Source organism: Micromonospora sp. NPDC005252, assembly GCF_042872475.1.
GTDB lineage: Bacteria > Actinomycetota > Actinomycetes > Mycobacteriales > Micromonosporaceae > Micromonospora.
Genome location: NZ_JBIAKN010000006.1, coordinates 230,687 through 286,947 on the forward strand (window position 1 = coordinate 230,687; position 56,261 = coordinate 286,947).

50 protein-coding genes and 1 pseudogene (2 of these 51 running past the window's edge) are annotated in these 56,261 nt (G+C 71.0%); 33 read left to right on the forward strand and 18 right to left on the reverse strand.

Translation table 11 applies throughout. The features are described from left to right. Both ACFYPH_RS19560 and ACFYPH_RS19565 read right to left on the reverse strand, forming a co-directional pair. On the reverse strand, positions 1-528 hold the beginning of the coding sequence (locus ACFYPH_RS19560) for a hypothetical protein (RefSeq protein WP_354855504.1). 558 nt of this gene lie to the left of the window's left edge; the window shows 528 of its 1,086 coding nt (coding positions 1-528); its start codon is at positions 526-528; its stop codon lies beyond the left edge, outside the window. A gap of 187 nt (positions 529-715) precedes the next feature. Beyond that, on the reverse strand, positions 716-2,203 hold the full coding sequence (locus ACFYPH_RS19565; protein WP_387183479.1) for a DUF1996 domain-containing protein: 1,488 nt from the start codon (positions 2,201-2,203) through the stop codon (positions 716-718). Between the two features lie 257 nt (positions 2,204-2,460). Between ACFYPH_RS19565 and ACFYPH_RS19570 the strand changes: the two genes are divergently transcribed. The 5 genes from ACFYPH_RS19570 to ACFYPH_RS19590 all read left to right on the forward strand — a co-directional run bounded on the left by ACFYPH_RS19570 (position 2,461) and on the right by ACFYPH_RS19590 (position 5,863). Then, positions 2,461-3,111: a TMEM175 family protein gene (locus tag ACFYPH_RS19570; RefSeq protein ID WP_354855502.1), complete on the forward strand. Its 651-nt coding sequence runs from the start codon at positions 2,461-2,463 to the stop codon at positions 3,109-3,111. 152 nt (positions 3,112-3,263) lie between these two features. Beyond that, positions 3,264-3,677: a DUF6069 family protein gene (locus ACFYPH_RS19575; protein ID WP_355066540.1), complete on the forward strand. Its 414-nt coding sequence runs from the start codon at positions 3,264-3,266 to the stop codon at positions 3,675-3,677. A gap of 37 nt (positions 3,678-3,714) precedes the next feature. Continuing rightward, on the forward strand, positions 3,715-4,068 hold the full coding sequence (locus ACFYPH_RS19580; protein WP_354855500.1) for a YciI family protein: 354 nt from the start codon (positions 3,715-3,717) through the stop codon (positions 4,066-4,068). A gap of 20 nt (positions 4,069-4,088) precedes the next feature. Then, on the forward strand, positions 4,089-5,288 hold the full coding sequence (locus ACFYPH_RS19585) for an RNA polymerase sigma factor (protein WP_354855499.1): 1,200 nt from the start codon (positions 4,089-4,091) through the stop codon (positions 5,286-5,288). Further along, positions 5,285-5,863, forward strand: coding sequence for a dihydrofolate reductase family protein (locus tag ACFYPH_RS19590; protein ID WP_387183484.1), 579 nt, complete (start codon positions 5,285-5,287; stop codon positions 5,861-5,863). Before ACFYPH_RS19585 ends, ACFYPH_RS19590 begins: the two co-directional genes overlap by 4 nt. A gap of 87 nt (positions 5,864-5,950) precedes the next feature. Here the strand turns inward: ACFYPH_RS19590 and ACFYPH_RS19595 are convergent, their stop codons facing one another. After that, positions 5,951-6,367 carry a hypothetical protein gene (locus ACFYPH_RS19595; protein WP_355066537.1) on the reverse strand — a complete coding sequence of 139 codons (417 nt, stop codon included), beginning with the start codon at positions 6,365-6,367 and terminating at the stop codon, positions 5,951-5,953. A 137-nt stretch (positions 6,368-6,504) separates the two neighbouring features. Here ACFYPH_RS19595 and ACFYPH_RS19600 point away from each other — a divergent pair, with 137 nt between their 5' ends. From ACFYPH_RS19600 to ACFYPH_RS19645, 10 genes are all read left to right on the forward strand, one after another. Beyond that, positions 6,505-7,428, forward strand: coding sequence for an NBR1-Ig-like domain-containing protein (locus ACFYPH_RS19600; RefSeq protein ID WP_387183488.1), 924 nt, complete (start codon positions 6,505-6,507; stop codon positions 7,426-7,428). Between the two features lie 199 nt (positions 7,429-7,627). Next, positions 7,628-8,485: a peptidoglycan-binding domain-containing protein gene (locus ACFYPH_RS19605; protein ID WP_355066535.1), complete on the forward strand. Its 858-nt coding sequence runs from the start codon at positions 7,628-7,630 to the stop codon at positions 8,483-8,485. Positions 8,486-8,517: 32 nt separating this feature from the next. Next, positions 8,518-9,402: a peptidase inhibitor family I36 protein gene (locus ACFYPH_RS19610; protein WP_355066534.1), complete on the forward strand. Its 885-nt coding sequence runs from the start codon at positions 8,518-8,520 to the stop codon at positions 9,400-9,402. A gap of 6 nt (positions 9,403-9,408) precedes the next feature. Further along, on the forward strand, positions 9,409-10,332 hold the full coding sequence (locus tag ACFYPH_RS19615; protein ID WP_387183492.1) for a peptidase inhibitor family I36 protein: 924 nt from the start codon (positions 9,409-9,411) through the stop codon (positions 10,330-10,332). Between the two features lie 151 nt (positions 10,333-10,483). Next, a complete protein-coding gene (locus ACFYPH_RS19620) occupies positions 10,484-11,140 on the forward strand; it encodes a GntR family transcriptional regulator (protein ID WP_387183787.1) in 657 nt (218 codons plus the stop codon). Between the two features lie 84 nt (positions 11,141-11,224). Next, on the forward strand, positions 11,225-13,027 hold the full coding sequence (gene atzF, locus ACFYPH_RS19625; RefSeq protein ID WP_387183495.1) for an allophanate hydrolase: 1,803 nt from the start codon (positions 11,225-11,227) through the stop codon (positions 13,025-13,027). A 38-nt stretch (positions 13,028-13,065) separates the two neighbouring features. Continuing rightward, positions 13,066-13,755 (forward strand): isochorismatase family cysteine hydrolase, encoded by a 690-nt coding sequence (locus tag ACFYPH_RS19630; RefSeq protein ID WP_354855491.1) that lies wholly within the window; start codon positions 13,066-13,068, stop codon positions 13,753-13,755. A 9-nt stretch (positions 13,756-13,764) separates the two neighbouring features. After that, a complete protein-coding gene (locus ACFYPH_RS19635) occupies positions 13,765-14,454 on the forward strand; it encodes a cysteine hydrolase (protein ID WP_355066530.1) in 690 nt (229 codons plus the stop codon). Between the two features lie 12 nt (positions 14,455-14,466). Beyond that, on the forward strand, positions 14,467-16,104 hold the full coding sequence (locus ACFYPH_RS19640) for a regulator (RefSeq protein ID WP_363940580.1): 1,638 nt from the start codon (positions 14,467-14,469) through the stop codon (positions 16,102-16,104). Between the two features lie 82 nt (positions 16,105-16,186). Continuing rightward, the gene (locus ACFYPH_RS19645) at positions 16,187-16,573 is read left to right on the forward strand and encodes an AtzH-like domain-containing protein (protein ID WP_387183498.1); all 387 of its coding nucleotides are present in this window, start codon (positions 16,187-16,189) and stop codon (positions 16,571-16,573) included. Between the two features lie 79 nt (positions 16,574-16,652). On the opposite strand, the gene ACFYPH_RS19650 is transcribed toward ACFYPH_RS19645, so the two are convergent. After that, positions 16,653-16,934, reverse strand: a complete 282-nt coding sequence (locus ACFYPH_RS19650) for a hypothetical protein (protein WP_354855487.1) — start codon at positions 16,932-16,934, stop codon at positions 16,653-16,655. A 1,471-nt stretch (positions 16,935-18,405) separates the two neighbouring features. Here ACFYPH_RS19650 and ACFYPH_RS19655 point away from each other — a divergent pair. From ACFYPH_RS19655 to ACFYPH_RS19665, 3 genes are all read left to right on the forward strand, one after another. After that, positions 18,406-19,872, forward strand: a complete 1,467-nt coding sequence (locus ACFYPH_RS19655; protein ID WP_387183500.1) for an endo-1,4-beta-xylanase — start codon at positions 18,406-18,408, stop codon at positions 19,870-19,872. Between the two features lie 171 nt (positions 19,873-20,043). Then, positions 20,044-21,828: a hypothetical protein gene (locus ACFYPH_RS19660; RefSeq protein WP_387183502.1), complete on the forward strand. Its 1,785-nt coding sequence runs from the start codon at positions 20,044-20,046 to the stop codon at positions 21,826-21,828. A gap of 54 nt (positions 21,829-21,882) precedes the next feature. Continuing rightward, positions 21,883-22,965: a glycosyltransferase family 2 protein gene (locus ACFYPH_RS19665; protein ID WP_387183505.1), complete on the forward strand. Its 1,083-nt coding sequence runs from the start codon at positions 21,883-21,885 to the stop codon at positions 22,963-22,965. Positions 22,966-23,007: 42 nt separating this feature from the next. Here the strand turns inward: ACFYPH_RS19665 and ACFYPH_RS19670 are convergent, their stop codons facing one another. Continuing rightward, complete coding sequence (locus ACFYPH_RS19670) at positions 23,008-23,943, reverse strand: hypothetical protein (protein ID WP_387183508.1); 936 nt, start codon at positions 23,941-23,943, stop codon at positions 23,008-23,010. A gap of 168 nt (positions 23,944-24,111) precedes the next feature. Between ACFYPH_RS19670 and ACFYPH_RS19675 the strand changes: the two genes are divergently transcribed. Then, a complete protein-coding gene (locus ACFYPH_RS19675; RefSeq protein WP_387183511.1) occupies positions 24,112-25,140 on the forward strand; it encodes a DUF1731 domain-containing protein in 1,029 nt (342 codons plus the stop codon). Here ACFYPH_RS19675 and ACFYPH_RS19680 read toward each other — a convergent pair. The 3 genes from ACFYPH_RS19680 to ACFYPH_RS19690 form a co-directional block, all read right to left on the reverse strand. Continuing rightward, complete coding sequence (locus tag ACFYPH_RS19680; protein WP_387183514.1) at positions 25,130-26,863, reverse strand: cellulose binding domain-containing protein; 1,734 nt, start codon at positions 26,861-26,863, stop codon at positions 25,130-25,132. The two genes, ACFYPH_RS19675 and ACFYPH_RS19680, sit on opposite strands and share 11 nt — an antisense overlap. Before the next feature lie 495 nt (positions 26,864-27,358). After that, the gene (locus tag ACFYPH_RS19685; protein WP_387183517.1) at positions 27,359-28,027 is read right to left on the reverse strand and encodes a CDP-diacylglycerol diphosphatase; all 669 of its coding nucleotides are present in this window, start codon (positions 28,025-28,027) and stop codon (positions 27,359-27,361) included. Between the two features lie 83 nt (positions 28,028-28,110). Continuing rightward, the gene (locus ACFYPH_RS19690) at positions 28,111-28,320 is read right to left on the reverse strand and encodes a hypothetical protein (protein ID WP_387183520.1); all 210 of its coding nucleotides are present in this window, start codon (positions 28,318-28,320) and stop codon (positions 28,111-28,113) included. 28 nt (positions 28,321-28,348) lie between these two features. Here ACFYPH_RS19690 and ACFYPH_RS19695 point away from each other — a divergent pair, with 28 nt between their 5' ends. The 3 genes from ACFYPH_RS19695 (at position 28,349) to ACFYPH_RS19705 (ending at position 31,829) form a co-directional block, all read left to right on the forward strand. Further along, positions 28,349-29,917: a polysaccharide lyase family 1 protein gene (locus ACFYPH_RS19695; protein ID WP_387183523.1), complete on the forward strand. Its 1,569-nt coding sequence runs from the start codon at positions 28,349-28,351 to the stop codon at positions 29,915-29,917. Between the two features lie 131 nt (positions 29,918-30,048). Beyond that, positions 30,049-31,023 carry a GNAT family N-acetyltransferase gene (locus ACFYPH_RS19700; protein ID WP_387183526.1) on the forward strand — a complete coding sequence of 325 codons (975 nt, stop codon included), beginning with the start codon at positions 30,049-30,051 and terminating at the stop codon, positions 31,021-31,023. 143 nt (positions 31,024-31,166) lie between these two features. Further along, entirely contained in the window at positions 31,167-31,829 is a 663-nt protein-coding gene (locus tag ACFYPH_RS19705) for a tetratricopeptide repeat protein (protein WP_387183529.1), read from the forward strand. Between the two features lie 516 nt (positions 31,830-32,345). Here the strand turns inward: ACFYPH_RS19705 and ACFYPH_RS19710 are convergent. Beyond that, a pseudogene (locus tag ACFYPH_RS19710) lies at positions 32,346-32,585 on the reverse strand (NAD(P)-binding domain-containing protein); the annotation flags it as partial. Positions 32,586-32,614: 29 nt separating this feature from the next. Then, complete coding sequence (locus tag ACFYPH_RS19715; RefSeq protein WP_354855474.1) at positions 32,615-33,106, reverse strand: LLM class flavin-dependent oxidoreductase; 492 nt, start codon at positions 33,104-33,106, stop codon at positions 32,615-32,617. A gap of 48 nt (positions 33,107-33,154) precedes the next feature. Here ACFYPH_RS19715 and ACFYPH_RS19720 point away from each other — a divergent pair, with 48 nt between their 5' ends. Together ACFYPH_RS19720 and ACFYPH_RS19725 are read left to right on the forward strand one after the other, a co-directional pair. Next, entirely contained in the window at positions 33,155-33,400 is a 246-nt protein-coding gene (locus tag ACFYPH_RS19720; RefSeq protein WP_387183532.1) for a hypothetical protein, read from the forward strand. Positions 33,401-33,795: 395 nt separating this feature from the next. Beyond that, on the forward strand, positions 33,796-36,792 hold the full coding sequence (locus ACFYPH_RS19725; protein WP_387183534.1) for a glycoside hydrolase N-terminal domain-containing protein: 2,997 nt from the start codon (positions 33,796-33,798) through the stop codon (positions 36,790-36,792). Between the two features lie 82 nt (positions 36,793-36,874). Here the strand turns inward: ACFYPH_RS19725 and ACFYPH_RS19730 are convergent, their stop codons facing one another. Together ACFYPH_RS19730 and ACFYPH_RS19735 are read right to left on the reverse strand one after the other, a co-directional pair. Next, positions 36,875-37,537 carry a response regulator transcription factor gene (locus tag ACFYPH_RS19730; protein WP_354855471.1) on the reverse strand — a complete coding sequence of 221 codons (663 nt, stop codon included), beginning with the start codon at positions 37,535-37,537 and terminating at the stop codon, positions 36,875-36,877. Between the two features lie 25 nt (positions 37,538-37,562). Then, on the reverse strand, positions 37,563-38,690 hold the full coding sequence (locus ACFYPH_RS19735; RefSeq protein WP_354855470.1) for a sensor histidine kinase: 1,128 nt from the start codon (positions 38,688-38,690) through the stop codon (positions 37,563-37,565). A 143-nt stretch (positions 38,691-38,833) separates the two neighbouring features. Between ACFYPH_RS19735 and ACFYPH_RS19740 the strand changes: the two genes are divergently transcribed. The 4 genes from ACFYPH_RS19740 to ACFYPH_RS19755 all read left to right on the forward strand — a co-directional run bounded on the left by ACFYPH_RS19740 (position 38,834) and on the right by ACFYPH_RS19755 (position 42,529). Then, a complete protein-coding gene (locus ACFYPH_RS19740; RefSeq protein ID WP_387183539.1) occupies positions 38,834-39,823 on the forward strand; it encodes a carboxymuconolactone decarboxylase family protein in 990 nt (329 codons plus the stop codon). Positions 39,824-39,832: 9 nt separating this feature from the next. After that, a complete protein-coding gene (locus ACFYPH_RS19745) occupies positions 39,833-40,285 on the forward strand; it encodes a DUF6220 domain-containing protein (RefSeq protein ID WP_355066426.1) in 453 nt (150 codons plus the stop codon). Beyond that, positions 40,282-42,021 (forward strand): multicopper oxidase family protein, encoded by a 1,740-nt coding sequence (locus ACFYPH_RS19750; RefSeq protein ID WP_387183542.1) that lies wholly within the window; start codon positions 40,282-40,284, stop codon positions 42,019-42,021. The genes ACFYPH_RS19745 and ACFYPH_RS19750 overlap by 4 nt, the downstream gene beginning before the upstream one ends. 88 nt (positions 42,022-42,109) lie before the next feature. Further along, the gene (locus tag ACFYPH_RS19755; protein ID WP_355066424.1) at positions 42,110-42,529 is read left to right on the forward strand and encodes a VOC family protein; all 420 of its coding nucleotides are present in this window, start codon (positions 42,110-42,112) and stop codon (positions 42,527-42,529) included. Between the two features lie 101 nt (positions 42,530-42,630). On the opposite strand, the gene ACFYPH_RS19760 is transcribed toward ACFYPH_RS19755, so the two are convergent. Continuing rightward, on the reverse strand, positions 42,631-43,671 hold the full coding sequence (locus ACFYPH_RS19760; protein WP_354855465.1) for a glycoside hydrolase family 11 protein: 1,041 nt from the start codon (positions 43,669-43,671) through the stop codon (positions 42,631-42,633). Positions 43,672-44,111: 440 nt separating this feature from the next. Between ACFYPH_RS19760 and ACFYPH_RS19765 the strand changes: the two genes are divergently transcribed. After that, a complete protein-coding gene (locus ACFYPH_RS19765) occupies positions 44,112-44,540 on the forward strand; it encodes a Fur family transcriptional regulator (RefSeq protein WP_387183546.1) in 429 nt (142 codons plus the stop codon). 23 nt (positions 44,541-44,563) lie between these two features. After that, positions 44,564-46,840 carry a catalase/peroxidase HPI gene (gene katG, locus ACFYPH_RS19770; RefSeq protein ID WP_387183549.1) on the forward strand — a complete coding sequence of 759 codons (2,277 nt, stop codon included), beginning with the start codon at positions 44,564-44,566 and terminating at the stop codon, positions 46,838-46,840. A gap of 89 nt (positions 46,841-46,929) precedes the next feature. On the opposite strand, the gene ACFYPH_RS19775 is transcribed toward katG, so the two are convergent. Further along, positions 46,930-47,640, reverse strand: coding sequence for a DNA alkylation repair protein (locus ACFYPH_RS19775; protein ID WP_387183552.1), 711 nt, complete (start codon positions 47,638-47,640; stop codon positions 46,930-46,932). A 153-nt stretch (positions 47,641-47,793) separates the two neighbouring features. Between ACFYPH_RS19775 and ACFYPH_RS19780 the strand changes: the two genes are divergently transcribed. Next, complete coding sequence (locus ACFYPH_RS19780; protein WP_354855461.1) at positions 47,794-48,408, forward strand: dihydrofolate reductase family protein; 615 nt, start codon at positions 47,794-47,796, stop codon at positions 48,406-48,408. A 136-nt stretch (positions 48,409-48,544) separates the two neighbouring features. On the opposite strand, the gene ACFYPH_RS19785 is transcribed toward ACFYPH_RS19780, so the two are convergent. Continuing rightward, entirely contained in the window at positions 48,545-49,870 is a 1,326-nt protein-coding gene (locus ACFYPH_RS19785) for a PHB depolymerase family esterase (protein WP_355066420.1), read from the reverse strand. A 282-nt stretch (positions 49,871-50,152) separates the two neighbouring features. Here ACFYPH_RS19785 and ACFYPH_RS19790 point away from each other — a divergent pair, with 282 nt between their 5' ends. Together ACFYPH_RS19790 and ACFYPH_RS19795 are read left to right on the forward strand one after the other, a co-directional pair. Further along, a complete protein-coding gene (locus ACFYPH_RS19790; RefSeq protein ID WP_387183555.1) occupies positions 50,153-51,166 on the forward strand; it encodes a PaaX family transcriptional regulator C-terminal domain-containing protein in 1,014 nt (337 codons plus the stop codon). A 76-nt stretch (positions 51,167-51,242) separates the two neighbouring features. Further along, positions 51,243-52,061, forward strand: a complete 819-nt coding sequence (locus ACFYPH_RS19795; RefSeq protein WP_355066418.1) for an SAM-dependent methyltransferase — start codon at positions 51,243-51,245, stop codon at positions 52,059-52,061. A gap of 34 nt (positions 52,062-52,095) precedes the next feature. Here the strand turns inward: ACFYPH_RS19795 and ACFYPH_RS19800 are convergent, their stop codons facing one another. From ACFYPH_RS19800 to ACFYPH_RS19810, 3 genes are all read right to left on the reverse strand, one after another. Beyond that, the gene (locus ACFYPH_RS19800; RefSeq protein WP_387183558.1) at positions 52,096-52,467 is read right to left on the reverse strand and encodes an ArsR/SmtB family transcription factor; all 372 of its coding nucleotides are present in this window, start codon (positions 52,465-52,467) and stop codon (positions 52,096-52,098) included. A gap of 108 nt (positions 52,468-52,575) precedes the next feature. Next, the gene (locus ACFYPH_RS19805) at positions 52,576-54,651 is read right to left on the reverse strand and encodes a copper resistance protein CopC (RefSeq protein WP_387183561.1); all 2,076 of its coding nucleotides are present in this window, start codon (positions 54,649-54,651) and stop codon (positions 52,576-52,578) included. 175 nt (positions 54,652-54,826) lie between these two features. Beyond that, on the reverse strand, positions 54,827-56,261 hold the 3' portion of the coding sequence (locus ACFYPH_RS19810; RefSeq protein ID WP_387183564.1) for an FAD-binding oxidoreductase. Its footprint extends 68 nt past the window's final position; the window shows 1,435 of its 1,503 coding nt (coding positions 69-1,503); the start codon falls outside the window, past its right edge — the gene reads right to left on this strand; the stop codon is at positions 54,827-54,829.

Sequence of the window (56,261 nt, forward strand, 5' to 3'; positions counted from 1 at the left end):
CCCGACCGTGTTCACCACGCCCGTCGAGTTGTACGACTGCACCACGACGCCGCCGCCCCACTGCACGTACGCGTGGGAGGTGCCGGCCGGCAGCACGCCCGAACTGGTCGTCCAGAGCACGGTGAACGGGGTGTCCTCGCGCGTGCCGCCGGGCCTGTGGCACTGCACGTCGACGATCTCGTCGGCGCCGGACTGGAACCAGCGAACCACCTCGCAGTAGTGCCCGGTCCGGTTCACCGGGGTCACGTGCGGCACGCCCCGCGAGCTGGCGCCCACCTGGGGGAAGCGGACCTGGAACCGGCCGGGCGCGAGCTTGACGCCGTCCGCCCAGGCGGCCGGGAACGCGGTCTTCCAGCTACCCCACTGCCGGCTGGTGTCCAGCACGGTCCAGACCGGCACCGTGGGGTCCTGCACGTACGCGAACCCCCAGCGGTCGGCGGTGGCCGCGGCGGCCGGTGCCGCCGGCGTGAGTGCGCCGGCGGCCAGGACGGCGGCCAGCGCGGCGGTGACGAACGATCGGAGACGCATGTGTTCCTCCATTCGACGGGAACATGTCGGGGAGGAGTGTGCTCGTCGTGACGTAATGGTCACAGTCGGCTACCGCGTGCTCCGGTGTCGGTTGTCGGCCACCCGGGCCCGAGCCGATCGGTGCCGTGAACGATGGACGGCCCCCTCGCCGGGGCGAGAGGGCCGTCCAGGAGCGCGCCGGCGGGGATCAGCCGCCGGCGAACGTCGGTTCCACTCCGCACTTGGCGTTCTGGTTCAGGCAGGACCTCACCAGGGCGCCCAGGTGGTCGGGCTCCCAGGCGTTCATGAAGTCGCCGTGCATCGAGGACGGCTTGCCGGAGGAGAGACTGAGACCGTCCCCGCCCAGCGACTCGTAGTTGACCATGAAGGAGAGATCGGGCACCGCCACCGGGTACCTGCCGGTGCAGACACCGTTCACGGGGTCGCCCATGTGCGACTTGTGATCGGGCGAGTCGATGTTCCTGCCGTCCCAGCAGTCCTTGAACACCAGCTGGAAGATCAGGTTGCCGCCGGCGGCGCAGACCGGCCAGTTGCCGTCGGCGCTGCGGCCGATCTCGGCGCTGCCCGCGCACCAGAACTGGTTACTGCCGCTGCTCTTCGGGGTGTCCACCTGTCGCTTGGCGTCGCCCTCGACCACCCGCAGGCCCGGCGGGAAGGGCTTGACGGTCGACGGGTCCTTGACCCGGGAGCCGTAGTAGACCCGGAAGCTCTTCATCGGTACGGGCTTGCCGTCCTTGCGCAACTCCGGGACCCAGTAGGCGCTCAGGTCACCAGGGGCGTTGCAGGTGGTCTTGGAGGAGAGCAGCTTGTCGGTCGTGGTGAAGGCGTCGACCTTGGGGCCGAAGAACGTGTGCTGGTGCGAGGCGCCCGACAGGCCGGGCAGGACGATGGGGTCGTCCGGGGCGGAGTTGGCGACCTCGCAGTCGGTGTGGAACTCGGGGACGCGGGTGGTGCCCGGCGGCACCGCCTTCGGCTTGATCGCGGTGAAGGCGGCCAACTCCTTGCTCCACGCGGCCTGGTCGACCGGCACCCAGCCGGCCGCCGGCGGGGTGGTCGGCGTGCCGGGAGCGGTCGGCGTCCCCGGCGTCGCCGGGCCGGAACTCGGCGTGGGGGACGCGCTCGGCGTCGTGCCCGTCGCGGGGCCGAACGTGAACCAGTTCAGGTTCACGAAGTCCGAGCGGGAGGCGCTCTTCATGACGGCGAAGACGGTCTGTGGGCCGGTCGGCACGCCGGACGCCCTGGCCGTGGCGGTCGTCCACTTCTGCCAGCCGCCGGTGTGGGCGACCGGGAAACTGGCCAGCAGCGCGCCGGTCTGCGTGCCGAGGCGCAGTTCGACGGCCCCGCCGTCGGTGTTGTGCGCGGCGACCCGGGCCGTCAGCTCCGCGCCGTTTATCGAGACGCCGTCGTACCGCAGCCAGTCGCCGTTGGCGAGCCAGCCGACGTTCCTGCCGCCGTCGGCGTCGCCGGTGCTCTCGGTCTGCGCACCGGACTGCGCCGCGAAGGCTTCCGCCTGGACCCGGCCGGGCACGGCGACCTCCTCGGCCTGGGCGCCGGCGAGGTAGATTCCACTGCCGCCCAACGCGGCGACGACCGCGCAGGCGAGCGTGACGCGGGCGAGTCGACGGCGCTTTCGCGCCTGGTCCGGCGGTGCGACATGCGCGGGGGGAGTCCGCATTACCAGTGGTTTCCTTCGAGTCGGCGATAACGCTCCTGTCGGGTGAAGTATGTGCACGTCCAGAGCCTGCATCAACGTGCGGAAAAAGAATTAAGGAGGGCTGTGGGCAGGTCTCCTGGTAGCCGTCGTCCCGGCTTCGGATAACAGTTTTTCGCCCACGCAGCCTTAATTTTGTTTTAACTCCTTGAAGGCGACCCGGCCCTGCTGATTACGGATTTCGCGGTAACGAATCGTCTTTCGATCGGATACTGGAGGGCATGTCGTCCAGCCCTGGCGCTCCTCGGCTCGCGCGCCGGCCGGGGCGGCTGGTCGCCTTCAGCGACGGTGTCTTCGCCATCGCCGTCACGCTTCTCGTGCTGGAGATCCAACCGCCGAAGGACTTCGGGCGGCTCCTGCCGGGCCTCGGGGCGTTGTGGCCGTCGTACCTGGGGTACGCGCTGAGCTTTCTGCTCGTCGGGCAGGTGTGGGTCAATCATCACGTCATGTTCGACCGGGTCCGGCACGTCGACCGTCCGGTCCTGTTCCTCAACACGCTGCTCCTGATGGTCATCGCGTTCCTGCCGTTCTCCACGTCGCTGCTCGCCGCCGCGCTCCGCGCGGAGCAGGGGCTGCGGACGGCGGTTGTCGTCTACGGCACGACACTGTGGTTGGCAGCGGCCCTGTTCAACGTCATCTGGGTCCATCTTCGCCGGGCGAGACTCCTGGACCCCAGTCTCGGCCCCTTCGGCGTCCGGGCCATCGGCCGTCGATTCGCACTCGCGCTGGTCTGGATCGGCGGCGGCATCCTCGTCGGCGCGTTCGTGCCGATCGCGGGCGTCGCCATCATCGCGGCCTTCCTGCCCGCCTACTACCTGCCCATCCGCGGCGAGTACGGCGAGGACGACAAGACCACCGACCGCCCCGGCTGAGCCGGACCGGGTGGCCCGGAGACCGGCTCGGCGTACATCGGCGACGAGGCCGTCGAAATATTGTGGGTGCGGCTGTCGATCGGGACCGGCTCTCTTCGTAGCCATGGTGAGAGCCCGGAATCGAGACGGGCCACACCCCGCTGGAGGGCACGATGACCACCACCGCGCAGACCACCCGCACCACGACGTCGGCCTTCCGCGCGCTGATCGGGGCCGGCGTGATCGCCACGGTCGCCGCGAGCGCCGCCACCATGGCCGTCGCCGCCGTCGGCCACGCGGCCGGAATCAGCCTCGACATGAGCGGCGCTTCGATTCCGGTCACGGGGTTCGGCGTGCTGACCGCCGTCTTCTCGTCGATCGGCGTGCTCCTCGCCGTGCTGCTGTCCCGCTTCGCGCGGCGTCCGCGGCGCGCGTTCGTCCGTACGACTGTGGTGCTGACGGTCCTGTCCCTGGTGCCGGACGTGCTCGCCGACGCCGGGACGGCCACCAAGGCGCTGCTGATGCTCACCCACCTGGTCGCGGCCGCGATCGTGATCCCGGCCGTCGCGCGCCGCCTGGCCGCCTGACCTGTTCCAGCCATCGTCGAGCTATCGGAGGATCATCATGAAGCAGTACCTGCTGTCCGTGCACTTCGTCGAGGGCGCGCCGACGCCGTCGGACGAGGAGATGGAGATCATGTTCCGGGAGACCGGGCGGATCAACGACGACATGCAGGCCGCGGGCGCCTGGGTCTTCGCCGGGGGGCTCACGTCACCCGACAGCGCCACAGTCGTCCGGGTCGAGAACGGCGCCACCTCCATGAGCGACGGGCCGTTCGCCGAGACGAAGGAACACATCGTCGGATTCTGGGTGATCAAGTGCGCGGACCTGGACCAGGCATTGGCCTGGGCCGAGAGGTGCGCGGCGGCCTGCGGCGCGGTCGAGGTGCGCCCGTTCGACGATCTGTCCCAGGCCTGAGCGGGCAGCCGTCGCCCGACATGGACCTGGCGAGCGTCTACCGCGCGGAGTACGGCCGCTGCGTCGCCACCCTGGCCCGCCTCCTCGGTGACATCAACCTCGCCGAGGAGGCGGTCCAGGACGCCTTCACCACGGCGCTGCAGAAGTGGCAGACCCTGCCACCCAACCCCGGCGCCTGGATCGTGACGACCGCACGCAACCGGGCCATCGATCGGCTCCGCCGGGAGTCGACCCGCGAGGCCCGGCACGCCCAGGCCCTGCTGCTGCACCAACAGGACGAGCCCCAGGAGGTGGGACCGGTGAAGGACGACCAGCTACGACTCATCTTCATCTGCTGTCACCCGGCGCTCGCCCCGGACGCGCGGACGGCCCTCACGCTCCGCCTGCTCGGCGGTCTCGAGGTACCGGAGATCGCCCGGGCCTACCTGGTTCAGGAAACGACAATCGCGCAGCGGATCGTGCGCGCGAAGAAGAAGATCCGGGATGCCCGCATCCCGTACCGGGTACCCGCTGAACACGAGCTGCCGGACCGGCTGCCGCCCGTGCTCACCGTGCTCTACCTGATGTTCAACGAGGGCTACGCCTCCACCGCCGGGCCACTGATCAGAACGGACCTGTGCGCCGAGGCGATCCGGCTCGCCCGCGAGCTGGCCGCGTTGATGCCCGACGAACCCGAGGTCCTGGGCCTGCTCGCCCTGCTGCTGCTGACCGAGGCGCGCCGGCCGGCCCGGCTCGGCCCGACCGGCGAACTGGTGCTCCTCGCCGACCAGGACCGGTCACTGTGGAGCCGGGCACTCATCGCCGAGGGCCACGATCTGGTCCGGCGCTGCCTGCGGCGTAACCGGCCCGGCCCGTACCAGATCCAGGCCGCGATCGGCGCGGTGCACACCGATGGCGCGGCCACCGACTGGCCGCAGGTTCTGGCGCTGTACGACCAGCTCTTCTCGCTCGCGCCGACTCCCGTCGTCGCGCTCAACCGTGCCGTCGCGGTCGCCGAGGTGCACGGGCCGGCGGCGGCCCTCGCCGCGTTGGCGGACGTCGACCTCCCGGGCTACCACCGGCTGCCCGCCACCCGGGCCGAGCTGCTGGCCCGGCTCGGACGCGACTCCGAGGCCCGCGCCGCCTACGACCAGGCCATCGCACTGACCAGCAACGAGACCGAGCGTGCCTTCCTGCGGACGCGTCGTACCGAACTCACCCACCCGAGGAGACCATCGTGACCGCCACCTACACCTTCGACGTCTTCGCCAGCCTCGACGGCTTCGGCGCCAGCACTGGCAACTGGGGCGGCTACTGGGGTAAGCAGGGGCCGGAGCTGCTGGAGCGCCGACTCGCCACGTACGACGAGGACCAGCGCATGGTCTTCGGCGGCGGCACCTACCGGGTGTTCATGGGAATGCTGGCCGACAGCACCGAGGAGTCCGAGGTCCGGGACGCGTGGGTCACCCGCATGGTCAACCTTCCGGCGACGATCGTGTCGAACACGGTGCAGGGCCCCCTTGACTGGCCGGACGGGACCATCGTGCGCGGTGACGCCGTCGACGTCGTCGCCCGGCTCAAGGAGGAGTCCGAGGTGCCGTTGCGGTCACACGGCAGCCTCTCGATGAACCGGGCACTGCTGGCCGCCGGTCTGGTCGACTTCGTTCAGGTGACGCTCTTTCCGGTGCTCACCGGTCAGACCGGAACGGAGCCGATCTTCCACGGGATGGCCGACTACGACCTGGAGCTGATCGAGAGCCGGACGCTGGACTGCCGCTCCCAGGAACTCATCTACCGACCCACCCTGCACAGCTGAGTCGTCCCTGCCACCCGACGGTGGCGCGGTGCCGCCGGCCGTGCCTGGTGATCCCCGGCGGCGGCACCGGACACCCACCCGTGCCGGTCAGCAGCGCACCTCGGTCTCCTTCTGCGCCACGTCGGAGATCCCACCGAGGGCCCGGGTGCACACCGTCAGCGTGTTGGCGCCCAGCGACCAGACGTCCGGGCCGCTCGAGCACTGCAGGTCGCGAAGCGTGCTTCCGGTGACGATCGAGGTGCAGACCTGGTAGGAGCCGTGGCTGGCCCGGTACTGCTGCCACACGTACGTGTAGGCGTAGTTCTTGCCGCAGCCCTTGTACTGCTTGACCGAGGCGGCGGTCTGCCCGCCGACGGTGACGTACGCCGTCGCGCCGATCTGCACCGAGCTCGCGCAGCGCGGGTTCGTCTCGGCGTGGGCGGGGCCGGCGAACGCCAACGTCGCGGGCACAGCCAGCCCAGCGGCCGCGAGGATGCGTACGCCGCGTCGGGAAAGGCTCTTCATCGATGACCTCCTTCAATGCACCGGGACCGTCGATCCCCGTGTCGTCGATGCACCACATTGATGGTCACCGTGGCCCGTTCGGTAGCCTCTGACACGCCTTGACAACGTCTGACGGAGTCGTCTGACATGGGGGACTGATGAAGGACCAGCGTGCCGCCGCGGAGTCGAGTCAGGACGGACGGGCCGCCGAGAGGTTCGCCGAGCAGTTGCGGACACTGCGCAGCGCCGCGGGAGACCCGTCGTTCCGCAAGATGGCGGGGCGGTCGGGTCGGATCTCGCACACGACCCTGCACGAGGCCGCCGCCGGGACCAGGTTTCCCTCGTGGGAGACCACGCGGGAGTTCGTCCGAGCCTGCGAGGCGGACGAGGCCCAGTGGCGGCGCCGATGGGAGGACGCGCAGCGCCCGGGGATGGCCCAGCCCAGCGGGGACGGTGACCTCGAGCCGGTCGTCGCCGCGTCCGCGCCGACGGAGCAGGGCGCGTTGCAGGTCGTGGAGTATCCGCGGGCCGCGGATGGCGTCGCGAGTACGCGGCGGCGTCGCCTGCCGTGGCTCAACGCCGCCGCGGTGGTGCTGGTGGTGGCGGTGGCCGCCGTCCTGGGCCTGAGCGTTCGTGGCCGGTCGGGCCCCGACGACTCCGGCACCCCGACCGCGTCACCGTCATCGGTGGCGTCGCCGTCCACGACGGCGTTCTCGGACTCGCTGATTCCCGGGGACTCGAGCAGGTTCGTCGCCGACGTCACCATCCCCGACGGCACCCAGGTGAAGGTGAACACCCAGTTCGACAAGGTGTGGGCACTCGCGAACGTGGGAAGGGTCGACTGGCACCACCGGTACCTGGCGCGTACGGAGCCCACCGCCGACGGTGACGGTTGCCAGACACCGAATCGGGTGCCGATCGGTGACACGCCGCCCGGTGAGCAGGTGATGATCCGTGTTCGGGTCACCGCGCCGAGCCGCCCCGGCAGGTGCTGGGTCAGTTGGAAGATGGTCGACGAGACCGGGCGGGAGTACTTCCCCACCCGGCGGCCGGTGTACTTCATGGTCACCGTGACCGCCTGACGAATCGCCCCGAGCGGCGTGCGGATGCGCACGCTCGATGTCAGGCGCGGGCTCGACCCAAGCTGACAACACCGCGTTCATCGAGGTCGGTGACGGCCTGACGGATCTGACAGGACACCGGGGGTACCGAACAGCGGGGCGCTTCTCGCAGGGTGATGTCGCACCGAGATCGACTCACCAGCTACGAGGAGGACCCATCTTGCGCCGTCCCTGGTTAACCGTCGGGCTCGCCGCGCTCTGTGTGGCCGTCGGCGTCCCGGCCCACGCGGCGGCATCCGGCGCCACAGCGCAGCCGACCGCCGCCACGGCCGCGCGGCCGGTCGTGGACATGGAGGCCACCGTCCTGGCCGCCCAGATCGACCCCCGCCGTGCCGACAACACACTGACTCCGGGTGCGAAGAACTCCGTGCTCGCCGTGGAGCAGGCGTTGCAGGCGCAGGGCCTGCTGAACGCGCAGTGGGTCGACGGCTACTTCGGCACGGTGACCGTCTCGGCGTACGCGGCGTACCAACGCTCACTCGGCTACACCGGGCTGGCCGCGAACGGGCTGCCCGGCACGACGTCGCTGACGAAGCTCGGGCTGAACCGCTACACCGTCGGCAACACGATCGGTCCGGGCGCGAAGGTCCAGCGCGACGGGTACGTCGTCAACGCCCGTACCCAGGCGATGCTGGCCGAGGCCCAGCGTCTGCTCGGTTACACCCTGGTGCTCGACCAGGGCTCGTACAACCCTGGGGGCGACCCCACCTCGGCCGGTACGCACGACGGCGGGGGTGTGGTGGACATCGCGGTCACCGGCATGACCGCGGCCCGGCGCACCGCCGTCGCCCGGGCCCTGCGCCAGGTCGGCTTCGCCGCCTGGGTCCGCAACCCGAACCAGGGCGACTGGCCATGGCACATCCACGCCACGGCGATCAACGACACGGACCTGTCCAGTCAGGCGCAGCACCAGGTCGGCGACTACTACCTCGGCATGAACGGCCTGGCCAACCAGGGACCGGACGACGGCCCCCAGATCCCGATCAAGACCTGGGAGCAGTACCAGCGCGGGCAGTGACCCGCACCCCCTCACCGTTCTGAAAGGACACCATGAACATCCGTAAGAGCCTCGCCGCCGCCGGCATCGCGCTGGCAGCGACCACCTCGATCCTCAGCGTCGCATCGCCCGCGTCGGCGGCGGCCCGAGACGGGGTCTGCGACAGCGGCGAATTCTGCTACTACTACAACAGCGACAACGCGGGATCGATCTCGGACTTCACCGGTTCGCTCGACGACTACGGCACCGAGCAGCCCTCGTGCTACGACTTCAAGGGCGCTGGCGCTGGCAAGGGCCTGTGCATCAAGAACGAGGCCGCCTCGGTCTGGAACCGCAGCACCAAGACCGTCCGCGTCTACTACAACAGCGGCTACGCCGGTTCTTACCAGGACTTCGCGGCCGGCGCGAAGGGCAACCTCAACGCCACGCTGAAGAACAACAACGCCTCGCACCAGTTCTCGCCGTCGACGCGCACGAACCTGTCGTACGCCCTGTACCAGGCCAGCGGCGGCACGGTCACGTGCGGCTTCGACGGTTACACCACCACGCCCGGCCGGCACGAGGGCATCGACATCGCCCGCAGCGTCGGCTCGGACGTGCGCGCCCTGGTCTCCGGAACGGTCATCTACGTCGCGCAGGGCAGCACCGGCAGCGGCGGCCTGTCCACGATCTCCGTCTACAACTCCTCGCTCAACAAGACGGTGATCTACCTGCACACCGCGCCCAGGTCCGGGGTGAGCGTGGGCGACGCCATCAGCAAGGGCGAGATCATCGCCGATGAGTCGTGGCACGGAGTGTCCTCCAGCTCGGGCGCGCACACCCACGTCGAGGTCCGGGCCGGCCGGCAGACCCACGCGGCCGTCAGCGTCGGCGACCCCACCCTGGACAACGCCGACCCGACCGCGTTCTGGAACTCCCAGGGCTACAACGAGAGGTAGGACGCCATGAATATCCGCAAGGGCCTCGCCGTCGTCGGCGCCGTCCTCGCCATGTCCACCTCCATCCTGAGTGTCGCCTCGCCGGCAGCGGCGGCCGAACGGGACGGAACCTGCGACAGCGGCGAGTTCTGCTACTACTACAACAGCAACCAGGCCGGCTCGGTCTCCGACTTCACCGACTCGCTGGACGACTACGGCACGACCCAGCCGACCTGCTACGACTTCAAGGGCGCGGGTTCCGGCAAGGGCCTGTGCGTGAAGAACAACGCGGCGTCGGTGTGGAACCGGACCGGCAAGACCGTGCGGGTCTACTTCAACAGCAACTTCGCCGGCGCCACCCAGGACTTCGCATCCGGGGCGAAGGGCAACCTCAACGCCACGCTGAAGAACAACAACGCCTCGCACGAGCTGTTGAGCGGACCGACGGGCTGTAGCACCGACGGCACCAACAGCAAGCTGCCGAGCACCATCCTCGTCTACCGGGTCAGTCTCGGACGAGTCGATCGGATCGACTTCAAGACGTACGTCAAGAACGTCCTCCCGAACGAGTGGGTGACGAGCTGGCCGGCCGCCTCGCTGGATGCCGGTGCGATGGCCGTGAAGAGCTATGGCTGGTACTGGGCGCTGCACTCGACCCGGAAGACGTCCGGCGGCCAGTGCTACGACGTTCGGGACGACACCGGCGACCAGGTCTACCGGCCGTCGTCGGGGCAGACGTCGACGTCGGCGGCGGTGGACCGGACCTGGTCGACCCGGATGACCCGGAGCGGCAACATCCTGCGGGCGCACTACTGTGCGACCACCACCGCGTGCGGTGGCTGGGTGGACGGGGACTGGCTGTCGCAGTACGGCTCGCGTGACCTCGCCAACTCGGGCAGCAGCTACCAGACGATCCTGCGTTACTACTACCGCGACGTGGTCATCTCCTGACGTCACGCGTCGACCGTGCCGCCCGCCGCACCTCCGCGGCGGGCGGCACGCGCGTGGGGAGCCCGGCGCGGCCGGGTCGGCCGCCGGGCCGACAGGACGCGTCCGCGCCGGTCGTACGGCGACGGGTGGCAGACTCGTCGGCGTGAACGACATGGCCGCATCGACGGTGGACGGCGAGCTGGAGAGCGTCAGTCTGGTGGACCTCGCCGTCTCCCGGCTGACCCGGGAGATCCTCAGCGGCAAGAGCGACCCGGGTGAACGCCTCGTCGAGGAGCAGTTGACCCGCCGGCTGGGGATCAGCCGGGCTCCGCTGCGGGAGGCGCTGCGGTTGCTGGCCCAGCAGGGCCTGGTCGAGCACGTGCCCCGGCGCGGAGTCCGGGTGGCCACCCTGTCCGACCGCGACGTGCGGGAGCTGTACGAGATGCGGGACGTGCTGGAACGATTCTCGGTGCGAGCGGGGATCCCGGTCGGCCGGGAGAGCGACCTGGCGGGGTTGCGGGCGACGCTGGACCAGATGCGGGAGGCGACCCGGGCCGGCGACCGGATGACGGTCGCGGAGTCGCACCGGGCGTTCCACGTCGCGCTGGTGGCGCTCGCCGGCAACCGTCAACTCTCCGCCGTGTACGGCTCGATCCTGGTGAAGTTGCAGCTCTACATGGCGATCAACCTGCGCCGCGAGGCGGAGGTGGCGCAGCCGCTGGACGGGGTCCACCGGCACGAGCGGCTGTTCGAGGCGGTCGTCGGGGGAGACCCCGAGGAGGTTCTCGCCGTGCTCTCCGCGCACGGGGCGCGCTCGTACCTCGACTAGGCCCCCGGCCGGGGTACGCGTGCCGTCATGTCCTCGTTACAGAGCGCGTGATTCGCTGTAACAGAACGGTCGACAATCGACAGTATGCCAGAACGAGTGGAGTCCATCTCGGAGCTTCGGACGGCGTACCGCGAGGGTGGCCGGACCCCCGTCGACCAGGCCGAGCGCATCCTGGACGGCCTGGCCGGGCGCGACGGCGAGCCGGTCTGGATCAGCACCGTCCCGGCCGACCGCCTGCGCGAACGGGCCGAGTCGCTGACCCGCCACGGTGATCCGGCACTGCCGCTGTACGGGATCCCGTTCGCGGTCAAGGACAACATCGACGTCGCCGGCATGGTCACCACGGCCGGCTGCCCCGACTTCGGATACCTGGCCGCCGAGGACGCTCCGGTGGTGCGCCGACTGCTCGACGGCGGCGCGCTGCTCGTCGGCAAGACCAACCTGGACCAGTTCGCCACCGGCCTCACGGGGGCCCGCTCGCCGTACGGCAGTTGCCAGAGCGTCTTCGGCGGCGGCCTCATCTCCGGCGGCTCCAGCTCCGGCTCCGCTGTCGCGGTCGCCGCGGGCCAGGTCAGCTTCGCCCTGGGTACGGACACCGCCGGCTCCGGCCGGGTGCCCGCGGCGCTCAACGGGATCGTCGGCCTCAAGCCCACCCGGGGTCTGCTCAGCACGGCCGGCGTGGTGCCGGCCTGCCGTTCGCTGGACTGCGTGTCGGTCTTCGCCCCTGACGTGGCCGGCGCCCTCGACGTGCTGCACGCCGCCCGTGCCGTCACCTCGGCCGACCCGTGGGGACGTCCGTTGCCGGCCGAGCGGGTGGTTCCCCGCATGCCGGGGACCCTACGCCTCGGGGTGCCGCGGGCAGAAGACCTCGAATTCTTCGGCGACACCGGGCAGGAGGCCCGGTTCGCCGCCGGCGTGCAACTGCTGCGTACCCTCGTCGGGTCCCCGCGGTCGGTGCCGCTCGGCCCCTTCTTCGCGGCGGGGGACCTGCTCTACCAGGGGCCCTGGGTGGCCGAGCGGCTCGTCGCGCTGGGCGGTTTCCTACGGTCGCACCCGGAGTCGGTCCTCGCGGTCACCCGGGCCGTGTTGGAGACCGGGTGGCGCTACGACGCGATCGACGCCTTCCGGGGCCAGCACCGGCTGCGCGAGCTGCGCGCGCAGGTCGACCAGCTCTGGCAGGACGTCGACGTGCTGGTCGTGCCCACCGTCGGCACCACGTTCACGCTCGACGAGATCGCCGAGGACCCGATCGGGCGCAACGCCATGCTCGGCCGCTACACCCAGTTCGCCAACCTGCTCGACCTGGCCGCCGTGACCGTACCCAACGGGTTCACCGCCGCCGGCCGGCCGGCGAGCCTGACCCTGCTCGGCCCGGCGTTCAGCGACACCACACTGGCCCGGCTGGCCGCCACTCTCACCGAGGGCGGTCCACCGACCGGGGCGGTCGAGGCCAGCTCACCGCCGGCGCAGCGCCCGGCGGACGTGCTGATCGCCGTGGTCGGCCGGCACCTGGCCGGCGAGTCCCGCAACGGCGAGCTGCTCGGGCACGGCGCGGTCCTCGCCGGCACCGCCCGCACCGCGCCGCTCTACCGGCTCTACCGCATGGACACGCCCGACGGCGAGGGACTGCCCGGTCTGGTCCGGATCGCCCCGGACGGGCCGTCGGGCCATCCCATCGAGGTCGAGCTGTGGCGGTTGCCCAGCGCCGCGGTCGGTGGGCTGCTGACCGGCGTGCCCGCACCCCTCTCGCTCGGGTGGGTCCGCCTGCACGACGGGCGGGACGTGCTCGGTTTCCTCTGCGAAGCGTATGCCGCGGGCCCGCCGGCCGAGGACATCAGCGCCAGCGGTGGGTGGCGGGCCTACCGCCGTTCCGCCGTCCGGCGCTGACGCGGGCGGCACCAGCGATCATGACAGGAGGCGAGAGGATGGGCAGCATCGGGCCGGTACCGGCCAACCCCTACCCGTGGCCGTACGACGGCGCGGCCGACACCGCGCGTACCGCACTGCTCTGCATCGACTGGCAGACCGACTTCTGCGGGCCGGGCGGCTACGTCGACGCGATGGGTTACGACATCGGCCTCACCCGGGCCGGCCTGCCGGCCACCGCCCGGCTGCTGGAGCACGCCCGATCGCTCGGGATGCTCGTCGTGCACACCCGGGAGGGGCACGACCCGCAACTGTCCGACCTGCCGGCGAACAAGCGGTGGCGCTCGGCGCGCATCGGCGCCGAGATCGGGGCGGCCGGCCCGGCCGGCCGGATCCTGGTCCGGGGCGAGCCCGGCTGGGAGATCGTGCCCGAGGTCGCCCCGGTGGCCGGTGAGGTGATCATCGACAAGCCGGGCAAGGGCGCCTTCTACGCCACCAACCTCGACCTGGTGCTCCGCACCAGGGGCATCACCCACCTGATCCTCACCGGCATCACCACCGACGTCTGCGTGCACACCACCATGCGCGAGGCGAACGACCGGGGTTACGAGTGCCTGATCCTCTCCGACTGCACCGGCGCCACCGACAAGGCCAACCACGACGCCGCGCTGCACATGGTGACCATGCAGGGCGGCGTCTTCGGCTGCGTCACCACATCCGAGGACGTCATCGCCGCCACGGCGAAGTGAGGTGCGCCCATGTTGACCATCGCCGCACGACCCGGCCCGTACTCCTTCGACCTCCCGAGCACCGCGCTGCTCGTCATCGACATGCAGCGCGACTTCCTGGAGCCCGGCGGCTTCGGTGCGAGCCTGGGCAACGACGTCAGCCAGTTACGCACGACGATCGCGCCGCTCGCGGCGCTGCTGGCCGACGCCCGTGCCGTCGGCCTGACCGTCGTGCACACCCGCGAGGGGCACCTGCCCGACCTGTCCGACTGCCCGCCCGCCAAGCTCCACCGGGGCGCGCCGAGCAAGCGGATCGGTGACCCCGGCCCCAAGGGCCGGATCCTGATCCGCGGCGAGTACGGCCACGACATCATCGACGAGTTGGCGCCGCTGCCCGGCGAGCCGGTCATCGACAAGCCCGGCAAGGGCGCCTTCCACGCCACCGATCTGGACGCCCTGCTCGCCGAGCGGGGCATCCGCAGCCTCCTGGTCACCGGGGTCACCACCGAGGTGTGCGTGCACACCAGCGTCCGGGAGGCCAACGACCGCGGGTACGAGTGCCTCGTGCTCGCCGACTGTGTCGGGTCCTACTTCCCCGAGTTCCAGCGGGTCGGGCTCGACATGATCGCCGCCCAGGGCGGGATCTTCGGGTGGGTCGCCGACTCGGCGCAGGTACGCGCCGCGCTGCCCACCACGTCCGCGTTGCAGCCCTCTTCCTGACCGGGAGCAGCCATGGTCCCCACGAAGCCCACAGTCGTCCCGCTCCCGTACTGGGTGCGCGGCGACACCAACGCGTTCTTCGGTTTCGGCGTCAACGTCCTGGTCAACGTGCTCACTCTGACCGGGCTCTGCATCGCCGTGGTGAACCTTCCCGAGGGGGAGGTGTTCGGCACCATCCTGCCGGCGCTCGGCATCGCCCTGGTCGCGGGCAACGTCTACTACACCTTCCTGGCCCGCCGCCTCGCCCGCCGGGAGAACCGTGCCGACGTGACGGCCCTGCCGTACGGGCCGAGCGTGCCGCACATGTTCATCGTCATCTTCGTCATCATGCTCCCGATCTACCTGCGCACCCAGGATCCGGTGCGGGCCTGGGAGGCCGGGCTGGCGTGGGCCTTCATCATCGGCGTGATCGTGCTGATCGGCGCGTTCGTCGGGCCCTACATCCGCCGGTACGCGCCCCGGGCCGCGCTGCTCGGCACCCTCGCGGGGATCTCGATCACCTTCATCTCGATGAACCCGGCTGGGCAGATGTGGCGCATGGCCTGGGTCGCCCTGCCGGTCTTCGCGTTGCTGCTGATCGGTCTGCTCACCGACGTGAAGCTGCCGTTCAACTTCCCGATCGGGCTCGCGGCGCTGCTCGTGGGCACCGCGATCGGCTGGGCCGGCGGGGCGATGTCGGTGCCCGACGTCACGGCGGCCGCGCGGGACATCGCGGTCGCCGTACCCTCGCTCAAGCTGGACCTGCTGGTCACCGGGCTGGCCGACATGGCGCCGTTGCTGGCGACGGCGATTCCGCTCGGCGTCTACAACTTCACCGAGGGCATGACCAACGTGGAGAGCGCGGCGACCGCCGGGGACAACTACAACCTGCGCAGTGTGCTGCTGGCCGACGGCGCGGGCGCGGTGATCGGTGCGGCGCTCGGGTCGCCGTTCCCGCCCGCCGTCTACGTCGGCCACCCGGGCTGGAAGGCGGCGGGTGGACGCAGCGGCTACTCGATGGCGACCGGCGTGGTGATCGCGGTGCTCTGCTTCCTCGGCATGTTCGGGCTGCTCGCGGCGATCTTCCCGACGGCGGCCATCGTGCCGATCCTGCTCTACATCGGTCTGCTGATCGGGGCGCAGGCGTTCCAGGCGACCCCACGGGCGCACGCCGCAGCCGTGGTCGCCGCGCTGATCCCCAACATCGCGGCCTGGGCGACCGGGCAGATCGACAACGCGTTGGCGGCGGCCGGCACCAGCGCCGCCGCGGTCGGCGACGACGCGCTCAACGGCGCCGGCGTGGTGTACGACGGGCTGCTGGTGCTCGGCCGGGGAGCCATCCTCGCCGGCCTGGTGCTCGGCGCGGTGGTGGTCTTCATCATCGACAAGCGGTTCGTCCGGGCGGCGATCTTCGCCGGCGCCGGCGCGGTGCTCTCGTTCATCGGGCTGATCCACGGCGAACGGATCGAGTGGAACGCCAACGGACAGGTGGCGCTCGGCTACCTCTTCGTCGCGGCGATCTGCGTGATCGTCGCGCTCGGTCGGCCCACGCCGCGCGATCCCGACCCGGAGGAGGCCGAGCTGGACCGGACGCCCAATCCGACCGCGTCCACCAGCCCCGCCACCGATCGAGCGGAAGACGAGCAGAAGACGTCGGCCCTGAGCGGCTGAGCCGGCCGTCCCGGAGGAGGTGCCGACGCGTTCGCACCGGGGCGGCCAGGTGCCGACCCGACGGATCGAGAGGACGTACCGCGTGGAGATCGATCGGACGGACGTGGTCGCCGAGGTGGCGGCGGCCTTCGCCGGCTACGAGCGGGCGCTGGTCGACGGCGACGCCGAGGGGATCTGCGGGTACTTCTGGGACTCCGACCGGACCGTGCGGTTCGGCCTCGCCGACCACCAGTACGGGTTGAACGAGCAGCGCAAGTGGCGGGCCGCGCAGCCACCGCTGCCGACCGGCCGACGGCTTGTCGACCCGATGATCAGCACGTTCGGCGCGGACCTCGCGGTCGTGACGACCCGTTTCGGGTACGCCGGCGCCGCCGCCACCGGGCGGCAGACCCAGACCTGGGTACGCCTGCCCGTCGGCTGGCGGATCGTCACCGCCCACGTCTCCGAACCGGCCGAGGACCCCGGCTGAATGGACCCGACGGCTCGTCGGCTTCGAATGAGGGCTCGACGAAGCACCCCGTCCGGCATGGACGGGGTGCTTCGTCGGTTCAGCCGACGTCGGTGCCGGGCACCGGTCGGGCCTCGTCCGCGTTCGACGCCGGGGCGGCCACCTCGATCCGGGGCGACCGGTCCGGCGGAAGATGAGCGCGGTCGGCGATCACGACCACGTCCACCTCCCCGTCGATCATCTTCTGTTCGACGGCCTCCCACGGGGCCCGCATGATCCCGTTCAGTCGGTAGTCATGCTGGCGGAGGTGGGTCAGACACGTCGCGATGGCGTGCTCCGACGGCTCGATGTCGGCGGGTACCCAGATAACGGCTAGTTCCATGATCTCTCCTGATCAACGTCGTGGACGCGGGTGGAAGATCAGGAGCTGCCGTGGCGGTGGGGGACCCCGCTCCACGGGCCGACCGGCCGCGTGGCTGTCGAAGGGGAGGACGGCACGCCCCCGGTGCAGCGGTGCGATGGACGGCGGCCCGCCGGTCGCCGACGCCTTCTGGTCGAGCCCACTGGCGCCGGCGCCGGCGGGTGCGGACACGAATGCCGGCACCAGCGCCGGTTGCCCCGGGAGGGGCCCGACGGGAGGGGGCGGTGCCGATAGCGGTTGCGCGGTCCTCGTCGCCAGCGTTCGAGCCGGCGCGCCGCCGTTGACGATGCGGGGGAGGCTGGCCCGGTACGCCATCGCTGTCACGTGGGTCGGCGGCGGTGGCGACGGTGGCGCGGTGGTGCGTGCGGCCGGCGCGGCCGACGCCGACGGAACGCGCGCGGCCGGCGGCGGGGACGACTGTCGCGCACGAGGTGGTCGGGTTGCCGCGGCGGTCGACGGTACGACCGACAGCGCAGCGGTGACGGTCGGCAGGGGCAGGGGGACGGCCGTCGGCACGGGCCGGGGGACGGCTGTCGGCACGGGCCGTGGGAGGGCCGTGGGCACGGGTCGGGGGAGGGCTGTCGGCAGGGGCAGGCCGACGTCCAGCGGCGTCTCGTCCACGTCGTGTAGCAGCGCCCCGACGATCCCCGGTGCGGTGGCGTCTTCCGCCGGTGCACGGGTGGTCGGCGACGGTGACGGCAACGGGGCGGCGTGTGCGGGCTCGGCGCCCAGGGCAGCGCCGAGGGCTGCCGCCCCCAGCGCTGCCGCGCCGAACGCCGCCGCGCCGAGCGCCGCCGGCGGCGAACACCGCGTCGGCCGCCTCACGCCGTCCCATCCATGCGCGGACTTTTGCCCCCGGGCAACTCGGGCTACACCTGTCGCGGGCCGATCCGCGGCCACCGCGCCGGTCCGGCTTCGCCGGGCGCGAGCGGCGCGCGGATTCCCGCCCGGCGCCCCTGCGGTACGCGCGGCAGGTGACCTGGACTGTGAGCGATAACAAGGCCATTGCCCGGTGCGCCCACAGCGTCGAGGCCGCATGGATCGTCGACCCGTTCCCGTACGGACGTCGACAGGTGGCAATGATGCACGCTCCGCGAACCGATTCGGCCGGGCGGCTATGTGGCCGGCTCGTTACGTCTTGACGAACAGCATGTTATCGCTCACTCTCGATGCAGAGGTCGGCGGCGTCGGTGGCTCACCGGGCGAGTCCCGCGGTCGCGCCTCGAAGCACGGCGTCCCCGGGCAGCGGACGTCGTCTCAGGACTCGCGTGGTTGCCGGCGAGCGCCGGCCAGGCTGCGTGCGCCGGTGCGCAGTGCCCAGGATGACCGTTGCGGATTCCTCGGCTCACGCCGGCGTCCGCCACCGGGATCAGTCCGTCCTGAGTGAAGTGGCACATCACCACCACCGATGCAACCACTGAGAAGGAACGACATGAGACCCAAGAAAGCTCTGCTGGCGACGGCGACCCTCGCGGTCGCACTGACCGCGGGTATGACGGTGGCGCTGGCGCCCATGGCCAGCGCCGGAACGACGTTGCGGGCGTCGGCGGCCGAGAAGGGCCGCTACTTCGGCGCCGCCGTCGCGACGGGCAAGCTCTCCAACAGCCAGTACGTCGGCATCCTCAACAGCGAGTTCAACAGCGTCACCCCCGAGAACGAGATGAAGTGGGACGCCACCGAGCCGTCCCAGGGCCAGTTCAGCTACACCGGTGGTGATCGTCTCGTCAGCCACGCGCAGGCCAACGGCATGAGCGTGCGGGGGCACGCGCTGTTGTGGCACGCCCAGCAGCCGGGTTGGGCGCAGGGCATGTCCGGCACCGCGCTGCGCAACGCCGCCATCAACCACGTCACCCAGGTCGCCACCCACTTCCGGGGCAAGATCTACGCCTGGGACGTGGTGAACGAGGCGTTCGCCGACGGTGGCAGCGGCGGCCGACGGGACTCGAACCTTCAGCGCACCGGCAACGACTGGATCGAGGCGGCGTTCCGCGCCGCCCGCGCCGCCGACCCCGGCGCCAAGCTCTGCTACAACGACTACAACACCGACGGCATCAACGCGAAGTCCACAGGGATCTACAACATGGTGCGCGACTTCAAGTCCCGCGGCGTGCCGATCGACTGCGTCGGCTTCCAGTCCCACCTCGGCACCACGTTGGCCAGTGACTACCAGGCCAACCTGCAGCGCTTCGCCGACCTCGGCGTCGACGTGCAGATCACCGAGCTCGACGTGATGACCGGCTCCAACCAGGCCAACATCTACGCCTCGGTGACCCGCGCCTGCCTGGCCGTCGCCCGCTGCGCCGGCATCACGACCTGGGGCGTCCGGGACAGCGACTCCTGGCGCGGGTCCGACAACGCGCTGCTGTTCGATGGATCGGGCAACAAGAAGCCCGCGTACACCTCAGTCCTCAACGCCCTCAACGGGGGCAGCACCTCACCCACCACGCCCCCGCCGAGCACCGGGGTGGACACCACCGCCTGGTACGTGCTGGTCAACCGCAACAGCGGTAAGGCGCTCGACGTGTACGGACGGGCGACCACCGACGGCGCGCGGATCGACCAGTGGGCCCGCAACGACGGCGCGTGGCAGCAGTGGCAGTTCGTGGACTCCGGTGGCGGCTACTTCCGACTGAAGTCCCGCAACTCCGGCAAGGTGCTGGACGTCTACAACTTCTCCACCGCTGACTCCGCGGCGATTGTGCAGTGGAGCGACGGCAACGGCACGAACCAGCAGTTCCGGCTGGCCGAGTCCTCCGGCGGCTACCTGCGCCTGATCAACCGCAACAGCGGCAAGGCCGTCGAGGTGCAGGGCGCGTCGACCGCCGACGGCGGGAACATCGTGCAGTATGCCGACTGGGGCGGCAACAACCAGCAGTGGCAACTGGTCCGTGTCGGGTAGCCACCTGACCCGCTGAACCGGCAGCGCGGTGGCGCGGACGCACCTCGTCCGCGCCACCGTCGCCGCTGACCGCGACGCCCAGCGGTACGCGACCGTTGAACCCGGTGCCTGCACATCCACGCTTCGGACAGCGGATGGACAAGGCCAGGACTATTGGAGAGCATCTATTTCATGATTATCCGGTTCGCCACCCCGCCACCGACCACGGAGAACGCGACGCCCGAGCCGACCTCCGACGACCGGCCACCGGCCGATTGGGGTCGATGGCGCTGGGCCCGTTCCGAATGGACCGTGGCGGTACTGGCGAGCCTGCTGCTGGCAGCGGTGCTGACCTGGCCGACGCTGCGGCATCCGGCGAGCACGATCCCCGGCGACCTGGGCGACCCGCTGTTGCAGGCCTGGCAGGTCGCCTGGTCGGGGCACGCTCTGCTCAGCAACCCGGCCGACCTCTGGCACTCCAACACGTTCTACCCCGAGAAGTACACGTACGCCTACAGCGACACCCTGCTCGGCTACGCGCCGATCGGGATGCTCGGGTCCGGCTTCGAGGCCGCCGTGGTCCGGTACAACGTGCTGTACGTGCTGCTGCACGCCTTGGCGTCGCTCGGGGCGTACGCCCTGGCGCGGCAGCTCGGCGCGAACCGGTGGGGCGGGGCCGTCGCCGCGATCGCGTGGGCGTACGCGCCCTGGCGGTTGGCGCACTCCGGGCACCTGAACATCCTGTCCAGCGCGGGAATCGCGCTGTCGCTGGCCATGCTGGCCCGTGGTCACGGCTGGTCGCTGCGCCACGGGTACCGGCCCGAGCTCCGCCGGCCGGGCTGGGCGTTGGCCGGGTGGCTGGTCGCCGCCTGGCAGATCAGCCTCGGCTTCGGCATCGGTCTGCCGCTGGTGTACTTCCTGCTGGCCGCGGTGCTGGTGGCGGCGGGTTGCTACGGCTGGTCCTGGTGGCGGCGGCGGGAGCGCCCGCCGTTCGGCCGGCGGCTGCTGCTCGCGGATCTGCTCGGTGGGGGTGCGTTCGGCGCGGTGACGCTGCTGCTGGGCATGGTCTACCTGCGCGTCGTCGATCTCAACCCGCAGGCCGAGCGGACGCTGGACTGGACGAAGATGTTCTCGCCTCCGCTGATCGGGTTCGTCACCGCGCCGGCGGACTCGTGGTTGTGGGGCGAGCGGCACGCCGCCGCACGCGAACAGTTGTCCTGGCCGCCGGAGATGGCGCTGCTGCCGGGGATGATGCTGATCGGGCTGGCCGCGGCGGGGCTGTTCCTCTCGGTGTATCCGCTGCGCCACCGGGTCGTGCTGGGGCTCGGCGTGCTCGGCACGGTGCTGCTGGGCCTGGGCGCCACCCTCGGCGGTGACGGAGACCCGGGCTACCTGACACTGTCCACGCTCCTGCCGGGCTGGGACGCGTTGCGCACCCCCGGGCGGATGATGCACTGGACGAGCCTGCTGCTGGCGGTGCTGGCCGCCGGCGCGGTGACGGCGCTGGCCGAATCGCTGCGCGAGTCCTCGCCCCGCCAGTGGACGCGGATCCTCACGCCGCTGGTCCTGCTGGTGCCGTTGACCATGGTCACCCTGGAGGGCGTCAACCGGACACCCCACCCGACCGTGCCACAGCCACCGGCGGCGATGCGGACGGTGCAGGACCCGATCCTGGTGCTGCCGGCCGGCAGCGTGGGCGATCTGACGTACATGTTGTGGACGACCGACGGGTTCCCCCGGGTGACCAACGGTCTGGCCGGCTTCGAGCCGGTCAGCCAGGCGCAGACCCGGACCGCGGTGGCGTCGTTCCCCGATGCGGGCAGCGTGGCGTACCTGCGGGGGATAGGCGTGCGGTCGGTGGTGTTCGTGCCGAGCCGCGCCGTGGGGACGCCGTGGGAGGGCATCGCGGCCCGGCCCATCGACGGGCTGGGCATCACCCGGGAGGATCTTGATGGCACGCTGGTCTACCACCTCTGACCGCGCGGGCGACGGACCGGCCGGCGGCGGATGCCCGGGTACGGGCGGGGCGGGGTGACGACAGTGCGATTGTCAGTCGTGGTGCCCTGCTTCAACGAGGAAGCGTCGGTGGAGCGGTTGCACGAGACCGTGTGCGCCGCCCTCGCCGAGCTGCCCGACGTGGACGTCGAGGTGGTGTACGTCGACGACGGCAGCGAGGACGGCACCCTCGCGGCGCTGCGCCGGCTCGCCGCCGCGGACCCCGCTGTCTGCTACACGTCGCTCAGCCGCAACTTCGGCAAGGAGGCGGCGATGCTCGCCGGGTTGCAGCGGGCCACCGGCGACGCGGTAGTCATCATGGACGCCGACCTGCAGCATCCGCCGCGGTTGCTGCCCGAGATGGTGATGCTGTATCAGCAGGGCTTCGACCAGGTGATCGCCCGTCGGGACCGGCGCGGTGACCGGTTCGTACGGATGGTCGCCTCACGGTCCTTCTACCGCGTGATCAACTGGTGGATCGACGTGCGCCTGCAGGACGGGGCGGGTGACTTCCGTCTGCTGTCCCGACTGGCGGTGGACGCGATCCTGGCGATGCCGGAATACAACCGCTTCTCCAAGGGACTGTTCTCCTGGATCGGCTTCCGGACGGCGGTGGTGGCCCACGCCAACGAGACCCGGCAGTCGGGGCGGAGCCGGTGGACGTTCGGCAAGCTCTTCAACTACGCGTTCGACGGCCTGCTGTCGTTCAACAACCGGCCACTGCGCCTGGCGATCTACGGCGGCCTGTTCCTCACCCTCATCGCGCTGGTCTACATGGCCTGGGTGGTCGCGGACGCCGTCGAGAAGGGCATCGACGTTCCCGGCTACACCACCATCATCGTCAGCGTGATCGGGCTCGGCGGCATCCAGATGACGATCCTGGGCGTGATCGGGGAGTACATCGGCCGGATCTACTACGAGACCAAGCGCCGACCCCACTACCTGGTGCAGGAGACCGAGCACCTGCTCGCGGAGAACGGCGGGGCGCCACGGCTGCCGGTCTCGCCCGCGCCACGCTCGGCCGCGCGCGGCCCGCGGACGGTACCGGCCCGGGAGGAGTCCCTCGGCCGGACTCCCGCACCCCACCGGCGGGAGGCCCACGACCGCGACACCGGCTGACCGGGGCAGGCGGGTGTCTGGCGTCCGCCGGAGTGGAGTCGGTCAGCGACCGCAGGACCGGCACGCGCTGCGGGTGCGCAGGTGGTAATCGCTGGACGCGGCGAGGAGGCCGAGCCCCAGGAGGCAGTACGCCGACATGGCCACCCAGAGGAACAGGTCAGAGAACTCGCCGGCCGGTCCCGATGCCACCTGCGTCAGCCCCATTCCGAAGTAGGCCACGACGCTCGCCCCGAGCCCGAAGCCGGGCACCAGCAACAACCGTCGGGGGATCGTGCGGCCGGCGAGCAGCGGCACCCATCCCGGCCAAACCTCACCCCAGTGCCGCACCAGTGCCAGCGGCAGCAGCACCCCGGCCAGCACCAGACCGATCTCCAACCCGATCACCGAGGCGTCCTGCGTGAGACCGTCGAAGCCCACCACCGCCTGGGCCGCGAACCGGGTCACGAGGCCGGCCACCGCCACGTACGCGGCCCAGCGTGCCCACGGTGCGGGTGCCGAGCGCCGCTGGCCGGGTCGGACGGTCCGGCAGCAGTCCGGGCAGTCGCCCCGGGTGCGCCGCTGGTAGCGGGCGGTGGCCAGGCCGAGCAGGGCCGCTCCGGTGACGCACCCGACCCGGCTCGCGAACGCCACCGGATCGAAGGACGGGCCACGGGCGAACAGCAGGAGGCTCACCAGCTCCGGCAGCAGGATCGCGGCGGCCGCGACCAGCGCCCCGCCGAGGGCCCAGGCGAGTCCCGCGAGCATCGGCCGCCAGGTCGTCGCCCGGTCCAGCGCCACCGCCGCCGCGCCTGCGGCCAGGCACAACACCACCGACCGCCAGCCGGTGAAGCCGAGCAGGTCGGATCCGAACGGGCCGAACTCCGGCGCCTCTCCGACCGTCCACGCCAGACGTACGCCGCCATAGGCCACGGTCCAGGCGAGTACGGCGTACGTCAGGCGGTTGCCGCTCCTGCGCGCGATCGCTGTCGGTGTCGTCATGCGTCCGATCCTCGCGGGGCTCCGACCGGAGCGGTCCCCTCCTGTCGGGGAAGGCGCTCCCCGCAGGGAGGGAGTCGTGGTGATCGATCTTGATCCGGCGGCCGTTCCGCCGTACGCTCGGAGCATGGTTGAACATGTTCAAAAACCGGTGCCGGCCGAGGATCGACCGTGAAGATCGTCATTCCGGGCGGCACCGGCCAGGTTGGCGCGATCCTGGACCGGGCGTTGACCGCGCAGGGTCACGACGTGGTGTTGTTGACCCGCTCGCCGAGGGGTGCGCGTCAGGTTCGCTGGGACGGCGCCACGCTCGGCGACTGGGCCCGGCAGATCAACGGCAGCGATGTGGTCATCAATCTGGCCGGGCGCAGTGTGAACTGTCGGTACACCCCGGAGAACCTCGACGCCATGATGCGCTCACGGGTGGAGTCGGCGCGGGTCGTCGGCGAGGCCATCGCCGCGGCCGACCGGCCGCCCAGGGTGTGGATGCAGATGAGCACCGCGACCATCTACGCGCACCGTTTCGACGCCGCCAACGACGAGCGCGACGGCGTGCTCGGTGGCGGCGAGCACGGTGTGCCCGGGTACTGGTCGTACAGCGTCAGGATCGCCCAGAACTGGGAGGCCGCGCAGGAGCGGGCGGCGACTCCCCACACGCGCAAGGTCGCGCTGCGCTCGGCCTTGGTGATGAGCCCCGACCGCGGTGGTGTGTTCGATGTGCTGAGCTGGCTCGCGCGGCTCGGGCTCGGCGGCTCGGTCGCCGGCGGTGGGCAGTACGTCTCGTGGATCCACGACCAGGATTTCGTCCGCGCGGTGTGCTTTCTCATTGACCGCGACGACATCGCCGGGCCCGTGAACCTGGCCGCGCCCGGCGCGGTGCCACAGCGGGAATTCATGCGGGCGCTGCGGTCGGCCTGGCGGATTCCGGTCGGCCTGCCGGCCACCCGGTTGATGGCGGAGGTCGGCGCGTTCGTGCTCCGGTCGGACACCGAACTGCTGTTGAAGAGCCGGCGCGTCGCCCCGGGCCGGCTCTCCGCCGCGGGCTTCATGTTCGACCATCCGGGGTGGCCCGATGCCGCCGTGGACCTGGCCCTGCGACGCCGGCACGCTGGCGCGGTGGGGCGTGGGGGAGCGCACGGTCGCTCGCACCCCCACGCCCGGTCGCCGCGCGACCGACTCCCAGGAGCGGTCAGAGAGTGAACACGAGGGTCGAGATGCTGCGTGCGCCGACGTTGATGGTGGCCTGTCCTCCGTTCACGCTGGTCGGCTGGCTGGCCGCGTTGGCGTTCTGCGAGGTGAGGTAGTACTCGGCCCTGCTGACGTTCTGCGGGGCCTGGATCACGGCGTTGTTGACCGCGCTGTTCGACCGGTTGAGGATCACCAGCGTGATCTTGCCGTCGCCCTGGTAGGCGGTCACCTCCAGCGGCGAGGCCTTGGAGCTCTTGGTCAGGGCCACCCGTTGATAGCCCGGCCGGACGTACTTCGCGTACTGGGAGAACGCGTACCCGCGCTTGAGCGGAGCGCCCGCGGTGGTGCCGTAGGCCGCCTCGCCGTCGCCGATGAAGGAGTAGTAACGCTTGCCGTACCACCAGATGTAGGCGCTCCAGTTCGATTCCATCGACTTGTGCACCGTGCGCATGATGTCGTCGAGCGTCTCGTTCCAGACCGCCAGGTTGGCGGGGTTGCCCCAGATGTTGGAACCGCCGCCGTCCGCCTCGTGGTAGTTCCACTCGGTCATCCACACCGGCTTGTTGTACGCAGCGGCCAGGGAGTACGGCGCCAGCCGGCCCGCGGCCTCGGTGCCGTACAGGTGGCCGCCGATGTAGCCGATGTTGTTCCGGGCGGTCGCGTCGTTCAGGGTCGGATCGGTGTAGCCGTAGTTCATGTTGACCGCCTCGGCGACCATCAGCTTGCTGTTCTGCACCTTGGTGCCCTGATCACGGACGAAGTTGCGCAGCTCGGTGCCGCTCCAGTCCATCGAGTCGTAGTCCGGGTGCCAGTCCGGCTCGTTCTGCACCGACGTGACGTCGATGGTCACGCCCTGGCCGCGCATGTACTGGACATAGCTGTTCAGGTGGTTCGCGTAGTCGTCGTAGTAGTCGGTCTTCAACTGGCCGCCGTTGGTTCGGCTGTTGTTGGTCTTCCACGCCGCCGGCGCCGTCCACGGCGAGGCGAGGATCTTCACACCGGACCCGTACGACTTCGCCGTCTTCAACGAGTTCACGTGGGTCGACCATTCGCTGGACACCGGTGAGAGGCCGGTGCGCACGATGGACAGCCCGAGCTGGTTGGCACCCATCCCGACCAGCGTCTGGGTGTCGGTCGTCGACCAGGCGCTGCCCCAGATGGACTGGGCGGCCCCGAACCCGTCGATCGTCTGGTACCGGGTGGCGCTGTTCACCGTGATGTCCGCCGGCCCGTTGGGTGGCGGAGTGGTGGGTGGCGGCGTGGTCGGCGGCGGTGTCGTCGGGGGTGCCGAGGTCGGCGGCGGTGTGGTCGGCGTCGTGCCGCCGGTGCAGGTCACACCGTTCAACGCGAAGCTGGACGGATCGGGATTGCTGCCCGTCCACGAGCCGTTGAACCCGAACGATGTCGTGCCGTTGGTGGGGATGGCCCCGTTGTAGCTGACGTTCTTGGCGGTGACCGCGGCGCCGCTCTGGGTCAGAGTCGTGTTCCACGCCTGCGTGACGGTCTGGCCAGCGCTGTAGGACCAGGTCAGCGTCCAACTGCTGACCGCGTCGCCGAGGTTGGTGATGGTGACGTTCGCGCCGAAGCCGCCCTGCCACTGCGACGACACGGCATAGTTCACCGCACAGCCGGCGGCTGCGGCACCGGCCGGCGCCGCCAGGGCGACCGCCGTCGACGCCAGCAGGACGGCACCGGCCGAGACCAGGGCGGCATTGGTCACTCTTCGTTTTCTCATGAGACTTCTCCTGAAGGGGTGGTGGCGGCCGACGCGTCCGGTGGTGCGGTCTTCGGGCGAGCGCCGGGCGGTACGTCAGCAGTGCGTCAGGCGATGCTCGGGAGCGCTCCCAAGCGTGCGGCGGCGGGGTGTCGAAATATCGCCCGTCCAGTCCAGTCCCGCATGGCAACCCGCGACATCACCTGTCGGCCACCGACTCTCGCGCTACGCAGACAGGCGCGGAGAAGACACCGGGGGAACGCCGGTGCGGAGGCCGGGGCGGCGGCACCGATCGGCCCTCGTGCCATCGGTCGCGGATACGCGAGCGGCGGCAGGACTGATGGTGCGGCGAACGGGTCCAGCGGGACTGTGGCACCCTCCTCTGTCGGCCGGCTCCTGGTCCGGGCCGGCCTCGCTGCTCATTCGCGGGCTCGCGGGTGAGTGCCGCACAGCGAGCGTACGAAACAGTTTCTTGTTGCCAGGAATTTATTTCGTCAAGTGGTGCCTGTCAATGCGTCACGCGTACGCGAGCAGGAAGTCGACGGTCCCGGTGCCGCCGGGCTGGCCGGGGGCGACGGGCAGGCCAGGTTCGCTGTTCAGGACGTAGAAGCCGCCGCTGCCGATCAGGCGGGGTGTCACGGCCATCGTCTGCGCCGCCATGGTCGCGCCGGTCGGCCGCACCACGCTGTCGAGCAGGAGCCGGAAGAGGTTCGTGTTCAGGTTCGCGACGTGGAGCACCCGGTACGAGCGGGGGGCGGGAGCGCCGGTGCTCGTCAGTCCCCAGATCGGCGCGATCTGGTTGCGCCACCGCGACGGCTTGTTCGTGATCGTGCTGTCGTGGGTGTTGAGCTGGGTCTGGATGCCCGAGTGGATCCCGGCTAGGTGGATGTGCAGCTGGTCCTGCGTACGGATCGCCGGGTCGGCCGAGTTGATGCCCAGCCCGACGTGGGGATAGACGACGTGTCCCGCCTGGCCCGGTTGGGCGTTGTCCCACGCGTCGAGCCAGTAGTTCGGCGCGCTGGCGGTGGTGATGAACGGGCACTCGATGCCGCGGATCCGACAACTGGGGACCAGCAGGAAGTCGTGGTTCGACCCGGATCCTCCATTGAGGATCACGTAGGTGGGGGTGGTCCGCAGGCACTGGGGGAACGGAGGGCCGGTCCTGGTGCCCTCGCAGACCTGCACCCTGTCCCAGAGGTCGCAACGTCTGCAAAAAACCTGCAAACGCTAACCCTTGCCCAGAGGGAAACCGCTTTCCTACGATTGCGTTACATCGATGTTTCATCGCCGAACTGGGCGGGCGCGTATCGGGATGCGCCTTCGACGACGCGCCGCTTGGCCAGCGGTTTCGCCGCGCACGCCAGGGCGATGAGGTTCTCCGCGATGAGCAGACAATTGATTGCCGTCAATGCAAAGTGATCGACTTGAATCGCGTACCCGTGGAGGGTCGGCGCGTCGATCGCCGCTGCCGTCGGCACATTCAGACGATGACGAAGGAGACGCGACATGAGACGACCAGTCGCACTGCGACTTCTGGCAGCGCTGGCCACGGCCGCTGTCGGGATCGCGGTCGGGGGAACACTGTCCACCCCGCAGGCGTCGGCGGCGGCCGGCACCGCCACCGGCTACGCCACCCAGAACGGCGGGACCGCCGGCGGCGCGGGCGGGCAGACGGTACGGGCCAGCACGGGCACCGCGATCCACGCGGCGCTGTGCGGGCGTGCCAGCAGCAGCACCCCGATCACCATCGAGGTGACGGGGACGATCAACCACGGCAACACCAGCAAGGTGTCGGGCTCGAGCTGCAACACCGCCGACGGCGTGATCGAGCTCAAGCAGATCAGCAACGTCACCATCATCGGGGTCGGCAGCGGTGCGATCTTCGATCAGTTGGGCATCCACATCCGCGACTCCAGCAACATCATCATCCAGAACGTGACGGTCCGGAACGTCAAGAAGTCGGGTTCGCCCACCTCCAACGGTGGAGACGCCATCGGCATGGAGAGCACGGTCCGCAACGTCTGGGTCGATCACGTCACCCTGGAGGCGTCCGGCGGGGAGTCGGAGGGCTACGACGGCCTGTTCGACATGAAGGACAACACCCAGTACGTGACCCTGTCGTACAGCATCCTGCGCAACTCCGGTCGTGGCGGCCTCATCGGCTCCAGTGAGAGCGACCTCTCGAACGGCTTCATCACGTTCCACCACAACCTGTACGAGAACATCGACTCCCGTACGCCGTTGCTGCGCGGCGGCATCGCGCACATCTACAACAACCACTACGTGAGCCTGCACGAGTCCGGCATCAACTCCCGGGCCGGCGCACGGGCCAAGGTGGAGAACAACTACTTCCGGAACTCGAAGGACGTCCTGGGCACCTTCTACACCAACGAGCGCGGCTACTGGCAGGTCAGCGGCAACACCTTCGACAACGTCACCTGGTCCAGCGCCGGCAGTGAGAACTACCCCGCCGGCCCCAACCCGACGTCCAACACCACCGTCAGCATCCCGTACGCGTACCGCCTCGACGGCGCGAGCTGCGTACCGGACGTCGTCCGTCAGACGGCCGGCGCCAACACGGGCCTGCGGGTCTCCGACGGGAGTTGCTCGCCGCAGACGCCGCCGCCGACCACCGCTGCGCCGACCACCGCGCCGCCGACCACCGCGCCGCCGACCACCGCGCCGCCGACCACGCCGCCGCCGACGAGCGGGACCAACCTCAGTCTGGGGGCCGGGGCCGACGGTTCCAGCAAGGCCAGCGGGACCAGTTACGGCAACGTGCGCGACGGCGACATCAGCACCTACTGGTCGCCGGCCGGATCGACCGGCTCCATCTCGATCAAGTGGGGATCCGCCACCCGGGTGTCCCGGGTGGTCATTCGGGAGCCCTCCGGGACCCAGGGCTCCATCGGCTCCTGGCAGCTCGTCAACCACGACACCGGCGCCGTCCTGGCCTCCGGCAGTGGCGCGGGTGCGATCACCTTCTCCGCGACGGCACTGAGCAAGATCACCTTTAGGATCACCAGCTCGAGCGGTGCGCCGCGGGTCGGCGAGTTCGAGACGTACGCCAGCTAGCCAGCGGATGGGCGGGGGTGGCGGCCGGCCGCTCCCGCCACCGTCGTGGTCCATGAAGGACGCGGGCCGGATCGCGCTGGTCCCGGGCAATCACGCTCGGCTGGCTGTCAAATGACTGTTAGCGTGCGGCAATGTCCGCAGGTCGAGAGGGGACGCAGGCGAGCGGCGGCGGTCCCGGGGTGACCGACGCGGGTCGCCTGGCGGCATTCAGCGACGGCGTGTTCGCCATCGTCATCACCCTGCTGGTGCTGGATCTGCGGGTCCCGGAGTTCCACGAGGGTGGGCTGGCCGAGGGGCTCCTCGGGGAGGGGCCGGCCTATCTGGCCTTCGTCGTGTCGTTCATCTATGTCGGTGTTCTCTGGCTGAATCATCACGCCGTGCTCCAGTTGGTCCGGGGCACCACTGCCGCCTTCAGCTCGATCAACCTCGGCATCCTCTTCGGCGTGGTGATCATTCCGTTTCCCACCGCCGTCCTGGCGTCGGCGCTGGCCGACGGCAACACCGACGATCTGCGCGTGGCGGTCGTCCTGTACGCGTTCGCCGCAGCACTGATGTCGGCGCCCTGGTGGGTGCTCTTCGCCTATGTGCGCCGCCATCCGGAGTTGCGTGCCGACTCCGTCGACCAGGAGCAGGTCCGGGTGCAGGAGGCCCGGTCGATCGTCGGCCTGGTGCTCTACGGCCTGACCGGGGTGCTCGGTTGGTTGGTGACCCCACTGCTCGGCCTGATCGGTGTGGTCGTGATGATCATCTTCCACGGCGCCACGAGCCAGGGTCTCCGCCACGGGGACGGTCTGTTCGGGTCGCTGATGGGCGGCGCGGTTCTCGACGCCGAGCGGATCGACGGCTACCTGTACGAGGAGGCCGGCGAGCACCTCGGCACGGGTCTCGGGATGCGGACCCGAGGTGTGGTCGGCGTCTTCAACATCGCTGTCGTCCCGGGCGCGCGCGGTCGTGGCCTGGGTCGCGCGATCACCGAGAAGGTGCTGCGCGAGGGTGTCGCGGCCGGTGCGGACGCGGCGTACCTGCAGACCAGCGCGCTCGGCCGGCCGCTGTACGAGTCGATGGGCTTCCGCCTCCTGGAGAACTGGACCGCCTTCCATGCGTGACCACGCGCCGAGACGGTCGGGGCCGCGGCGCGGTCGACGCGTCGACGCGCCCGTGCACGAGACACGAGGGGACCTCAACCGTGAGCTTCAGTGACGATGTCCGCTCGGCCTTTCGGCGTGGGGAGACCGACGCGGTGGTGCGGATGAGTACGGCCGAGATCGAGCGGGCTCGGGCCGTCGGCGACGCCGCCGGCAAGGTGGAGGCCCGGTACAGCCTCGCGCGGGTGGCGATTCGTGGCGGCGACCTGACGCTCGGGGAGGCGCGGGCGCGGGAGGCACTCGACGTCGCGGTGCGCTCCGGCGATCGCGCGTTGGAGGAGCGGCCGAGACACGTGCTGGCCGCGGTGGCGCGGATGGCCGGCGATCTGACCCGGGCGCGGGATCTGTACCGGGAGAGCATCGCGCTGAACGAGACGCTGGGTCGGCCGGAGACCGTCAACTCCGAGACGCGCAACCTGGCCTTCTGCGAGCTGGGTCTCGGCAACCTCGCCGAGGCGAGGAGGCTGTTCACGCTCAGCCGTACCCGGGTGTTCCGGCACGGCTGGGACGAGTTCGTGCCGTACGTCTGCGTGGCGGGCGCGGCGCTCGCGTCCGCCGAGGGCGACCACCCGCGAGCGGCGCTCATGGTCGGTCTCGCGGACGCGGCGTTCGCGGCGCTCGGCCAGGTGCCGGACCCGGACGACGCGGCCGACCTCGCCGCCGTGCGAGACGCCGCGATCGAGGCGCTCGGCCCCGCCGCTTACGCCGCCGCGCAGGAGCGGGGTGGGCACCTCGATCCCCGTACGGCGTTCGACGACGACCACTGAGAGGTACTGGCGGTCAGGCCGGCGGCTCGGGAGCCGACTGGGCATCGTGATCGTCGCCCGCACGGGCCCGCGCGGCGGCGACGGCCTGGCCGCGCTCCGACCCGGGAAGCGGTCGAGCATCGCGCCCACCTCGTCGGCGCTCACGTTGGCGCCGAACAACTCGCTGCCCGGCTCGAGTCGTACCCCCTCGGCGAGGGGGCCGGCGACGACCGGGTCGAAGCCGAGATCGTCCACAAGGGACGGGACCGTGGCGAGGCCGGCCTCGTCGTCACCGGCGATCGCGATGGCCTTGCGGCCGGCCGCGCCCGTCGGCCGCGCCTCGTCCTCAAGGTCGTGGTAGCCCATGTGGTTGAACGCCTTGACGACCCGCGCGTCGGCCAGGAACGCCTGGACGATCTCACTGGACGAGGTGCGCGGGTCGGTCAGGTCGTCGCGGATGCCGTCCACCTCCCACCAGTAGTTCATCGCGTCGACGACGAGCTTGCCGCGCAGCGCCTCGGCGGGGAGCGCACGGTACTTGCCCAGAGGGAGGGCGAGGATGACGATGTCGGCGCCGGCCACGGCGTCGACCGCGGTGGTCGCCACCGCCCCGGGCGTGAGCACCTCGACGGTCAGGGCGATCTTCGCCGGGTCGCCGGAGCCGGCGACGAGCACCCGGTAGCCGGCGGCGAGCGCGAGCCGGGCGAGGACGGTGCCCACCTTGCCGGCGCCGAGGACGGCGAGGGTCCGGGGGCGGTCGGGGCCGCTGTCGTTCATGTCTTCCTTCCCGAGGGTCGGCCGGCGGGTCAGCTGGCCAGGATGTCGCGGACCATGGGGATCACCCGGGAGCCGTACAGCTCCACGGCGCGCATCCGGGCGCTCACGGGCTGCGCTCCGGCGGTGTAGATGAGGTCGAACCGGCCGACGCCCAGGCTGCGGATGGCACCAGCCATCCGCCGGGCCACCGTCTCGGGCGAGCCGATGTAGAGCGAGCCGTGCTCGACCTCGGAGTCGAACTCCGTACGGCGGATCGGTGGCCAGCCCCGCAGCGCGCCGATCCGGTCCCGCATGACCCGGTAGTGCGGCCAGAACAGCTCCTTGGCCTCCTCGTCGGTGTCGGCGATGAAGCCGGGCGAGTGCATCCCGACCGGGTGCGCCGTGGTGCCGAGCTGGTCGGCCGCCCGGCGGTAGAGGTCGATGTAGGGCGCGAAACGCTCGGGAGCGCCGCCGATGATGGCGAGCATGAGCGGCAGGCCGTACCGGGCGGTCCGCACCACCGACTGGGGGGAGCCGCCCACGCCCACCCACTCTACGTCGTCTGCTACGTCGGCTTCGGCCTTCCCACCGTGATCGCCGGCTTCCTCGTCGTCTACGCCGGCGGTCTGCCGCAGACGGCCGGCGAGTACTCGGTCGCCGTCATCCTCCTCGCCCTCGTCGCCCTGCTCGGGTGCGCAGAGCGACGAGGGCGGCACCCGGCTGATGCCGGGAACACCGCACCCGCCGCCGGCGCAGGACGTGGCGCGGTGATCGCCGACGGCGCTGCCCGCACGCGATCACGACCCGGCTGCCGGGGCGCGTCGACGGCGACCTGACGTCGGCCCGCCCCACCGTCCACCGAGGCCAGCGCGGCGGTGTTGCTGCGTGTCCGCCTCCACCGGCGCACCGACAAGAATCGTCAGATGTATTGGCGAGGTTGGTCGGTGGTGCAGGTGTCCACCGTGGCCGCCGGCCCCCGCCACCGCTCCGGGCGAGTCCGATCTCTCCTGATAAGGGTCGGGTCGCCGCCCACGATCCTTCCAGCTATCGACCGTTGCCTATTGCGTGACGCCGGAGTAATCTTCCCGAAACACATCAGACGTTTCGTCGTCTGAGGGTCTGCCAACGGCCTGCGCAGCGAGGTCAGGTCGGTGCCACCGCGCGGATCCGCTATCGGGCTTCGGCGTTGTCGCGCTTGGGGTGGCCGGATCGGTCACCGTTTGGAGGATCGATGTCAGACCTGACCCGGCGCCAAGCCCTCAAGATCGGCGCAGCCGGCGCGGGCGGTGCCCTGCTGCCGCTGCCCTGGACGGCGACCGCCCAAGCCGACGCCGTCGCGCCGCCGCAGGTGCTGGCGGCCAACGACCTCGCCCTCTGGTACGACGAGGGTGCCGGCACCGACTGGCTGCGGGCCCTGCCGATCGGCAACGGCCGGCTCGGCGCGATGGTGTTCGGCAACGTCGACACCGAGCGACTTCAGCTCAACGAGGACACGGTGTGGGCCGGCGGCCCGCACGACCCCAGCAACACCAGAGGCGCGGCCGCGCTGCCGGAGATCCGGCGACTGGTCAACGCGAACCAGTGGACGCAGGCCCAGGACCTCATCAACCAGACCATGATGGGCAACCCCGGCGGGCAGTTGGCCTACCAGACCGTCGGCAACCTCCGGCTCGCCTTCGGATCCGCCAGCGGAGCGTCCCAGCACAACCGCACGCTCGACCTGACGACCGCCACCGCCACGACGTCGTACGTCCTGGGTGGCATCCGTTATCAGCGTGAGGTCTTCGCCAGCGCGCCGGACCAGGTCATCGCGATGCGACTGACCGCCGACCGCACCAATTCGATCAGCTTCACCGCCACGTTCGACAGCCCTCAGCGCACGACGGTGTCCAGCCCGGACGGCGCCACGATCGGCCTCGACGGCGTCTCCGGCAGTCAGGAGGGCGTCACCGGGCAGGTCCGTTTCCTCGCCCTGGCCAACGCCACCGTCACCGGGGGCACCGTGTCCAGCTCCGGCGGCACCCTGCGGGTCACCAACGCGACAAGCGTGACCCTGCTCATCTCGATCGGCTCCAGCTACGTCAACTACCGCAACGTCGGTGGCGACTACGGGGGCATCGCGCGACAGCGCCTCAGCGCGGCGCGCGCCTACAGCTACGACCAGCTGCGCAGCCGGCACGTCGCCGACTACCAGGCGCTGTTCGGGCGGGTCACCATCGACCTGGGCCGCACCTCCGCCGCCGACCAGACGACGGACGTCCGCATCGCCCAGCACAACAGCGTCAACGACCCGCAGTTCTCCGCGCTGCTGTTCCAGTTCGGCAGGTACCTGCTGATCTCGTCGTCACGACCCGGCACCCAGCCGGCGAACCTCCAGGGCATCTGGAACGACTCGCTGACCCCCTCGTGGGACTCGAAGTACACGATCAACGCCAACCTGCCGATGAACTACTGGCCGGCCAACACGACCAACCTGGCCGAGTGCCACAACCCGGTGTTCGACATGGTCCGCGACCTGTCGGTGGCCGGCGCCCGCACCGCCCAGGTGCAGTACGGCGCGGGCGGCTGGGTCACCCACCACAACACCGACGCGTGGCGGGCCACCGCCGTCGTGGACGGCGCGTTCTGGGGCATGTGGCAGACCGGCGGCGCCTGGCTGTCCACGCTGATCTGGGACCACTACCAGTTCAACGGTGACGTCGAGTTCCTGCGGACGAACTACCCGGCCATGAAGGGTGCCGCACAGTTCTTCCTCGACACGCTGGTGACCGAGCCGACCCTCGGCTATCTGGTGACCAACCCCTCGAACTCGCCGGAGCTCAGCCACCACGCGAACGCCAGCGTCTGCGCCGGCCCCACCATGGACAACCAGATCCTGCGTGACCTGTTCGACGCGTGCGCCCGCGCGAGCGAGATCCTCAACGTGGACAGCACCTTCCGGGCCCAGGTCCGCGCCACCCGGGACCGGCTCGCGCCGATGAAGATCGGCTCGCGGGGCAACATCATGGAGTGGCTCTACGACTGGGTGGAGACCGAGCCCAACCACCGGCACATCTCGCACCTGTACGGGTTGGCCCCCAGCAACCAGATCACCAAGCGCGGCACCCCGCAGTTGTTCGAGGCCGCCCGCCGTACGCTGGCGTTGCGCGGTGACGACGGCACCGGCTGGTCGCTGGCCTGGAAAATCAACTTCTGGGCGCGGATGGAGGAGGGCAAGCGGGCCCACGACCTGATCCGCTACCTCGCCACCACCGCCCGGCTCGCGCCCAACATGTTCGACCTGCACCCGCCGTTCCAGATCGACGGCAACTTCGGCGCCACCGCCGGCATCGCCGAGATGCTGCTCCAGAGCCACATCGGTGAGCTGCACATCCTGCCCGCGCTGCCGCCGGCCTGGCCCAGCGGACGGGTGACCGGCCTGCGGGGCCGCGGTGGGCACACGGTCAGCATCACGTGGGCGAGCGGCGCGGCCACCGAGGTGCTCGTCCGTCCGGACCGTGCCGGCACCGTCCGCCTGCGGTCGCGGTTCCTGACCGGCACCGTCAGCGTCGTCGACACCGCCGACGGGACGTCGCCCCGGGTCACCCGCGTCGAATCCGACCTGATCGAGGTCACAGTGCAGGCGGGACGGACCTACCGGGTGACCAGCACGGGTGTCGCCACGCCGACGCTGGAGCAGAGCTTCACCAATGCCGGCATCAGCAACGACAGCAACACCAACGTCGCAAACTTCGACGGCAACGGCGCCAGTCTCTCCGCGCAGGCCCTGGCGCAGGCCGGCGCCAGCCCGGGCAGCACGGTGAGCCGCAACGGAGTGACCTTCCGCTGGCCCAACGTCAGCCCCGGTACGGCCGACAACGCCATCGCCTCGGGCCAGACCATCGGCGTCAGCGGCACCGGCAGCACGCTCGGCTTCCTCCTGACCGGCACCTACGGCGCCGTGTCGGGAACAGGCACCGTGGTGTACGCCGACGGCACCCGCCAGACGTTCACGTTGAGCACGCCCGACTGGTACGGCGGGCCGCAGTCCGGGGCGACCGCCGCCATCGTGTCGGCCTACCAGAACCGGCCCAACAACGCCCGCCAGGCCACGGCGGCCTGCATCTACTACGTGGGCGTGGCGTTGCAGAGCAAGGCGGTGACCCAGGTCGTGTTGCCCAACATCAGCGCACGGGCCGCGGCGAACGTGCCGACCATGCACGTCTTCGCCATCGCGATCGGGTCCTGACCTTTCGCCTCGCCACCTCCCCGGCGCTGAACGTCGGGGAGGTGGCGAGATCTCGCGGCCGGGCCGCCGGCGGGCAGCGCGGTCACCGGCGGCGCGGCGTGATCAGTCCCGACTCGTACGCCCACACGACCAGCTGGGCCCGGTCACGGCAGTGCAGCTTGGTCATCGCCCGGTTCACGTGTGTCTTGGCGGTCAACGGACTGATCACCATCCGCACGGCGATCTCGTCGTTGGTCATCCCGCGGGCGACGAGCTCGACGATCTCCTGTTCGCGGGCGGTCAGCACGTCCCGGCCGGCCGCCGGCACGGCTGGCGGTGGGCCGGCCACGAACTCGCTGATCAGCGTACGGGTGACGGCCGGCGCGAGCAGTGCATCGCCGCGCGCCACGACGGCGACGGCCTGCAGCAGGTCGGCGGGGTCGGCGTCCTTGAGCAGGAAACCGCTGGCGCCCGCACGCAGGGCGGCGAAGACGTAGGAGTCGAGCCCGTAGTTGGTGAGAATGAGAATCCGGATCGCGGCAAGGTCGGGGTCCGCGGCGATGCGCCGGGTCGCCTCGATGCCGTCGAGCCCCGGCATCTGCACGTCCATCAGCACGACGTCCGGGCGCAGGCGTCGCGCGAGGTGCACGGCCGACGTGCCGTCGGTGGCCTCACCGACGACCTCCAGGTCGTCCTCTGCCTCCAACAGCGCCCGGAACCCGGCTCGCATCAGCGCCTGGTCGTCGGCGAGCAGGACCCGGATCATGCCGGCTCCCCGCGCCGTCGCCCGGTCATGCCGGCTCGTCGAGGGGGAACGTGGCCCGCACCGTGAACCCGTGGTCGTCGCGGGCGGCGGCTTGCAGGGTGCCGCCCAGTCCGGTGACCCGTTCCCGCATACCGCGCAGTCCCACCCCCGGTGTCGGGGGCCGCGCCGGCGACGCCCGCCCGTCGTCGGTGACCGCGACGGTCAGCCCGGCCGGGGCGTACTCGACGTGAATGTGCGCGGTCGCGGGGCCGGCATGGCGGGCCACATTGGTCAGGGCCTCCTGGACGACCCGGTAGCCGGCCTGGTCGACCTCGTCGGGCAGGCTCCGGGGCCGGCCGCTGACGGTGACCTGGACCGGCACGCCGACCGCCCGGGTTCGCTCGGCGAGTTCGTCCACCCGGGCCAGCCCGACGCGGTCGTCGTCGGGGGCGCGCAGGATGTCGAGGGTGGTGCGTAGTTCCCGCATCGCGGCGCCGCTGGCCTCCTGGATCGCCAGCAGCGTGGCCGACGGTTCCTCGCCGTGCTTGCGGGCCAAATGCACGGCGATCCCGGCCTGCACCTTGATCACCGAGATGCTGTGGGTCAGGGAGTCGTGCAGGTCGCGGGCGATGCGCAGACGCTCCTCCCCGGCACGGCGCAACGCCATCTCCTCGCGGGTGCGTTCGGCCTCGATGGCCCGCTGTTCGACCTGCTCCAGGTACGCCCGGCGTTGCCTGCCGACGAGCCCGGCGACGTTGGCCGCCACGAACCATCCCAGCAGCAGGGCCGTCCGCTCGACGATCAGCTGGTTGGGGCGGTCGGCCGGCGCCACCGAGACGTCGCGGGCCAGGAAGCCACCGAGGAAGGCGAGGCTGGCCACGGCAGCGGCCGCCCGGCGACCCCGCCAGGCGGCGAGGTAGACCACGCCGAGCACGGGGAACGCGGCGGACACCCCGGAGTGCACCCGGATGTGCAGGGCCAGCATGGCGGCGGTCACCACGCCCAGCGCGACCACCGGGTACCGCCGGCACACCGCGAGGGCCGCCGCCATGGCGAGGACCAGGGCGACGTCGAGGGCCCCGACGGTCGCGGCGTCCGGTGCGAGCGCGGCGTTGCCGAGCAGCAGGCCGCCGAGGGCGAGTCCACTGAGGGCGTACGGCAGGTCGCGGCGCATGGTCGCACTGTAGAACGGCCGTCGTCCGTGGAGCATCCCGCGCGTGCGGTAGATCAGGCGTACCACGGGGGTGGTATCGCGGCGGAGCAAGTGTCTGCGGCGGAACGACGTTTTCCCAGCCCGCCACGGCAAGCATCGACCTCATGACATACCGCTTCTTCACCCCCATCCCCACGAAGGCGGCCACCGGGCGCACCGCGGAGGTCTACCAGCAGTCGCGCGAGGACTTCCTCGGGCCGCTGCCCACCTTCCAGGTGCTCTCGGCCGTGCCGGAGGTGCTGGCCGCCACCTGGTCGCTGCTGCGCGAGGCCCTGCTCGCCGGGGACGCGTCCCGGGTCGAGCGCGAACTCGTCGCGGCGGCCGTGTCCCGGGCCAACCGCTGTCAGTTCTGCGTCGACGCCCACGTGCTGCTGCTGCACGCCCTGGGCGAGCGCGCTCTGGCCGAGGTCGTCGCCCGGGGCGGGACGCCACCCGACCCGAGGCACGCCGAACTCGCCCGCTGGGCCCAGGCCAGCCGCAGCCCTCGCGCCGCCGACTGGAGCAGCACGTACCGCCCGGAGGTCACCGGCACGCTGCTCGCCTTCCACTTCATCAACCGGATCGTCTCGGCGCTGCTCGACCCCGACCTGCTCCCCGGCGGCCTGCAACGCTCCCCGCTGGTGCGTTCGGTCGGGGGCCGGTTGTACGCCAGGGCCGCCCGGGAGCCGAGGGAACCCGGTCGCAGTCTCCCGCTCATCGAGGCGGGTCCGACGCCGCCGCCGGCGTGGGCGGGGGACAGCCCGGTCGGTGTCGCCTACGCGTCGTTGCGAACCGCCGCCACCCGGGGCGGGGACCTGCTGGGCGACGTGGCCCGCCAGACCGTGACGGCCACGGTGCGCTGGGAGGACGGGCGGTTCCCGGCCCGGCCCGCCGACTGGGCCGTCGACCTGGTCCGGGACGTGCCCGGCCGGGACCGTATCGGAACCCGGATCGCGTTGCTGGCGGCGTTCGCGCCCAGCGCGATCAGCGTGGGGGACGTCGCCCTCTGGCGGCTGTCGCACCCCGCCGACGCCGACCTCGTCCGGCTGGTCGCGTACGGGGCGATCACGGCCACCGACCATGTCGCCCAGGCCCTGGCCTCGGCGCACCTCTAGGAGATCACCATGCGTAAGGCATTCGTCGTCAGCGCCGCCCTGCTGCTCATCGCGTTCGCCGTCCAGTTCGTCTTCGCCGCCGTCGGCGCGTTCACGAAACCCGGGGGCGACGGCGCGTACGCCCTGCACAGTGTCAACGGCATGGCCGTCATCCCCGTCCTCACCCTGCTCACCGCCCTGTTCGCCGCGCTGGCGAAGGCGCCGGGCCGACTCGTCGGACTGGCGATCCTGCCGGTCGGCCTCGTCGTCGTGCAGGCGCTTCTCGCCATGCTCGCCAACGCCTCCACCGACGCCGCCGGAGTCAGCACCGCGTTCGGCCTGACCCTCGGCGGGTTGCACGCGCTCAACGGCATCGTCGCGGTGCACGTCGTGGTCGGCGTCCTTCGGGCAGCGCGGAGGCTGGGTGGTCCGGCGCCGGTGGGCGACATCCGCGCGGCCGTCCGGGAGGGGGAGCCGGCATGACCACCGGCTCGCTGCTCGTGGCGGACCTCGTGCTCGCGGTCCTCACCGCCGCCGGATGGTTGGGTGGCGGCGCCGCGGCGGCCGCCCGGCGCCGTCCGCTCGCACTCGGGCTGGCCGCCGTCGCGCTGCTCGCCACGCTCGGCCGCGCGCTCACGGTGATCGCGCTCGCCCGCGCCGGCTGGTGGTTCGCCGCGGAGAAGGCCCTCATCGCCGCGCCCCTGTCGCTCGCCGCGGTGGTCGTCGCCGGGCCGCGGCTGCTGCGGGCCGCGGGCGACCTCCGGTCCGTCGCGGTCCCGCTCCTCTTCGCCGGGTACGCCGTGAGCGGCGCCCTGCTCGTGACGATCCTGCACGGGTATCCGGCGTCGGCCTCGGTGGGGCTGCTCGCGGTCGCCGGGGTCGGCACGGCGGCGGCGGTCTCGTGGCGCTTCCTCGACGCGCGCCCGTCCCGGACGGTGTCCCGGGCGGCCACCGTGGTGACGGTCGCGGCCCTGCTGGCCGGAACCGGGCTGGCCGTCGCCCCGGACGCCGCGCCCGCCGTACCGCATGATCATGGCTATCCGCAGATCCGGACCACCGACGAACCCACTCGGCGGTTCACCCTGACGGCCGGGACGGCCAGGGTGAACGTGGGTGGCCGCGACGTCGCGGCGTGGGCGTTCAACGCGCAGGTACCCGGGCCGGAGTTGACCGCCACCGTCGGCGACGTCGTGGAGGTGACGCTGCACAACCGGGACATCGGGCGGGGCGTCACCCTGCACTGGCACGGGTACGACGTGCCGAACAGCCAGGACGGGGTGCCCGGGGTGACGCAGGCAGCGGTGCTGCCCGGCCAGGAGTTCGTCTACCGGTTCCGTGCCGATCAGGCCGGGACGTACTGGTACCACACCCACGCGGTGTCCGACGTCGGTGTGCGGATGGGCCTCTACGGCGTCCTGGTGGTGCGCCCGGGGCCGACGACCGGCCTCGACGTCACCGTGCCGGTGCACACCCTGGCGGGTCGTCCGCTGCCCCCGGCGCGAGTGGAACGGGTCGAGGCCGGCGTGCCGGTGCGGCTGCGCCTGATCAACACCGACAACACGACGCACCGGTACGCCCTGGCCGGGGCCGCCTTCCGGGTCGCCGCGATCGACGGCTCTGATCTGCGGGGTCCGACGCCGCTCGCGGACACCGCCGTGCTGATCCCGGCCGGAGGCCGCTACGACCTGGTGTTCACCGCGCCGGCCAGCCCGGTGGCGCTGTTCGTCGACGGACGGGTGGTCTACTCCACCGGGGAGGTGTCGACGGCGACCGGCGGGTGGCCCGTCCTGGACCCGCTCACCTACGGCGTGCCGGCTCCGGTGCCGTGGGCCCGGTTCGACCGGAAGTTCACCCTCGTCCTCGACCGTGGTCTCGACCTGCGCGGACTGCTCCCGCGATACGCCCACACCGTGAACGGCGCGGCCGATCCGGACATCCCGCCGCAGGTCGTCCGCCGCGGCGACGTCGTCCGCTTCACGATCGTCAACCGGTCGCAGACCGTGCACCCGTGGCATCTGCACGGCCACCACGTTCTCGTGCTGTCCCGCACCCGGAAGGCGGCGATCGGAAGTCCGTTGTGGCTGGACTCGTTCGACGTCCGGCCGGGTGAGGTGTGGGAGGTGGCGTTCCGAGCCGACAACCCGGGGATCTGGGCCAACCACTGCCACAACCTGGGGCACGCCGACGCCGGGATGACGCTGCACCTGATGTACTCGTGATCTCCCGCGCCGTTCCCGGTTTCGGCCCGACCCTGGCGGGAACCCCGTCGCCGCCCGTGCAGCGGAGGCAGGCGACGAAGAGGTGGCTATGACGCTGGCCAACCCGGCTCCCGACTATTTCGAGCCCGAAGACGGCATGTTCCTGGCGACGCTGCTCATCGTCCGCGACATCGATCGGTCGCGGGAATACTACGAGCGGGTGTTCGGGGCGACGTGCGTCCATGACGCGAACCCGTTGATCATGAGGTTCTTCAACAGCTACATCATCATCAACGTCGAGGGCGGCCCGACGGACGACAAGCCGACGGTCCAGGCCAAGGCCCCGGTCGACTCCAACACCCTGAGCTGCGCGATGAATGTCCGGGTCCGGGACATCCACGCGCTCTACACCGAGTGGAAGGCCCGCGGCGCGGATTTCCTCACCGAGCCGAAGGACCACGGCACGGAGATCCGTTGTTACCTCCGCGACCCCGACGGCTATCTGGTGGAGATCGGGCAGGGCCTCTAGGCCGCGGAGTCCCATCGCGGGCCGCCGGATCGGGCAGGCGCAGCACCCGGCCCCGTCGCGTGGCGGCGGGGCCGGGTGTCGGTGCGCGGAGTCGGTCGGGATCAGCTGGTTCCGCAGCTGACCGTCGGCCAGTTCCAGTTGCCGTTGGCCATGATCGTTATGCCGAAGTTGTTGCCGTTGCCGTTCGGCCTGGCGGTGACGGTTCCGCTGGTGCCGCTGACGGAGGCGTTCCAGCTGTTCTGAATGCTCTGGCCGCCGCCGAGTCCGAGTCTGACGACCCAGTTGCTGGTGCCGCTGACCGCGACGTTCAGATTGAAGCGGTCGCCCCACTGCTGACCGGCGGAGAGCGTCGCGTTGCAGGTGCCGGTCCCCGGGTTACCGGTGGTGGGCCCGGAGGTGGGTCCGGAGGTCGGGTTGCCGCCGCCGCCCTCCTGGACGGTGACGTCGGAGCTGCCGCTGCTCTGGTAGCCCTCGGTGGCCATGATCTGGTAGCTGTGATTGGTGCCGAGGTTCAGGCCGGCGCGGGCCCAGGCGTCGAAGTGGTTGGCGGTGGTGATGGTGCCACTCGAGCGCTTGTTCTGACGGACGCTCCAGTACTGGTAGAACGTCTGGTTGCCGTCGATCGACGGGGCGTTGACCCGCTGGCTGCGCAGGATGTCGTAGGTGCCGCCGTCAGTGGTCACCGTGCCCAGCCGCTGGGCGCCGCTGCTCGGGTTGTAGCTGCCGAAGTTCTCCACCACGTAGTACTCGATGAGCGGGTTGCGCGTCCATCCGTACAGGGCGAGGTAGGTGTTGTTGTTCCCCGGGTTGTAGTTGGCCGAGTAGCTGACCGTCCGCCGCGAGCCGGTGGCCCAGCCCTTGCCGCCGACCCAGTTGTTGGTGCTGCGGTCCCAACTGCTGGAATACCGGCCGTCGGCGCGCAGCGTCATGCTGGCGTTGCCGCCGTCCTTCCAGAAGGAGAAGTAGTAGCCGTTGTGCGTGCCGGTCAGGCTCGAGGTGAGCGTCCGGTCGGCCTCGGCGTACGCGTTGGTCGCCGTCACCGTGCCGGCGATGGCCAGGACGGCGGCGCAGGCGGCGCCCAGGAGCAACCGGATTCGGCCGCGCCTCCCTGGCCTGGTGGGGGTGTGGCTGGTGTCGGTCATGTGGGTGGTTCCTCCTCGTAACGGCCACGGCGTCGTGCCGCGTGGTGGTGGTTGGCCGGTCGTCCTGCACGACGACCGGAGGAGTGGGCCGTGGTGGCTGGTGCTGACGGTGATTGAGCGTCGTCGATGGGGACCGTATTAACCAGGTCGTCGACTTGTCAACAATTTCCGGAAACGCCGTGGCAACATCGCTCTCGGCTCCCCCTGCGGGAGGGACGCGTGTCGAGCCAGGTCAGTAGTCAATCAGAGTTCGGTATCGTCATACGACTGCCGGCGCCGACGGACCTCACTTCGGCCGGAAGCCGCCGAAATTTCCGAAGACTTTCCGGACCTTGACCACCAGGTGCGGGAAGTGGGTCCGGGAGGGGGCACCGCCACTCCGGCGTGCCGGATGGGTTAAAACTTGATCCGTTCCAAAATAGTGAGCTAGTGTTCCTCGGGTGATGCCCGACTTCGAGGCGCAACTGCGAGCCGCCTCGCTGCGCGTGACCCGGCCCCGGCTGGCGGTGCTCGCGGCCCTGCGCGACCACCCCCACGTCGGCACCGACGCGGTGATCGCGCTGGTGCGGGCGGAGCATCCCACCGTGTCCCACCAGGCCGTGTACGACGTGCTGCGGGTGCTCACCGACGCCGGTCTGGTACGCCGGATCCAGCCTGCCGGCGCCACCGCCCGCTACGAGTCCCGGGTGGCGGACAATCACCACCATGTCGTGTGCCGCGCCTGCGGCGCCATCGCCGACGTCGAGTGCGCCGTCGGCCACGCCCCCTGTCTGACCGCCTCCAATGACCACGGGTTCGTGGTCGACGAGGCGGAGGTCGTCTACTGGGGCACCTGCCCCGGTTGCGCGGCCGCTCGCACCTCCCAGTGATCCGCCAGTTCGGAAGGAAGTACATGAGCGACACCCAGGACAACGGCCCCATCAGCGCGCAGGGCGTGGACGAGAAGGCCGCGGCCGGCTGCCCGGTCGCGCACGACTCGGTGACCGCGCACGGCAGCGAGAGCGAGAACCCGGCGATCGACTCGCCGACCCCGAAGACCGGTGGTCGTCCGCGCAGCAACCGGGACTGGTGGCCCAACCAGCTCGACCTCTCGGTGTTGCACGCCCACTCGTCGAAGGGCAACCCGCTGGGTGCGGACTTCAGCTACGCCAAGGAGTTCGCCAAGCTCGACGTCGAGGCCCTCAAGCGCGACATCGTCGAGGTCCTCACCACCTCGCAGGACTGGTGGCCGGCCGACTTCGGCCACTACGGCGGCCTGATGATCCGGATGAGCTGGCACGCCTCCGGCACGTACCGCATCGAGGACGGTCGAGGCGGCGCCGGCGACGGTGGGCAGCGGTTCGCGCCGCTCAACAGCTGGCCGGACAACGCCAACCTGGACAAGGCCCGCCGGCTGCTCTGGCCGGTCAAGCAGAAGTACGGCCAGAAGATCTCCTGGGCCGACCTGCTGGTGCTCGCCGGCAACGTGGCCCTGGAGTCGATGGGCTTCAAGACCTTCGGCTTCGGCTTCGGTCGCGAGGACGTGTGGGAGCCCGAGGAGATCTTCTGGGGCCCCGAGGACACCTGGCTCGGCGACGAGCGGTACGCCTCCGAGAAGGAGATGGCGGCCGGCGTCGGTTCGACGGAGATGGGTCTCATCTACGTCAACCCGGAGGGCCCTCGCGGCAACGCGGACCCGGCGGCGGCGGCGCACTTCATCCGCGAGACCTTCCGCCGGATGGCGATGAACGACGAGGAGACCGTCGCCCTCATCGCCGGCGGTCACACCTTCGGCAAGACCCACGGCGCCGGCGTCGCCGACGGCCACGTCGGCGCGGAGCCCGAGGGCGCCCCGCTGGAGGCGCAGGGCCTCGGCTGGCTGAGCACCCACGGCAGCGGCAAGGGCCGTGACACGATCACCAGCGGCCTCGAGGTGACGTGGACCGACCAGCCGACGCGGTGGAGCAACCGGTTCTTCGAGATCCTCTTCGGCTACGAGTGGGAGCTCACCACGAGCCCTGGTGGCGCGAAGCAGTGGGTCGCCAAGGATGCCGAGGCGATCGTCCCGGACGCCTTCGACCCGTCGAAGAAGCACCGGCCGACGATGCTCACGACCGACCTGTCGCTGCGCGTCGACCCGGCGTACGAGAAGATCTCGCGCCGCTTCCTGGAGAACCCCGACCAGTTCGCGCTGGCCTTCGCCAAGGCGTGGTACAAGCTGCTGCACCGCGACATGGGCCCGATCGAGCGCTTCCTCGGGCCGTGGGTGGCCGAGCCGCAGCTCTGGCAGGACCCGGTGCCGGCCGTTGACCACGAGCTGGTGGGCGACGCCGACATCGCCGCCCTCAAGGCCAAGGTTCTGGATTCTGGTCTCACCATCGACCAGCTGGTCTCCACCGCCTGGGCCTCTGCCGCGAGCTTCCGGTACACCGACAAGCGCGGTGGCGCCAACGGCGCGCGGATCCGCCTCGAGCCGCAGCGCAACTGGGAGGTCAACCAGCCCGAGCAGCTCGCGTCGGTACTGAGCACCCTGGAGGGCATCCAGCAGGAGTTCAACGCCGCCGGTGGGGCGAGGATCTCGCTCGCCGACCTGATCGTGCTGGCCGGCTCGGCAGCGGTCGAGAAGGCGGCGCGCGACGCGGGTGTCGAGGTGACCGTGCCGTTCCGGCCGGGCCGCACCGACGCCACCCAGGAGCAGACCGACGTCGAGTCCTTCCGGGTCATGGAGCCGCGCGCCGACGGGTTCCGCAACTACCTGCGCCCGGGTGAGAAGACCCAGCCGGAGGTGCTGCTCGTCGACCGTGCCTACATGCTGAACCTGACCGCGCCCGAGATGACCGTCCTCGTCGGCGGTCTGCGGTCGCTCGGCGCCAACACCGGCGGCAGCCAGCACGGCGTCCTCACCGACCGGCCCGGTGTGCTCACCAACGACTTCTTCGCCAACCTGCTCTCCCCGGGCACCCGGTGGAGCGCGTCGAAGTCCGACGAGCACGTGTACGAGATCCGGGACCTGGCCACCGACGAGGTGAAGTGGACCGCCACCGCGGTCGACCTCATCTTCGGCTCCAACTCCCAGCTGCGGGCCCTCGCCGAGGTCTACGCCAGCCAGGACGCGCGCGACAAGTTCGTGCAGGACTTCGTCGCGGCCTGGACGAAGGTCATGGAGCTCGACCGGTTCGATCTCGCCTGATCCTGCGCTCACCGACGAGCCCCGGCCGATCCGTCAGCGATCGACCGGGGCTCGCCCGCGTCCTGCCGCCGCCGAAGACGCAAGGCCCGTCAGCCCAGCCCGGACAGGTACTCTCTGCGTCGCTGCGGCTCGAACTTCTCGATCGCGTACCGCAGCATGACGCGCGGCATGACCCGGTGATGCCGGGCCAGGAACTCCTCCTCGGCCGCCCGGTCGCGGTTGCCCACCTCGCGCAGCATCCAGCCCACCGCCTTGCGGACCAGGTCGTGCGGGTCGTGCAGGAGCCGTTCACCCAGGCGGAACGTCCAGTCGAAGTCACCGATCCTGATGAAGGCGAAGGTCGCCATGATGGCGATGCGCTGGTCCCACACCAGGTCCGACGCGGCCAGGCGATCCAGGACGCTCCGGTCCTTGTCGATCAGCCACGGCCCGAGGATGTACGGGGCGGACGAGTCCACCAGGTCCCAGTTGTTGATGTGGTCGGTGTTGTCCAGCAGGAGGCGGACGACGCGGCCCCGTTCCTCCTCGTCGCCCCGGGCGAACTTGCGGACCAGGACGAACAGTGCCGTCAACCTCTCCTCGTGCACGTCGCTGGTCAGCAGCTCCGCCGTGCTGGTCAGGGAGAGATCGCGCCAGTACCGGGCGGCCACCCGCCGCTGTTCGGGTACGGAAACCCCGATCGCCCGGTCACCCTCGCCGTAGCCGCCCGGGCCCAGTTGGAGGAACCGGCTCGATCCGGCCGCCCGGACCGGGTCGGCGAGGCTCGCGAGTTCGCGTCGGACGTCGGCGGGCGTGGCCATGTCCGTGCAACCTACCGGCCGCGTCCGACGGTTCCGCCGTTCTCGGCGGATTCGGTCGGCGGCGCGCGGTTCGAGGGGCGGTGGGTGGCCGACGAGTTTGGGATGCTGTGCCCGTCTATCTGCCGACAGCACCTCACGTGAAGGAGCACCGCGATGGCGAAGGTCATCTCCACGCTGTTCATCTCGGCCGACGGCGTGGCCGAGATCGACCCCGACTGGCACTTCCCGTACTTCGACGACAACATGGGCCGCGCCGTCACCGAGGACTACGACACGTCCGACGTGCTGCTCATCGGCCGGGTGACCTACGACAGCTTCGCCGGAGCCTGGCCCGACCGGGAGGCGGCGGGTGGCGAGGACGCCGGGTTCGCCAAGCAGCTCGGGGACGTGCGCAAGGTGGTCGTCTCCCGCCAGCCGCTGGAATTCTCCTGGCGCAACTCGGAGGTCATCGACGGCGATCTCCCGGCGGCCGTCGCCGCGCTCAAGGCCGACGCCGGGATCAAGGGCATCCTCATTCCCGGGTCGATCTCCGTGGTGCAGCAACTCCTCGCCGCCGGGCTGGTCGACGAGCTGCGTCTGCTGGTGCACCCGGTGGCGGCGCGCAAGGGCCGCAGGCTGTTCGACGACGGCGACACGCCGTACCACCTGCGGGTGATGGCGACCGAGGTGTTCCCGACGGGCGTGCTCCGCGTGATCTACGCGCCGACCGACGCGCCCGGCGCGGTCGGCTACGACGACGTCAAGGACCAGGTGCCCGCGGGAAACTAGGCGACTCGGCCACCCATCTCGCCGGCCGCCCGACGCCTGGTCCGAGCCGGCCCCGTCGCTTGCCGCGACGGGGCCGGCTCGATCTCGTACGGGCTCGGACAGCTCGGCCCGGGTGGACGTCGGGGATCGCCCGCGGTCAGGCGATCGTGCAGGTCGCGCCGTTGAGAGTGAACGAACTCGGTCGGGCGGTGTTGCCGGTGTGGGTGGCCTGGAAGCCGATGGTGACCGATCCGCTCGGCGGGATGCTGGCGTTGTAGGCGACATTCCGGGCCGTCACCTGGCCGGACGCGGGGGAGTAGGTCGCGTTCCAGCCCGAGGTGACGCTCTGCCCGCCGGGCAGGGTGAAGACGAGCGACCAGCCGTTGACGGCGCTGGCGCCGGTGTTGGTGATGGTGAGGTTCTCGGTCAGGCCGGTGTTCCAGGCGTTGATGGCCACGCTCACGCGGCACGCGCCGGAACTCGGCGGCGGCGTGGTGGGGTTCGGCGGCGGCGTGGTCGGGTTGGGCGGCGGCGTGGTCGGGTTCGGCGGGGCGGTCAGGCCGAAGAAGGCGACGGCGGCAGCGGCCATGCCGCCGGCGGGCAGGCTGTGCCCGGCGCCCTGGATGCTGTACGCCTCGACCTGGACGGTCCCGCTCGCGTCGGCGTACCGACGCCGGTTCCAGTTGGTCTGCGGCGTGTCGGTGGAGGTGGGTGTCTGGCTGAGCCCGAACACGTTGGTCCACTGCTCGATGGTCTCCTGCAGCAGCGAGTACGGCACGAGGGTGTCGCTGGTGCCGTGCCACAACTGCACGCGCGGGCGGGGGCCGGAGTAGCCGGGGTAGGCCTGCCGGACCGCGTCACCCCACTGTTGCGGCGTGCGGTTCATGTTCCCGCCGGTGCACTGGCTGCTCCCGGGCGGATAGTCCGCCGCGTTGGCGAAGCAGTTGTAGGGGACCCCCATGAACGCCGCGCCGGCCTTGAACACGTCGGGGTACAACGCCAGCATGTGGTTGGTCATCATGCCGCCGGACGAGCTGCCGGTGGCGTACACCCGGTCGGGGTCGCCGCCGTACTGCTGCTGTGCGTAGCGGATCATCGAGATGATCGACACGGGGTCGCTGCCGCCGCCGCGGCGCTTGGCGGCATCCGACCAGGTGTCGAAGCAGTTGCCGAAGCCGGCCTGCTGGGTGGCCGTCGGGTAGATCACGATGAACCCGTACCGGTCGGCCTGGGCGGCGAATTCGCTGCCGGAGTAGAAGCCGGGGCCCGACCCTCCGCAGCCGTGCATGGCGACCACGATCGCGGGTCTGGTCGGGCGGGTGTCGGGCACGTAGACGTGCATGCGCATCCGGCCCGGATTGTCGCCGAAGCTGGTCACCTCGGTGAGCGACGCGGCGTACGCGGGCTGGAGCGCGGGTGCCACCAGGCCGGCCGCCGCCAGCGACGTGACCAGGGCGAGCAGCAGTTTCCTTCGGATTTTCACGGGGACGACTCCTTCGATCACCTGTGCGGGTTGCGTGTGGTCGCGGGGCGGTCACGGGTGCGCCCGACTGCCCGTGGTGATCGCGCCTCGCCCACTACGTGTGCTTGCCCGGTGCCCGGCTCCGTGCGGCGTCGCGTAGCAGATAGTGTTCCTCGCGGTCGCCGAAGTGTCAATCGACGTACCTCAATTGCATGCGTGGTCGTGCCCGCCGCGACGGGCCCGGCGGCACGGGCCCTCCGTCTACAGTCGGTGCACCGTCCCTGAGCCGAGCCGGGAGCGCCTGTGGCAAGCCCCTTCACCATCGAGGAGATCTATCCCGACGACGGGGACGACCCGCCGCGGCTGCCCCGGCGGCAGGCCGGCAGCTCGCCGCAGGATCTCGCGGTGACCCTGCTGGCCGACTACACCCTGCGGTACCGCGCGCGGATCCCGTCCGCCGCCCTCGTCGCGCTGCTCGCCGAGGCCGGGGTGAGCACGGCCGGAGCCCGCGCCGCGATCAGCCGCCTGGCCCGTCGGGGTGTGCTGGAGGGCAGCCGGGAGGGACGGCGCAGCTCCTACCGGATCAGCCGCGCCGCCGCCGCGAACCTGTCCAGCGGAGGCAGTTGGATCCTGGCCGCCACCACCGAGGTCACGGCGTGGGACGGATGCTGGACCCTCGTCGCCTTCTCCCTGCCGCAGGATCACAGCACCCAGCGGCGGGCCCTGCGTGGCCAGCTCCGCTGGCTCGGGTTCGCGCCGTTGTACGACGGGCTGTGGATCTCGCCGTACGAACTGGGCGCGCAGGGCAGGGCGAAGCTCGCCCGGTTCACCCTCGGCGCCGTCACGGTGTTTCGCGGGCGACAGGCGGCGCTCGACGCGATCGGCCAGCGCGCTCCCATCGACGCCTGGGACATCGAGGCGATCGGTCGGCACTACGAGGAGTTCCTGCGACGGTGGACGCCCCTGGTGCCGATGCTGCGATCCGGAGCCGTCGACGGCGCGGCGGCGGTGCGGGCGCGTACCGAGGTCATGGACACCTTCCGCCGGTTTCCCACCCTCGACCCCCGGTTGCCGCTGGACCTGCTGCCGGCGGGATGGCTCCGACGGCCGGCCCGGGAGCTGTTCGAAGCCGTCTACGACGGCCTCGCCGAACCCGCCGCGCGCCACGTCCGGTCGGTCGTCGCGCGGTTCGTCGACGGCACGCAGCCCGGCATCCAGGCGCACACCACCGCCGACCTCCTCGCCGGAGTACTCCGTGCGGACCCGGCTCCGGACCCGGGCGGTGCATCGGCGACGGTCGAGAGCTGCGCGACCTGAACGGCAACTGACGGGGTCTCCCCACCGGCGACGAGGTGTGTACCTTGTGGAGAACGCGCAGCGCTGGGGAGGCCGGATGACGTCACGCGGTGCAGACCTTTCGGCGGCCGACCGGATCGACACCTCCGTCGCGCACCCTGCCCGTCGGTACAACTACCTGTTGGGTGGCAAGGACAACTTCGCCGCCGACCGGGAGTCCGGCGACGCGCTCGCGGCCGCGATGCCCACCATCCGGCTCGCCGCCGTGGAGAACCGGATGTTCCTGCAACGCACGGTGCGCTTCCTGGCGCAGCACGGCGTCCGGCAGTTCCTGGACATCGGGACCGGCATCCCGACCGCCGACAACACCCACGAGGTCGCCCAGGCCATCGAACCGTCGGCACGGGTGGTCTACGTCGACAACGACCCGATCGTCCTGGCCCACGCCCGCGCGCTGTTGTCCAGCACGCCCGAGGGGCGGACGGCCTACCTCGACGCCGACCTGCGGGAACCGGACAAGATCCTCGCCCATCCCGACCTGCGCACGACACTGGACCTGACCGAACCCGTCGCGCTGATGTTGGTGGCCATCCTGCACTTCATCCGCGACGACGAGGACCCCAAGGGCATCCTCGATCGGCTCATCGCGGCGCTGCCGTCCGGCAGCTACGTGGTCGCCTCGCACGTGACCTGGGAATACCTGCCGCCCGCCGCCATCGCTCAGCTCGAAGCCAACAACCGCGACGGCCGGTTCCAGGCCCGGACGACCGAGCAGTTCGCGGCCCTTCTCGACGGGCTGGAGCTCGTCGAGCCCGGCGTCGTGTCCGTGGCGCGGTGGCACGCCGACGACGCGCCGCAGCCGCGTCCGTCCGTGCAGGACGTGTCGTTCAACGGCGCCGTCGCCCGGGTCCGGTGACGACGACCGCCACCGAAGCCGGTGCCGCGGTCGCTCAGCGGCTCTTCTTCGTCGGCCGTTTGCGGGGTGGCGTCAACAGGTCGGCGATCGCCGCGATCGCCGACGGCACGATGCGGTAATACGCCCAGACGCCGCGCTTCTCGCGCTCGATCAGACCGGCCTCGGTGAGAATCCGCAGGTGATGGCTCACGGTCGGCTGAGAGAGGTTGAGCGGCGCGGTGAGGTCGGTGACCGAGGCCTCGCCCTCCGGGGCGGCCTGGATCAGGCTGAGCAGTCGCAGGCGGGCTGGATCGGCGAACGCCTTCAGCACCCCCGCGAGCCGCTCGGCATCCGCGCGTTTGATCGGCTCACCGGCAAGCGGCGAGATGGCAGGCATGGCAGTATCGGCAGTTCCCACGACAGCCATCGTTCCACCAACCTGGGGAACAGAGCGGCGGAACCGGACAAATCCCCGAGCCGATGCTGTGCTCATCACAACACCATCGACGCGTGTCGTGGCCGGGTGGGCCAGCTGTCAGGGCAGGTTGATCGTGTACTCGGCGGTCTGGACCTTCCCGTCGACCTGGAAGTCGAAGAAGGCCCGGTACCGGCCGGAGCTGGGGACGGTCAGCCAGAACGCGACCGCGCCGTCGACGAGCTCCTGCTCCGGGTGGACGTGCACGTACCCGAGGTCACCCTCGCGAACGACGACCAGGTGCCCGTACGCGCCCAGGTACCGCTGCGGCTGGACCGGCCCGGCGGCGTCGGTGCGCGTGAGCTGGAATCGCACCGGCGCCGTCACCCCGGCGGTGGGCGTCCCGGTCATCGACACCGTGAACGGTCCGGCCGTCGCCTGCGCCTGGGCCGGTGGCAACGCGGCCGGGGCGTACGCGCCCGGCACGTGGTGGTCGACGCCCAGCACGAGGGGCACCTGTCGACCGTCGGGGGCGCTGACGGAGAAGTCGGCGAAGACGCGGTAGCCACCCGGCCGGGCCAGTGTCAGGGGGACGCTCCAGGTGCCGTCGGGCGCCATCGTCGGGTGCAGGTGCTGGTAGCCGCCCAGGTCGCGACCCACCACGATCAGGTGCAACGGCTTCTCGTGCACGACGGCGAAACGCGTCGCCGGCTGCCGGTCGGTCCCGACGATCCGGAACCGGTAGTCCGCGCGTACGCCGGGCGGCTGGGTCCGCTCCAGGGGCTGCAACGTGTAGCCGCCCGCGCTTACCGTCGTCCCGGTCGCCAGCGTCTCACCCGTGCTGACGTCCCCCGGATGCGAGTGCGGCCCGGTCCCGGGCGCGTGGTCGTGCCCGTTCCCGGCCGACAGGGCCTCCCCGGAGCCGGTCGGCACTCCGGCGGGGGCCGCGGGCCGACGCGCGTCACCGGCCGGCGACGCGTCGCCGGTGCCGATGCGGGCGAGCCCGAAGCCGGCCAGCAGAGCCACCACCAGCCCGCCGACGAGCAGCGCCAGGTGGGTGTTGGTCAGCCGTGACCCGCGTACCACGCCGCTGTCCTGCGCCTCGGGCTGCGGCCGGTCGGCTGGCGACGTGTCCTCCGGTGTGGCCAGGGCCCGCGCGGACGGCGCCGGCCGTCCCGCCGGCGCGGACTCAACGACGACCGGACTCCGCGCGCTGGCGAGCGCGCCGCTCCTGCGCGCCGCGGGTACGGCGGCGCTTCGCTGTCTGCCGCCGGCCGGGCGACCGCCGCCGGCGGTCGCCGCGTTCGTGCCGGCGGTTGCCGCGTTCTTGGCGGCGGTTGCCGCACTCCTGCTCGCGGTTGCCGCGCTCCTGCGGGCGACGGGCTTGCGTGCCGAGGGTGCGACGCGGCCACCCCGGCCGGTCGGAGCCTTCGACGGGCGGGCCCGGCCAGGCGGTCCACCCGCCGTCGACGAGCGACGACGCCACGCGACGAAGCCCGCCACCGCCGCCAGGACCGCGACCGCCCCGCCGACCCAGAGCAGCGCGCCCGGGCCGCTTCGCCCATCCGAGGGTACGGCGGGAGCCGCCTGCGCTGTGCTCGGCGATCCGGCGGGCGCCGCCGAGGCCACCGGCTGCTGCCCCGTGGACGCGTGCTGGTCGATGGCGGCCAGAAGCGCGGGGTCGGGCTGCTGGGTCGGCGGTTGCCAACCCTGCGGCGCCGTGGTCGCCCGGCCGGTGTAGCGGAACGTCATCGTGCCGCGCACCGCGTCACCGTCGGAGGCCACCGACAGGTAGCTCACCGAGTACTGGCCGGCCGCCGGTAGGTGCGCCACCGACACCATCGCCGGAAACCCCGTCGTGTACTCGCGTGGCTGGAACTGGTCGTCGACCAGGAAGTACTCCCGCACCGGCTTGGTCAGCGTCTTCGGCTCCCCGTACGTCCAGCCGTTGTCGACGCGGACGCCGTTCGGCGCGGTGACCGTGAAGTACGCGTTGGCGCCGACCTTTTCCGTGAAGTACAGCGCCACCGACGTCAACGGCCCCTGCACCGTGGCGCCGCTCTCGGGAGTGGACATCGCGAGCGTCCCGTGAGCTGCGGCGGGCTGAGCGGACGCGAGAAGGGTGACCGCCGTGGCGAGGGCGAGCGGGAGCAGGCTCGCGATCAGCCGGCCGAGACTCTGGGGGAGACGACGCATCTGAATATCCTCACCGGGGTGAGGCTTTTTTCACAAGGAGCTGATCTTTTTTCACGGAAGGCAAAAGTTGGCGCCGCTCCGCTCGCTCCGGCTGGCCGACGCCGCGAGAAGCCACGACCGTCGCCGAGCGGACGCGGCCCCGGACCACGCCCACGCGTGGCCCGGGACCGTCGCTTCAGCAGGTCGCGGGTGGAATGCTCTGCTCGTACTGGAAGACGTTGTGCGGGTCGTACTTCGCCTTGACCTTGCGCAGTCGGTAGAAGTTGGACCCCCAGTAGGCCGACTCCCACTCCGCCATCCCGATGTTCGGCACGTTGACGTAGGCGCCGTCGACGTACGGCCGCAGGGCCTGGCTGAACTCGGCGATCCAGGTCTGGGCGATCGGGGTGAGCGCATCGCCGCTGTCCGGCTCCCCGCGGGTGCCCCAGCCGGCGCCCGGCTCGGAGTAGAAGAGCGCGTCGCGGTGCGGGAACGCGGAGCCGCCACGGGGTTCGTGCGCCTGGGCCCCGCGACCGAACGCCTGGAGGAAGAAGTTGCTGTCGTCCGTCGGCGCCTCCTCCATGAAGGCGCGGACCACGCTGATCGCCTTCTTCGGGAACGGCCTGTTGGAGAACTGCGAGAAGAACTTCCAGTTGGCGGGCTCGTCCTCGGTCGGGATCTGGAAGCCCGTGTAGATCTCGCCCCAGCCCCCGGTCTGTACGGTGACCTCGGGATTGCCGATCGAGAGGATCGGCTCCAGCAGCTCCCGCGCCTCCGCCTCCGGACCGTCAGCGAGCACCGCGAACAGCAGGATCTCGGACTTGTGGATCTCGACCTGGGTCCCCAGGCGGTAGTCGGTGAACGGAGCGACGCGCTGCCAGGTCTCGAAGATCTCCTCCAGGTCGCCGAGGCCGTCCCAGGTCGCCTGGAGGTAGGCGACGCTGCGCAGCGGCGTCACCCGGTAGGTGAGCGAGGTGACGATCCCGAAGTTGCCGTTGCCCGCGCCGCGCAGGGCCCAGAGCAGGTCCTCGTGGTTGTGCAGGTCCACCTCGATCGCCTTGGCGCCGTTGGTGCCCCACGCGACGACGATCTCCGCCCCGATCAGGCTGTCGCAGGCCATCCCGAGGTAGCGGGTGAGGAACCCGAGACCGCCGCCGAGGGTCGCGCCGGACAGGCCCACGCTTCCCTCCGTGCCGGTCGTCACCGCGAGGTCGTGCTCGCCGAGCGCGGTGACCGCCTCCAGCTGGTTGAGCCCGGCGCCCACCCGTGCGATGCGGCTCGCGTAGTCGATGTGGGTCGACTTGAGCTCGCTCACGTCGATCACGATGCCGTTGTCGACGTTCGACCAGCCCTCAAGGCTGTGCCGGCCGCTGCGTACCCGCAGCGCGACGTCGTTCTGCCGCGCCCAGGTCAGGGCGTTGACCACGTCCTGGGTGTTCTGCGCGAAGACGATGACCAGCGGGTAGCGGACGAACAGCTCGTCCCAGCCGAGGCTCGCGTTCGCGTACCCCGGATCCTGAGGGCGGACGATGCGGCCGGTCAGCTCCGCCGGCGGATACTCCGCGGTGGAAGACGGGCCCGGGCCGCCGTCGGCCGCGAATCCCGGGGCGCCGGCGGCCACGATGCCGGGG

Excerpts from the sequence above, each read along its gene's own strand:
- ACFYPH_RS19615 (WP_387183492.1), top strand. The coding sequence starts at position 9,409 with ATGAATATCCGCAAGGGCCTCGCCGTCGTCGGCGCCGTCCTCGCCATG.
- ACFYPH_RS19680 (WP_387183514.1), bottom strand. The coding sequence starts at position 26,863 with ATGAGAAAACGAAGAGTGACCAATGCCGCCCTGGTCTCGGCCGGTGCC.
- ACFYPH_RS19740 (WP_387183539.1), top strand. The coding sequence starts at position 38,834 with ATGACATACCGCTTCTTCACCCCCATCCCCACGAAGGCGGCCACCGGG.
- ACFYPH_RS19800 (WP_387183558.1), bottom strand. The coding sequence starts at position 52,467 with ATGGCTGTCGTGGGAACTGCCGATACTGCCATGCCTGCCATCTCGCCG.
- ACFYPH_RS19570 (WP_354855502.1), top strand. The coding sequence starts at position 2,461 with ATGTCGTCCAGCCCTGGCGCTCCTCGGCTCGCGCGCCGGCCGGGGCGG.
- atzF (WP_387183495.1), top strand. The coding sequence starts at position 11,225 with ATGCCAGAACGAGTGGAGTCCATCTCGGAGCTTCGGACGGCGTACCGC.
- ACFYPH_RS19705 (WP_387183529.1), top strand. The coding sequence starts at position 31,167 with ATGAGTACGGCCGAGATCGAGCGGGCTCGGGCCGTCGGCGACGCCGCC.
- ACFYPH_RS19725 (WP_387183534.1), top strand. The coding sequence starts at position 33,796 with ATGTCAGACCTGACCCGGCGCCAAGCCCTCAAGATCGGCGCAGCCGGC.
- ACFYPH_RS19695 (WP_387183523.1), top strand. The coding sequence starts at position 28,349 with ATGAGACGACCAGTCGCACTGCGACTTCTGGCAGCGCTGGCCACGGCC.
- ACFYPH_RS19750 (WP_387183542.1), top strand. The coding sequence starts at position 40,282 with ATGACCACCGGCTCGCTGCTCGTGGCGGACCTCGTGCTCGCGGTCCTC.
- ACFYPH_RS19565 (WP_387183479.1), bottom strand. The coding sequence starts at position 2,203 with ATGCGGACTCCCCCCGCGCATGTCGCACCGCCGGACCAGGCGCGAAAG.
- ACFYPH_RS19730 (WP_354855471.1), bottom strand. The coding sequence starts at position 37,537 with ATGATCCGGGTCCTGCTCGCCGACGACCAGGCGCTGATGCGAGCCGGG.
- ACFYPH_RS19585 (WP_354855499.1), top strand. The coding sequence starts at position 4,089 with ATGGACCTGGCGAGCGTCTACCGCGCGGAGTACGGCCGCTGCGTCGCC.
- ACFYPH_RS19575 (WP_355066540.1), top strand. The coding sequence starts at position 3,264 with ATGACCACCACCGCGCAGACCACCCGCACCACGACGTCGGCCTTCCGC.
- ACFYPH_RS19670 (WP_387183508.1), bottom strand. The coding sequence starts at position 23,943 with ATGACGACACCGACAGCGATCGCGCGCAGGAGCGGCAACCGCCTGACG.
- ACFYPH_RS19805 (WP_387183561.1), bottom strand. The coding sequence starts at position 54,651 with ATGCGTCGTCTCCCCCAGAGTCTCGGCCGGCTGATCGCGAGCCTGCTC.
- ACFYPH_RS19635 (WP_355066530.1), top strand. The coding sequence starts at position 13,765 with ATGTTGACCATCGCCGCACGACCCGGCCCGTACTCCTTCGACCTCCCG.
- ACFYPH_RS19755 (WP_355066424.1), top strand. The coding sequence starts at position 42,110 with ATGACGCTGGCCAACCCGGCTCCCGACTATTTCGAGCCCGAAGACGGC.
- ACFYPH_RS19660 (WP_387183502.1), top strand. The coding sequence starts at position 20,044 with ATGATTATCCGGTTCGCCACCCCGCCACCGACCACGGAGAACGCGACG.
- ACFYPH_RS19580 (WP_354855500.1), top strand. The coding sequence starts at position 3,715 with ATGAAGCAGTACCTGCTGTCCGTGCACTTCGTCGAGGGCGCGCCGACG.
- ACFYPH_RS19640 (WP_363940580.1), top strand. The coding sequence starts at position 14,467 with ATGGTCCCCACGAAGCCCACAGTCGTCCCGCTCCCGTACTGGGTGCGC.
- ACFYPH_RS19745 (WP_355066426.1), top strand. The coding sequence starts at position 39,833 with ATGCGTAAGGCATTCGTCGTCAGCGCCGCCCTGCTGCTCATCGCGTTC.
- ACFYPH_RS19620 (WP_387183787.1), top strand. The coding sequence starts at position 10,484 with ATGGCCGCATCGACGGTGGACGGCGAGCTGGAGAGCGTCAGTCTGGTG.
- ACFYPH_RS19650 (WP_354855487.1), bottom strand. The coding sequence starts at position 16,934 with ATGGAACTAGCCGTTATCTGGGTACCCGCCGACATCGAGCCGTCGGAG.
- ACFYPH_RS19595 (WP_355066537.1), bottom strand. The coding sequence starts at position 6,367 with ATGAAGAGCCTTTCCCGACGCGGCGTACGCATCCTCGCGGCCGCTGGG.
- ACFYPH_RS19795 (WP_355066418.1), top strand. The coding sequence starts at position 51,243 with ATGACGTCACGCGGTGCAGACCTTTCGGCGGCCGACCGGATCGACACC.
- katG (WP_387183549.1), top strand. The coding sequence starts at position 44,564 with ATGAGCGACACCCAGGACAACGGCCCCATCAGCGCGCAGGGCGTGGAC.
- ACFYPH_RS19630 (WP_354855491.1), top strand. The coding sequence starts at position 13,066 with ATGGGCAGCATCGGGCCGGTACCGGCCAACCCCTACCCGTGGCCGTAC.
- ACFYPH_RS19735 (WP_354855470.1), bottom strand. The coding sequence starts at position 38,690 with ATGCGCCGCGACCTGCCGTACGCCCTCAGTGGACTCGCCCTCGGCGGC.
- ACFYPH_RS19700 (WP_387183526.1), top strand. The coding sequence starts at position 30,049 with ATGTCCGCAGGTCGAGAGGGGACGCAGGCGAGCGGCGGCGGTCCCGGG.
- ACFYPH_RS19775 (WP_387183552.1), bottom strand. The coding sequence starts at position 47,640 with ATGGCCACGCCCGCCGACGTCCGACGCGAACTCGCGAGCCTCGCCGAC.
- ACFYPH_RS19760 (WP_354855465.1), bottom strand. The coding sequence starts at position 43,671 with ATGACCGACACCAGCCACACCCCCACCAGGCCAGGGAGGCGCGGCCGA.
- ACFYPH_RS19610 (WP_355066534.1), top strand. The coding sequence starts at position 8,518 with ATGAACATCCGTAAGAGCCTCGCCGCCGCCGGCATCGCGCTGGCAGCG.
- ACFYPH_RS19780 (WP_354855461.1), top strand. The coding sequence starts at position 47,794 with ATGGCGAAGGTCATCTCCACGCTGTTCATCTCGGCCGACGGCGTGGCC.
- ACFYPH_RS19600 (WP_387183488.1), top strand. The coding sequence starts at position 6,505 with ATGAAGGACCAGCGTGCCGCCGCGGAGTCGAGTCAGGACGGACGGGCC.
- ACFYPH_RS19655 (WP_387183500.1), top strand. The coding sequence starts at position 18,406 with ATGAGACCCAAGAAAGCTCTGCTGGCGACGGCGACCCTCGCGGTCGCA.